42 protein-coding genes and 2 pseudogenes are annotated in these 57,671 nt (G+C 37.3%); 20 read left to right on the forward strand and 24 right to left on the reverse strand.

Going from position 1 to position 57,671, the window contains the following annotated elements; translation table 11 throughout:
• Nucleotides 1-128 precede the first annotated feature (128 nt).
• Nucleotides 129-635: pseudogene (cas4, locus tag Rain11_RS03625) on the forward strand (CRISPR-associated protein Cas4); the annotation flags it as partial.
• 23 nt (nt 636-658) lie between these two features.
• On the opposite strand, the gene Rain11_RS03630 reads toward cas4, so the two are convergent.
• From Rain11_RS03630 to dxs, 7 genes are all read right to left on the reverse strand, one after another.
• On the reverse strand, nt 659-2,878 hold the full coding sequence (locus Rain11_RS03630) for a M1 family metallopeptidase (protein ID WP_101357979.1): 2,220 nt from the start codon (nt 2,876-2,878) through the stop codon (nt 659-661).
• 97 nt (nt 2,879-2,975) lie between these two features.
• Complete coding sequence (locus tag Rain11_RS03635) at nt 2,976-3,215, reverse strand: OST-HTH/LOTUS domain-containing protein (RefSeq protein WP_101357980.1); 240 nt, start codon at nt 3,213-3,215, stop codon at nt 2,976-2,978.
• 122 nt (nt 3,216-3,337) lie between these two features.
• Nucleotides 3,338-3,811, reverse strand: coding sequence for an NADH-quinone oxidoreductase subunit A (locus tag Rain11_RS03640; protein WP_101357981.1), 474 nt, complete (start codon nt 3,809-3,811; stop codon nt 3,338-3,340).
• Nucleotides 3,812-3,859: 48 nt separating this feature from the next.
• Nucleotides 3,860-4,969 (reverse strand): hypothetical protein, encoded by a 1,110-nt coding sequence (locus tag Rain11_RS03645; RefSeq protein WP_101357982.1) that lies wholly within the window; start codon nt 4,967-4,969, stop codon nt 3,860-3,862.
• Nucleotides 4,970-5,115: 146 nt separating this feature from the next.
• Nucleotides 5,116-6,429, reverse strand: a complete 1,314-nt coding sequence (locus Rain11_RS03650; RefSeq protein ID WP_101357983.1) for a hypothetical protein — start codon at nt 6,427-6,429, stop codon at nt 5,116-5,118.
• 68 nt (nt 6,430-6,497) lie between these two features.
• Nucleotides 6,498-7,970 carry a phytoene desaturase family protein gene (locus Rain11_RS03655; RefSeq protein ID WP_101357984.1) on the reverse strand — a complete coding sequence of 491 codons (1,473 nt, stop codon included), beginning with the start codon at nt 7,968-7,970 and terminating at the stop codon, nt 6,498-6,500.
• A 71-nt stretch (nt 7,971-8,041) separates the two neighbouring features.
• Nucleotides 8,042-9,973, reverse strand: coding sequence for a 1-deoxy-D-xylulose-5-phosphate synthase (dxs, locus tag Rain11_RS03660; RefSeq protein ID WP_101357985.1), 1,932 nt, complete (start codon nt 9,971-9,973; stop codon nt 8,042-8,044).
• Nucleotides 9,974-10,189: 216 nt separating this feature from the next.
• Between dxs and Rain11_RS03670 the strand changes: the two genes are divergently transcribed.
• A complete protein-coding gene (locus tag Rain11_RS03670) occupies nt 10,190-11,143 on the forward strand; it encodes a DNA-methyltransferase (protein ID WP_101357987.1) in 954 nt (317 codons plus the stop codon).
• Nucleotides 11,144-11,221: 78 nt separating this feature from the next.
• On the opposite strand, the gene uvrB is transcribed toward Rain11_RS03670, so the two are convergent.
• From uvrB to Rain11_RS03685, 3 genes are all read right to left on the reverse strand, one after another.
• Nucleotides 11,222-13,243 carry an excinuclease ABC subunit UvrB gene (gene uvrB / locus Rain11_RS03675; RefSeq protein WP_101357988.1) on the reverse strand — a complete coding sequence of 674 codons (2,022 nt, stop codon included), beginning with the start codon at nt 13,241-13,243 and terminating at the stop codon, nt 11,222-11,224.
• Between the two features lie 112 nt (nt 13,244-13,355).
• A complete protein-coding gene (locus Rain11_RS03680; protein ID WP_165778068.1) occupies nt 13,356-16,250 on the reverse strand; it encodes a CHAT domain-containing protein in 2,895 nt (964 codons plus the stop codon).
• Between the two features lie 48 nt (nt 16,251-16,298).
• Nucleotides 16,299-16,808 (reverse strand): acetyl-CoA carboxylase biotin carboxyl carrier protein subunit, encoded by a 510-nt coding sequence (locus Rain11_RS03685; protein WP_101357990.1) that lies wholly within the window; start codon nt 16,806-16,808, stop codon nt 16,299-16,301.
• A 22-nt stretch (nt 16,809-16,830) separates the two neighbouring features.
• Between Rain11_RS03685 and Rain11_RS03690 the strand changes: the two genes are divergently transcribed.
• From Rain11_RS03690 to rnc, 6 genes are all read left to right on the forward strand, one after another.
• Entirely contained in the window at nt 16,831-17,154 is a 324-nt protein-coding gene (locus Rain11_RS03690; protein WP_101357991.1) for an FtsB family cell division protein, read from the forward strand.
• 117 nt (nt 17,155-17,271) lie between these two features.
• Nucleotides 17,272-19,380: an OmpA family protein gene (locus Rain11_RS03695; protein ID WP_165778069.1), complete on the forward strand. Its 2,109-nt coding sequence runs from the start codon at nt 17,272-17,274 to the stop codon at nt 19,378-19,380.
• Nucleotides 19,381-19,470: 90 nt separating this feature from the next.
• The gene (locus Rain11_RS03700) at nt 19,471-20,721 is read left to right on the forward strand and encodes a competence/damage-inducible protein A (RefSeq protein WP_101357993.1); all 1,251 of its coding nucleotides are present in this window, start codon (nt 19,471-19,473) and stop codon (nt 20,719-20,721) included.
• Between the two features lie 126 nt (nt 20,722-20,847).
• Nucleotides 20,848-21,084, forward strand: coding sequence for an acyl carrier protein (locus Rain11_RS03705; protein WP_101357994.1), 237 nt, complete (start codon nt 20,848-20,850; stop codon nt 21,082-21,084).
• A gap of 24 nt (nt 21,085-21,108) precedes the next feature.
• Nucleotides 21,109-22,362 (forward strand): beta-ketoacyl-ACP synthase II, encoded by a 1,254-nt coding sequence (fabF, locus tag Rain11_RS03710; protein ID WP_101357995.1) that lies wholly within the window; start codon nt 21,109-21,111, stop codon nt 22,360-22,362.
• A gap of 8 nt (nt 22,363-22,370) precedes the next feature.
• Nucleotides 22,371-23,117: a ribonuclease III gene (gene rnc, locus Rain11_RS03715; RefSeq protein WP_101357996.1), complete on the forward strand. Its 747-nt coding sequence runs from the start codon at nt 22,371-22,373 to the stop codon at nt 23,115-23,117.
• Nucleotides 23,118-23,123: 6 nt separating this feature from the next.
• Here the strand turns inward: rnc and Rain11_RS03720 are convergent, their stop codons facing one another.
• Both Rain11_RS03720 and Rain11_RS03725 read right to left on the reverse strand, forming a co-directional pair.
• Entirely contained in the window at nt 23,124-24,269 is a 1,146-nt protein-coding gene (locus tag Rain11_RS03720) for a hypothetical protein (protein ID WP_101357997.1), read from the reverse strand.
• A 12-nt stretch (nt 24,270-24,281) separates the two neighbouring features.
• Nucleotides 24,282-24,710: a hypothetical protein gene (locus Rain11_RS03725; RefSeq protein WP_101357998.1), complete on the reverse strand. Its 429-nt coding sequence runs from the start codon at nt 24,708-24,710 to the stop codon at nt 24,282-24,284.
• Nucleotides 24,711-24,898: 188 nt separating this feature from the next.
• Here Rain11_RS03725 and Rain11_RS03730 point away from each other — a divergent pair, with 188 nt between their 5' ends.
• Nucleotides 24,899-27,001 (forward strand): hypothetical protein, encoded by a 2,103-nt coding sequence (locus tag Rain11_RS03730; RefSeq protein WP_133121493.1) that lies wholly within the window; start codon nt 24,899-24,901, stop codon nt 26,999-27,001.
• A 162-nt stretch (nt 27,002-27,163) separates the two neighbouring features.
• Here the strand turns inward: Rain11_RS03730 and Rain11_RS03735 are convergent, their stop codons facing one another.
• From Rain11_RS03735 to Rain11_RS03770, 8 genes are all read right to left on the reverse strand, one after another.
• Nucleotides 27,164-28,306 carry an MFS transporter gene (locus tag Rain11_RS03735; RefSeq protein WP_101358000.1) on the reverse strand — a complete coding sequence of 381 codons (1,143 nt, stop codon included), beginning with the start codon at nt 28,304-28,306 and terminating at the stop codon, nt 27,164-27,166.
• A 90-nt stretch (nt 28,307-28,396) separates the two neighbouring features.
• Complete coding sequence (locus Rain11_RS03740; RefSeq protein WP_101358001.1) at nt 28,397-28,810, reverse strand: OsmC family protein; 414 nt, start codon at nt 28,808-28,810, stop codon at nt 28,397-28,399.
• A complete protein-coding gene (gene feoB / locus Rain11_RS03745) occupies nt 28,807-30,909 on the reverse strand; it encodes a ferrous iron transport protein B (protein ID WP_243390541.1) in 2,103 nt (700 codons plus the stop codon). Before feoB ends, Rain11_RS03740 begins: the two co-directional genes overlap by 4 nt.
• A 12-nt stretch (nt 30,910-30,921) precedes the next feature.
• Nucleotides 30,922-31,146 (reverse strand): FeoA family protein, encoded by a 225-nt coding sequence (locus tag Rain11_RS03750; RefSeq protein ID WP_101358003.1) that lies wholly within the window; start codon nt 31,144-31,146, stop codon nt 30,922-30,924.
• A 54-nt stretch (nt 31,147-31,200) separates the two neighbouring features.
• Nucleotides 31,201-31,944, reverse strand: a complete 744-nt coding sequence (locus Rain11_RS03755) for a tyrosine-protein phosphatase (protein WP_101358004.1) — start codon at nt 31,942-31,944, stop codon at nt 31,201-31,203.
• Nucleotides 31,944-34,370: a polysaccharide biosynthesis tyrosine autokinase gene (locus Rain11_RS03760; RefSeq protein WP_101358005.1), complete on the reverse strand. Its 2,427-nt coding sequence runs from the start codon at nt 34,368-34,370 to the stop codon at nt 31,944-31,946. The genes Rain11_RS03755 and Rain11_RS03760 overlap by 1 nt, the downstream gene beginning before the upstream one ends.
• A gap of 106 nt (nt 34,371-34,476) precedes the next feature.
• Nucleotides 34,477-39,516, reverse strand: a complete 5,040-nt coding sequence (porU2, locus tag Rain11_RS03765; protein ID WP_101358006.1) for a putative type IX secretion system sortase PorU2 — start codon at nt 39,514-39,516, stop codon at nt 34,477-34,479.
• 134 nt (nt 39,517-39,650) lie between these two features.
• Entirely contained in the window at nt 39,651-40,919 is a 1,269-nt protein-coding gene (locus tag Rain11_RS03770; RefSeq protein ID WP_101358007.1) for an AAA family ATPase, read from the reverse strand.
• Between the two features lie 164 nt (nt 40,920-41,083).
• Between Rain11_RS03770 and Rain11_RS03775 the strand changes: the two genes are divergently transcribed.
• The 8 genes and pseudogenes from Rain11_RS03775 to Rain11_RS03810 all read left to right on the forward strand — a co-directional run bounded on the left by Rain11_RS03775 (nt 41,084) and on the right by Rain11_RS03810 (nt 49,706).
• Nucleotides 41,084-42,439, forward strand: coding sequence for a peptidylprolyl isomerase (locus tag Rain11_RS03775; RefSeq protein ID WP_101358008.1), 1,356 nt, complete (start codon nt 41,084-41,086; stop codon nt 42,437-42,439).
• 16 nt (nt 42,440-42,455) lie between these two features.
• Nucleotides 42,456-43,397 carry a PP2C family protein-serine/threonine phosphatase gene (locus tag Rain11_RS03780; protein WP_101358009.1) on the forward strand — a complete coding sequence of 314 codons (942 nt, stop codon included), beginning with the start codon at nt 42,456-42,458 and terminating at the stop codon, nt 43,395-43,397.
• Between the two features lie 18 nt (nt 43,398-43,415).
• The gene (gene bioD / locus Rain11_RS03785; RefSeq protein WP_101358010.1) at nt 43,416-44,018 is read left to right on the forward strand and encodes a dethiobiotin synthase; all 603 of its coding nucleotides are present in this window, start codon (nt 43,416-43,418) and stop codon (nt 44,016-44,018) included.
• Between the two features lie 5 nt (nt 44,019-44,023).
• The gene (locus tag Rain11_RS03790; RefSeq protein ID WP_101358011.1) at nt 44,024-44,752 is read left to right on the forward strand and encodes a class I SAM-dependent methyltransferase; all 729 of its coding nucleotides are present in this window, start codon (nt 44,024-44,026) and stop codon (nt 44,750-44,752) included.
• Nucleotides 44,753-45,025: 273 nt separating this feature from the next.
• Nucleotides 45,026-46,560: pseudogene (locus Rain11_RS03795) on the forward strand (AlwI family type II restriction endonuclease).
• The gene (locus tag Rain11_RS03800) at nt 46,547-47,341 is read left to right on the forward strand and encodes a DNA-methyltransferase (protein WP_101358013.1); all 795 of its coding nucleotides are present in this window, start codon (nt 46,547-46,549) and stop codon (nt 47,339-47,341) included. The pseudogene Rain11_RS03795 and the gene Rain11_RS03800 overlap by 14 nt, the downstream one beginning before the upstream one ends.
• Nucleotides 47,322-48,056 carry a DNA-methyltransferase gene (locus Rain11_RS03805; RefSeq protein WP_101358014.1) on the forward strand — a complete coding sequence of 245 codons (735 nt, stop codon included), beginning with the start codon at nt 47,322-47,324 and terminating at the stop codon, nt 48,054-48,056. The genes Rain11_RS03800 and Rain11_RS03805 overlap by 20 nt, the downstream gene beginning before the upstream one ends.
• A 3-nt stretch (nt 48,057-48,059) precedes the next feature.
• The gene (locus tag Rain11_RS03810; protein WP_101358015.1) at nt 48,060-49,706 is read left to right on the forward strand and encodes an Ig-like domain-containing protein; all 1,647 of its coding nucleotides are present in this window, start codon (nt 48,060-48,062) and stop codon (nt 49,704-49,706) included.
• Nucleotide 49,707: 1 nt separating this feature from the next.
• On the opposite strand, the gene Rain11_RS03815 is transcribed toward Rain11_RS03810, so the two are convergent.
• Nucleotides 49,708-50,535 carry a tetratricopeptide repeat protein gene (locus Rain11_RS03815; protein WP_165778071.1) on the reverse strand — a complete coding sequence of 276 codons (828 nt, stop codon included), beginning with the start codon at nt 50,533-50,535 and terminating at the stop codon, nt 49,708-49,710.
• A gap of 170 nt (nt 50,536-50,705) precedes the next feature.
• Here Rain11_RS03815 and Rain11_RS03820 point away from each other — a divergent pair, with 170 nt between their 5' ends.
• Nucleotides 50,706-51,191: a hypothetical protein gene (locus tag Rain11_RS03820; protein ID WP_101358017.1), complete on the forward strand. Its 486-nt coding sequence runs from the start codon at nt 50,706-50,708 to the stop codon at nt 51,189-51,191.
• A gap of 39 nt (nt 51,192-51,230) precedes the next feature.
• On the opposite strand, the gene Rain11_RS03825 is transcribed toward Rain11_RS03820, so the two are convergent.
• Both Rain11_RS03825 and Rain11_RS03830 read right to left on the reverse strand, forming a co-directional pair.
• Nucleotides 51,231-52,397: an AIR synthase related protein gene (locus Rain11_RS03825; RefSeq protein ID WP_101358018.1), complete on the reverse strand. Its 1,167-nt coding sequence runs from the start codon at nt 52,395-52,397 to the stop codon at nt 51,231-51,233.
• A gap of 6 nt (nt 52,398-52,403) precedes the next feature.
• Entirely contained in the window at nt 52,404-53,342 is a 939-nt protein-coding gene (locus tag Rain11_RS03830; protein ID WP_101358019.1) for a UDP-glucuronic acid decarboxylase family protein, read from the reverse strand.
• A gap of 140 nt (nt 53,343-53,482) precedes the next feature.
• Here Rain11_RS03830 and Rain11_RS03835 point away from each other — a divergent pair, with 140 nt between their 5' ends.
• Nucleotides 53,483-55,732 carry a peptidase domain-containing ABC transporter gene (locus Rain11_RS03835; RefSeq protein ID WP_101358020.1) on the forward strand — a complete coding sequence of 750 codons (2,250 nt, stop codon included), beginning with the start codon at nt 53,483-53,485 and terminating at the stop codon, nt 55,730-55,732.
• A 49-nt stretch (nt 55,733-55,781) separates the two neighbouring features.
• On the opposite strand, the gene Rain11_RS03840 is transcribed toward Rain11_RS03835, so the two are convergent.
• The gene (locus Rain11_RS03840; RefSeq protein WP_101358021.1) at nt 55,782-57,227 is read right to left on the reverse strand and encodes a nicotinate-nucleotide adenylyltransferase; all 1,446 of its coding nucleotides are present in this window, start codon (nt 57,225-57,227) and stop codon (nt 55,782-55,784) included.
• Between the two features lie 136 nt (nt 57,228-57,363).
• Between Rain11_RS03840 and Rain11_RS03845 the strand changes: the two genes are divergently transcribed.
• Complete coding sequence (locus tag Rain11_RS03845) at nt 57,364-57,657, forward strand: hypothetical protein (protein WP_101358022.1); 294 nt, start codon at nt 57,364-57,366, stop codon at nt 57,655-57,657.
• The last annotated feature ends 14 nt before the right edge of the window (nt 57,658-57,671 follow it).

Genomic DNA, 57,671 nt, shown 5'->3' on the forward strand with positions numbered 1-57,671 from the left:
GTCAATTTGTGGTCTGGAATTATTGCCTACAAATTCCTAGATAAAAAGCCCACTATTAGAGATTTTCAAGAAAAAAATCTACTTACAAATTTTGAACTTTTTCAAGATATTGCCGCTTAACTCACGTTAACTACAACATTGTTTGTCAAAGAAAACTTTGGTTGTTTTATCACGATGTAACAATGGAACAAACCTCCGATACTGTCTATGAAGGAAAACTGATTGGAGAAACCACCTACACTCAAAGAACAGAACGCTACACCGAAATAGAAGTAAAAGCTCTTTATCAAGACATTCGCCTTGCGGCAAAAATAGATTTCTATGATGCACGGAATAGGCTTGTTCACGAAGTCAAGAAGTCAGATAAATTAGAGGAGGCTCATATTGCCCAAGTACAATTTTATCTGTATGTTTTGGAGCAGAATGGTGTAGAAAGCCCCACAGGAATTTTGGAATACCCTAAACTTCGGAAAACCTTGTCAATTTCTGCCTTGAATGATGAAAATAGACAAAAAGTAGAGTTTTGGATAGCTAATATTGCCGCAATTTTATCACAAAAAAATGCACCCGAAGCTATCAAGAAATCCTATTGCAAAACTTGCTCTTACCACGATTTTTGTTTTGTAAAAGAATAGCCCAAAAATTTTGGGCTATTGCTTTATTGTTTATCGGATTTTATTCTTTCAAAGTTATTGTTATTGACATTGCCATTTCGAGGGAAAGTATTATTAGAGGTTTCTACATCAGCAGTTTCTAATTTGGGGTCTAACTGAAACTGCACTACTTCTTTATCAGTAACAATGAGTTTGCTAATTTCTTTATGGTTCATACGCCATATTTCGGCGGGGAATTTTTCTATTTGTTTAGAGCCGTCTTTGAAAGTCATTTCAACAATAAGAGGCATAACAAGCTCTCCATTGTTTTTAATTTTCAGAACATAGAAGTTTTTTTCAGGACTTACCGCAGTTTTTTCCTTTTCAGTAAGGCGTACACCCATTTGTTCAATGCGTCTGAACATTTCATCAGTTTTGAGTTCTTTGGCAGGGAATATAGCAGTTGAAGACGAGTTATTGCCTACAAACTTTGCCTTGTAAAGCGTAACAGCCTCAATACTTGGCTCATAGAAATCAATGGTGTAGAACCAACCTCGCCAAAACCAATCTAAATCAACGCCTGAAGCATCTTCCATAGTACGGAAAAAGTCAGCAGGTTCGGGGTGCTTGAATTTCCACTTTTGAGCATATTGTTTGAAAGCATAATCAAAAAGGCTTGCTCCCATTACGGTTTCACGCAGAATATTCAGAGCAGTAGCGGGTTTGCCATAGGCATTATTGCCAAATTGTTTGATTTGCTCCGAGTTAGTCATAATAGGCACTTGGGTGTCGGGAGCGGATTTCATATAGCTCACAATATTGGCGGCAGGACCGCGACGAGAAGGATAAGGGTCTCTTTTGAGGTCTTTTGTCCAAGGGGCATCAGGTAATTCTTGTTCAGCACGGAACTGCAAGAAAGAATTGAGCCCTTCGTCCATCCAAGACCACTGCCTTTCATCAGAATTGACAATCATAGGGAAATAATTATGTCCGACTTCGTGGATAATCACCGAAACCATTGAATATTTTATGCGTTCATTGGCTTGTTTGATTTTTTCTGCATCTTCTTTGGAAATATTAGCAGGGGCGGGAATAGGTCTGCCTCCATTGAAGCAAATCATAGGATATTCCATACCGAAAACAGGTCCGTGTACCGAAATAGCCACAGGATAGGGGTAATCAAAAGTATATTTAGAATAAACATTGAGCGTATGAGCTACTACCCAAGTAGATTTTTCACCCCATAGCGGGTTGCCTTCTTTTGGGTAAAAAGACATTGCCCAAACTTTTTTATTGCCGTTTTGCACCTGAAAAGCGTCCCAAATAAATTTTCTTGAGCTTGCCCAAGCAAAATCACGTACATTTTCAGCTTTGAATTTCCATACTTTGCGAGCAGTAGAACGACTTTTTTCATTTTTTACAGCTTCATCGGGAGTAATAATAAGTACAGGGGCTTGGGCATTTTTGGCTTGCTCTAAACGTTGAATTTGTGTAGCGTTAAGCACTTCTTTGGGGTTTTGTAGCTCGCCAGTGGCGGCAACTACGTGGTCGGCGGGTACATCTATATTTACTTCATAATCGCCGAAAACCAAAGCAAACTCTCCTCTGCCAAGAAATTGTTTGTGTTGCCAGCCATACACATCGCTATACACGCACATACGTGGAAACCATTGTGCCATTTCGTAGAGGTAGTTATCATCTTCGGGGAAATATTCAAAACCACCTCTACCGCCCATTTTTTCGGCATCAATCACATAAAAATTCCAATCTATGTTGAAAGTAAATTTTTCACCTTTTTTGAGTGGGCGAGATAGATCTATTCGCATCATTGTTGCATTGATAGTATAAACCAGAGGTTTATTCATTGCGTCTGTTACAGAAGTAATATTGAATCCGTGAGGAGAATTGCTGCTGGTTACCCAAGACATTAGCCCACGAGGATTATTTTCCAAATCATAGGTATCGGTTTTGAAGGTATTAGATTCTTTGGAAAACATATTTTGGTCTAATTGTAGCCAAAGGTAACGTAATTCATTGGGCGAATTGTTGTAGTAGGTAATCGTTTCCGAGCCTTTTACCCATTGTTTGCTATCATCAAGACTAACATTGATTTTATAGTCGGCTTTTTGTTGCCAATACTCGTGCCCAGGCGAGCCATCGGCAGTGCGAAAGTTGTTTGGGGTGGGCAACAAATATTCTAATTGCTCAAATTTTGAGCCAATTACTTGTGAAAAACTTGGTAAATAAGCAATTAGAGCAAGTAGTAAAAGCGATACAGATTTCATTGCATTGAGGTTTTAGAAAATACAAATTTATTGAGAAACGTAAAATTAGCAAAATTATGATAAAAATGTTTGGTTAATTTCACAAAAAAGCCTCCTTTTAGGCGGAGGCTTGATATTGTTGTTTGAGGCGGGCATACACCACGGGGGGTGTGAGCGAATTATCAATGCGTGTTTCTACTAAATGCGGAAAACTGCTGATAAACGTAGAGAGCTTGCCGTATTTGATACCTTTCTTACGCAAAACGGCTCCAATTTCTGCAAGATTTGCCCAGCCGAGTTCATTAGTACATTGCTGAATAGCCTCCCGCAAGGCATTTTCCATTACTTGGCGTTCCATAATATACAAGTTTTTTTCGTTGAATAGAATTAAACTTTTTGAAAAACTTTAATTCGGCGAAAAACCGAATATTATGTGTTACGCAAATTTACAAAAAATGTTATCTTTATGCAAAATTTATTTCACTTTTTTGCAAGTTGCTTTTCATTAAACTCTTGATAGATTGTATCAGGGAGAGGATTATTGATGAGAGGTTTAGTAGGAGTGGGCTTCTCCCAGTCTAAATACCCTTTTACCCAAACATATGCTAGTCCGAGAGCTAAAATTGCGATAAAAACAAACATTTCACCCAAAGCCAGCCAAGTCCAAGAGCCTTGGGTAGCATCAAAATATTCTTTTTTACCGAAAACAATACTCCAAGGGAAAAGAAAAATAATTTCTACATCAAAAATAAGAAAAATAAGAGCTATTACGTAATAACGTATAGGAAAATTGAGCCAAGCCGAGCCAATAGTTGCTTCGCCACACTCGTAAGTGCTTAATTTTTCAGGATTAGGCTTTTTGGGGCGTAGCAGTGTCGCAATTCCCAAACTAATCAGCAAAAACAAGACTGCACCTACTATGAAAATAAGAACTTTACCAAATTCTGAAAGCATTATCAAAGAATTTGGACAAAGTTAAAAAATATCCGAAAAACTTTCAAATTATTGCCATTTTGCAGGCACATCAAAACTAATTTCAGCTTGAATATTGGAAAGAATTACCAGTAAAGCTAAACTCATTCCATAGAGTTCTACTTTCTGAAAAGCAAAAAGAATTCCCCAAGCTACAAGGGCAGTAATAATGAAAGTAATACCTCCTCTCAAAAGGTAAGTGAGCCAAAGATGAAAAATAGGCTTTTCTACAAATAAAGCAGTGTATTTTTCCTGTAAAAATTTGTAGAACGAAATAATTTTATCCGAAAAAATAGCTATCAAGGTAGAAAATAAGAGGGTTATTAGTAAATCGGTTCGGTAGTAGCTTACGCCATTTTTTAGCCAAAAATCAGGTAAAAAGATATATGAAATTAAGTTTATCAATACTACTTGTAAAAAAATACAAGCAATTTGCCAACGCTTATGGTGTTTCATAACAACAGCAGATAGTAGGGCAATCAGTGTAACAAAGATAGGTAAAATCGTAAAAACCCACCTATTACCATACATTTGTGAAAGAATTAGACAGCCTAGTAGTACTACTATCCATAAATCAAATCTTTCGTTGCTAATATGTGGATTTTGAAGTGGTGCAGGGTGTAAGCCCAAACGATACTGCCAGAAACGAAATGCCAAAAATACGATACCAGAACCTAAAAACACTGCCGAAAGTAAAGCCATTAAAAGTACAATATTACCAAAAAAACCTTGGTAAAAATGTAGTAAAAAAGCATTGAGTAGCAATGCTCCTGCTATTCCTGCAATACTTAAAGGCGAACCTTCCCAAAAAAGGCTAAAAACATTAAGTTTTTGAGATAAGGTGCGATATTGTAAAAGTTCTTTTACAAATACTTGCAAAAACCACCAAGCTACATTGAGCCAAAAGAAAGTTTGTAAAACATTATCCCTGACAGCATTACCCGTAGCGAAAAGCACAAAAACTGAAATGAGAATAGCAAAGGCTAATTTGTATTCGTTGCGTACAAAGTAAAGAACCTGATAAGCTAAAATACGCTTAAATTGGGCTAATTTACGGGCTTCCAATCGCACTACTTGTCTAATTACTTGCCAACCCGACCATAAGAGCGTTACCAAACTCCACCAATACAACTGCTCCATAGTTATTTCAAAATGGTTTCGCTTGCAAAATTACCATTTTGAAAGTTGAGCTTTATTACTTTTCCTACAAAATTTTAACTTTATTGCTTCAATAACGTAAAATTTTGTACTTTTCAAAGATTAAACTTGTATTTTGTGGTAAAATATCAGGCAAACTGTACTCTTTGTTTCTGGTTTTTGGCAAAATATTGTAAAGCCAAAAGAAGCATTATGTAAAAAGGAATAAAAGGAATACGATAGCGGTCTAATGAGCCATAGTTTCCACTGCCTACCCCTGTTCCAAAGGCAAGAATAAGCGTAAAAATCAGACAAAAAACCAAAAAAGGTTTGCTGAAAAGAATTTTGAAGAATTTGAAAAGACCTGTCTTAAAAAATGTCTGTAAAGTAAGAAAAAGAATAAAAGTAGCCTGCAAACTTGCCAGTAGCATCAAGGGGTTTCTTACTTGCCATAAGAAGGGCTGAAATAGCGAAACCGTAATTGCTGCGGGAAATTTACTAATCACGCTACCAATAGTGCCATCATACTCTCCCAAGGAATAACTTGCACTGCCTGATATGGCATTCCATTCGGTATTGGTTTTGGTAGTTTGCCCAATTTCTTCAAACGAAAAACGAGTGCCTTCGGTAAGTTTGCTTACGGCAATGTATCCCACAGGCACAGAAGCCAGTAGCACAATAGGCAAAATCAAGATACGTATCAGAGCAATTCGGATTTTATTGCGATATTCTAAAAGCAACCACGTTGCTGCCGCAGGTAAGAAGCACATTGCTACATAGATTTTTACCTCCTGCATCAACCAAATTGATGCTATCAGAATGAGTGAATTTTTAAGTATTTTTTGCTTTTTGATAAAAGCAAAGTAAAAAGCATAAAAAGCCCACCCCAAAGCACTCACAATAAGAGTATCTTTCATAAGCCCTGAACCCCAAAAAAATGCCGATGGCATCATAAAGCAGGCAAAAGCAATTTTATTGTAAAGCGAAGGATACATATCCACCATTGCCCTATACATTGCCCAAATCCCCGTAAAACCAATAAAAGCAAAAATAAAGGCATTGGCTAAGTAGGTATGATAGGTTAGAAAACCTAAAACAGCGGAGAGTTTTACCACTACCATTGATTGGTGGTCAGGATAGAAATACAAGTATCTTGTATAGGATTGCGTAGAAGGGTTGAGAGTACCCGGTTTATCCAAAAGAATTTGCAGACCAATATCAAATCTATCCCAAAAAGAATTCCAAATGATAGTACTATCGTGAAAAAAATTATAGGTATCACCGCCACCATAGTAGAATTGATACACACAAGCAAAAGCTATACAACCAAAAAAACGTAAGTGCAAAGCCCTGAAATAATACTTTTGTGTAAGTGGGTTAGTTAGTTTTGCTTTGCGTGTATAAGCAATACCATATAAAATAATCAGAAAGATAGGAGCTATCAAAACATCTTGCAAAGTCATAGGCAAATGCTTTCAAAAGCTCTACAAGTTACGAACTTTTGTTCAAAAAAATGCTTTCCTCAAACTTTTTATATTTCTTTGGCTAATTCATTTGCTACTACTTGCCCTGAAATAATAGTAGGAGGTACGCCCGGACCAGGTACGGTGAGTTGCCCTGTGAAATACAAATTTTTGACTTTTTTGCTTTTTAACGAGGGTTTGAGAATAGCTGTTTGTGTAAGAGTATTGGCAAGTCCATAGGCATTTCCTTTGAAAGAATGATAATCTTTCAAGAAATCTTTATGAGCATAACTTTTCTTGAAAATGACACTATCTAAAATGCTTTGTTCTGTGAGTTTTTCCAAACGCCTCATAATAAGCTGATAATAATGCTCACGAGTTTCCTCTTTATCTTCCAAACCAACGGCGACAGGGATAAGCAAAACCAAATTTTCTTTACCTTCGGGAGCTACCGAGGTGTCTGTTTTTGAGGTTGCAGAAAGATAGAAAAGAGGTTTGGAGGGCCATTGAGGTTGGGTATAAATTTCGTGGGCGTGTAGGTCTAATTCTTCGTCAAAACATAAAACGTGGTGTTCTATATTTTGTAATTTTTTATTCAAACCAACATAGTATAGCAAAGACGAAGGCGACATAATACGTTTTTGCCAATAACTTTCACTATAATTGCGATAGGGTTTTTCTAAAATTTCTTGCTCTACGTGATGATAATCTGCTCCTGCTACCACAGCATCGGCTTCAAAAGTGTTTTGGTTAGTGATGATGCGAGTAGCTTTTCCATTTTCAACAACAATTTTTTTCACTTCTTGATTGTAGAGTATCTGTACGCCTTGTTCTTCAGCCAGCGAGACCATTGCTTTTACTACTTCATACATTCCACCCATCGGATACCACGTACCCAAAGCCATATCGGCGTAATTCATCAGGCTATACAAAGCAGGCGTATTCTGAGGAATTGCACCCAAAAATAAAATTGGAAATTCTACCAATTTGAGCAATTTGGGGTGTGAAAAATATTTACGAATATGCTTGTGGAAAGACTCAAAAATGTTCATTCGTATCATATCTACAAGTAATCGGAAATCTACAAATTCCCAAACAGAACGACTTGGCTTATAGACTAAATTATTGATGCCTACTTCGTACTTGTAAGCGGATTGTTTCAAAAAATCCTTTAATTTCTGACTACTTCCTTTTTCATAACTCTCAAAAAGTTCGTACAAATCGTTCAGATTTGCAGGGACATTGATATAATCGTTTTCTCCAAAATATACCCTATACGAAGGGTCAAGGCGTTTGAGTGTGTAATAATCACTTACTTTCTTGCCAAAGCGGGCAAAATAGCGTTCAAAGACATCAGGCATCCAATACCAACTAGGTCCCATATCAAAGGTAAAGCCCTCTGCTTGTAAAATATTAGCTCTACCGCCTGCTTTATCATTTTTTTCTAATAATGTAACGGCAAAGCCTTGATGTGCCAGAGTAGTAGCGGCGGCAAGCCCTGCAAACCCTGCTCCTATAACAATAACTTTTTTCTTGGACATTAGAACTATACTTTGAAAAGTTTAGAAAAAAGAAACAAAAGGTAAGAAACGAGACTTTCTCCTTTGGCTTCTTACAATACTTTCACGGCGGTTTTTATCATATTTTGCACCTCTTGGGCAATTTGTTCAGGGGCAAAGCCTGCTTCTCGGTGCAATTCAAGTTGAGTGCCGTGTTCATAAACTTTATCTGCCATACCCAAGCGTTTTACTTGAATGTTGGTATAGCCATTATCGGCAATCCATTCTAAAATAGCACTGCCAAAACCACCCATCAAACAGCCATCTTCTACGGTCAGGATTTTATCAAACTTTTGACAAATTTCGTGTAAAAGCTCATTATCCAGTGGTTTTACGAAACGCATATCGTAATGAGCAGGATTAAAGCCCTCTTTTTCAAGCATTTTACAAGCCTCTACGGCATAATTGCCGATATGTCCAATCGTTAAAATAGCCAGCTCTTCACCATCTTTAATTTTGCGTCCCTTACCTATGGGCAATCTTTCTAATGGAGTACGCCAATGGGGCATAACTCCTTCGCCACGAGGATAGCGGATAGAAAAAGCCCTTTTGCCATTTTCTTCCATATCCAGCATAGCAGTATACATTAGGTTACGCAGTTCTTGTTCATTCATTGGGGCAGAGACAATCATATTCGGCAGGCAACGCATATAAGCAATATCGTAGGCTCCGTGATGTGTAGGTCCATCAGCTCCTGCAAAGCCTGCTCTATCCATACAGAAAATTACGGGAAGTTCTTGTATGCAAACATCGTGAATAACTTGGTCATAAGCCCTCTGCATAAATGTAGAATAAATATTGCAGAAAGGAATAAGCCCTTGGGTGGCAAGTCCTGCTGAAAAGGTTACAGCGTGTTGCTCACAGATACCTACATCAAAGGCTCTTTCGGGCATTTCTTTCATCATAATATTCATAGACGAACCCGAAGGCATTGCAGGTGTTATGCCCATTATTTTGGGGTTCATTTTAGCAAGTTCTACAAGCGTATGTCCAAATACATCTTGATATTTAGGCGGTTGGGGAGTGGTATAAACTTTTTTATGAATTTCGCCTGTAACTTTATCAAAAGTACCGGGGGCGTGCCATTTGGTTTGGTCTTGTTCGGCGAGGGCATAACCTTTGCCTTTTACGGTTACGCAATGCAGAATTTTAGGACCTTGAATGTTTTTCAAATCCGAAAGTACGTGGTAGAGGTGGTCTATATCGTGTCCGTCTATGGGACCAAAATAACGCAAGCCCAAAGCCTCAAAAAGATTACTATGTTTGAGCAAACCTGCTTTCAGGGCATTTTCTATTTTAGAAATCATTTCACGTGTGAATTTGCCCAAAGCGTTTTTACCCAAAATTTTCCAAACCTCGTCTTTGAGTTTGTTGTAAGTGGAGGAGGTAGTAATATCCGTTAGGTAGTCTTTCAAAGCCCCTACATTGGGGTCTATGGACATACAATTATCGTTGAGAATGATAAGGATATTTGCACCTGATACACCCGCATTATTCATTCCTTCAAAAGCAATACCGCCTGTTAAAGCTCCATCACCAATAACGGCAATATGTTGGCGGTCGTTTTCACCTTTGTATTTAGAAGCAATTGCCATTCCAAGAGCGGCAGAAATAGAAGTGGAGGAATGCCCTACACCGAAAGCATCGTAAATGCTTTCTTTTCTTTTGGGAAAGCCTGAAATTCCACCATAAACGCGATTGGTATGAAAAACTTTGCGTCTTTCGGTAAGGATTTTATGCCCATACGCTTGATGACCTACGTCCCAAACGAGTTGGTCGTAGGGAGTATTGAAAACATAATGCAAAGCTACGGTAAGTTCTACCACACCCAAACTAGCTCCAAAATGCCCTCCATATACCGAAACTACATCAATGATGTAATCTCGCAATTCTTGAGCAACTTGTGGTAATTGGTGAGGGTGCAATTTGCGTAAATCTGCGGGGTTTTCAATTTGAGCCAGTAGCTTTCCCGGTTCTATAAGCATAAAATTTTGGTTTAGGTGAAAATACAATGCTTAAACGAAATTGAGCCAAAAATGTTTGGAAATAACAATGCAAAAGTACAGATTTTTTAGGAAAAATTATGAAGGCAGAGGATTTTTTTGCATAAAATACTTTCTTGATTGTTTCAGGATAAAAGTTTGCCATTTTTGAAACTTTACCAAAAAGAATGTATTTTTGCAAGCTAACATTTTGAACTTATGAAATTCAAATCTGATAGAAATAAAACGCTTACTTTGAATAATGAGGAGGCTTCTTACTTGGAAAAAAAACTTATTCAAGTAGAAAAACCTGTTGATTATCAAGAAATAATGAATAAGACTATTTGGGGAAATAGTTTGGAAATATTACGATTCTTGCCTTCTGCTTTTGTAGATTTAGCTATCATTGACCCACCCTATAACTTGGATAAAGATTTTGGCGAACTGAAATTCAGCAAAATGACAGATGAGGAGTACGAAACCTATCTTGAAAGTTGGTTTCCTGATATAATACGTTTACTCAAACCGAATGCGTCTCTTTATATTTGCGGAGATTGGAAAAATAGCCACAGTCTTTACAACGTGCTTAAAAAGTATTTAAAGGTCAGAAATCGCATTACTTGGCAGAGAGAAAAAGGGAGAGGAGCCTTAAAGAATTGGAAAAACTGCACCGAAGATATTTGGTTTGCCACCGTGAGCGAAGATTATTACTTTGATGTAGAGTCAGTAAAGATGAAACGAAAAGTAATTGCTCCTTACAAAGAAAATGGGAAACCCAAAGATTGGCAAGAAACCGAAGATGGAAATTTTAGACTTACGTATCCTTCTAATTTTTGGGACGATATAACTATTCCTTATTGGTCTATGCCTGAGAACACTGAACATCCTACCCAAAAACCTGAAAAACTGATTGCTAAACTTATTTTAGCAAGCTCTCCGCCGAATGCTATCATATTTGACCCCTTTTTAGGTTCTGGCACAACTTCTGTGGTAGCTAAAAAACTCGGCAGAAATTATTGTGGGGTAGAAATTAACAAACAATACTGCCTGTGGGCTGAAAAAAGACTGATGATGGCGGAAGCTGATAAACGTATTCAAGGATATGCTGATGGAGTTTTTTGGGAAAGAAATACTTTAAATTTTCAACAAACGGCAAGCAAGAAAAGAAATTAAACTAAATGCATAGTCTGACTTTTGTTGTGTGTTTGGAAAATAAAAACTTTTCAGGAAAACCAAAGCAAATACTGAAAGCTATTTCGTATTTCCTAATTGCTCTTTAATAGCTAAAATTTCATCACGTAGGCGGGCGGCTGTGAGAAAATCTAAATCTTTGGCGGCTTGTTCCATTGCTTTTTGGGTTTCTTTCAAAAGTTTTTCTAATTCGGTTTTAGACATAGTCTTTACGATAGGGTCTGAAAAGGGATTGATATTTTCGGGTTCAACATAATATTTTTTGGTGCTTTTTTTGGCATCGGCTACTTTGGTTTGTTCTAAAATAGCTTCTTTACTTTTGAAAATAGTTTTTGGAGTAATATTGTGTATTTGGTTGTAATTCATTTGCATTTTACGGCGTCTTAGGGTTTCACTAATTGCCTTTTCCATAGATTGTGTAATTTTATCGGCATACATAATTACTCTGCCATCGGCGTTGCGAGCGGCTCTGCCTATGACTTGTATCAAGGAGCGTTCATCACGTAAAAATCCTTCCTTGTCGGCGTCCATAATAGCAACCAAAGCTACTTCGGGCAAATCCAGACCTTCTCGCAAAAGATTTACGCCTACCAGTACATCAAAAATGCCTAAACGCAACTCACGCAAAATTTCAACTCTATCAAGTGCCTTTACTTCTGAATGAATGTACCTGCCTTTGATACCTACTTTTTCCAGATATTTGGAAAGTTCTTCTGCCATACGTTTGGTAAGCGTAGTTACAAGCACCCTACCGCCTTTTTCAATGGTTTTTTGAATTTCATCAAGCAAATCGTCAATCTGGTGCAAACTAGGTTTTACAATAATTTCAGGGTCAAGCAATCCTGTGGGGCGAATGATTTGTTCCACTACCACGCCTTCCGAGTTTTTGAGTTCGTAAGTTTGAGGAGTGGCACTTACGTAAATAACTTGATGCAAAAGTTCCTCAAATTCTTCAAATTTCAAAGGGCGGTTGTCCAGAGCCGAAGGCAAACGGAAGCCATATTCTACTAAATTTACCTTTCGGGAGCGGTCGCCGCCGTACATTGCCTTGATTTGCGGAATGGTTACGTGGCTTTCATCAACTACCAAGAGAAAGTCTTTGGGAAAATAATCCAGTAAGCAAAAAGGACGCTCACCGGACTTTCTGCCGTCAAAATAACGAGAATAATTTTCAATACCTGAGCAATAGCCCAGTTCTCTCATCATTTCCAAATCAAATTCGGTGCGTTCTTTGAGGCGTTGAGCTTCGGTGAATTTGCCTTCTCGCTCAAAAAGGGCGATTTGCTCTACCAAATCTTTTTGAATTTGCTCAATGGCTCTATGCAGCACTTCTTGTCCTGTTACAAAAAGATTAGCAGGGTAGATAGCAATTTGTTTTTCTTCTTGTTCTTTTTTGCCCGTAGCGGGATTGATGATTTGAATTGCCTCAATTTCATCGCCGAAAAAGAAAATACGATAGGCAAAGTCGGCGTAAGCTACGAAAATATCAACGGTATCACCTTTTACGCGAAAATTACCCCTTTGAAATTCGGCTTCGGTACGGCTGTAAAGGATATTAGTGAGGGCATAAAGTAGCTGATTGCGTGTAAGTCGTTGTCCTACCTTCAAATGCAAAACATTTTTTCCAAATTCTTGGGGATTGGCAATACCATAAATGCAAGAAACCGATGCAACTACAATTACGTCTCGTCTGCCTGAAAGAAGGGCAGAAGTAGCCCGCAGACGCAACTTTTCAATTTCATCATTGATAGAAAGGTCTTTTTCTATGTAAGTATCGGTGCTTGGGATATAAGATTCGGGTTGGTAGTAGTCGTAATATGAAATGAAATATTCCACGGCATTATTGGGGAAAAACTGCTGAAACTCGCCGTAAAGTTGTGCGGCAAGCGTTTTGTTATGGCTTAATACCAAAGTGGGTTTTTGAATTTGGGCAATGACGTTGGCGATAGTGAAAGTTTTACCCGAACCCGTAACGCCAAGTAAAGTTTGATATTTTTCGCCATTACGCAACCCTTCTACGAGTTTGGCAATGGCTTGGGGCTGGTCGCCTGTGGGTTGGAATTCGCTGATAAGTTCAAACATACTTGTTCAAAGCAAACATTCGTGTAAAAAAACGCAGGAAAATGATTTTTGTTCAGAAACTATAATAGAAATAAAATTTGGGTATTTTTCTGCAAAAATATTTAAGCAATCATTAGCCCACTATCACAAAAGCTCCCCAATAGTAGGGTTCTTTGTATTTTTGTTTGAGGCTCTGTTGGGCTTGGGTAAAGGCTTCGGTTTTGGGCATTTTTTTTACGAGCCAGTTTTCGTAAAAACTGCTCATAAATTCTTGAGTAGCGGCATCATCAACTTTCCATAAACTAACAATCAGACTTTGCGTGCCTGCCTGCAAAAAGGCTCTTTGCAAGCCATATACACCTTCGCCGTTTTTAATTTCGCCCAAACCTGTTTCACAGGCAGAAAGAGCGACTAATTCTGTGGTTTCCAAATCCAAACTCAAAACTTCTTGGGCAGTAAGAATGCCGTTTTCATAAGTATCGGGAATGAGTTTTTTAATAGCAAGTTCCGCACCTGCCAAAATCAACCCTGAACGCAACAAAGGATTTTTCATTTCTTCGCTCTCTTCTTCAAAAAAGCCGTGTGTAGCAATATGTAAAATATCAGGATTTTGTAGTTTTTTTAGATTTTCTTCGTTGGCTTGTAGTTCTTGAAATACTTGTGTTTTTACACCTGCTTTTTGGGCAAAAGAGGCGATATTTTCTACTTCTTTCTTGGTGCCGGGCAAACTTAAAATTACACTTGTTTCTGGGTTAAAAAAGCGTTGTTTGCGAAAACTTTTGCCCGTAGAACTTTTTTTAGGGGTATTGTTAGGAATTTTCAGATTGGGCAAATTGCTATAATCAAGATAGCCAAAAAGGTACATCTGATATACTGCGAATTTTTTTTCTTGGGCTTTTCTATTTCTGATTTCAATCAAATCTGCTGAACGGCTTATCATTCGCACTTCTAATTCATCGGCTACGTATGTATTGGTGGCAGGGTTGAATAGGGTTCTCGGATTGATTTGATGATAAATTCCATCAGGGCAGAAATATAATCTTTTTACACCTTTCAGTTGCTCGGCAATAGGCTTCCAGTAAATATTATACGATTCGTTATCTTTTTTGCGAAACCGAATGCTATTGCGGTAAAAATTCAAACTTCCATTTTCCATTTCATAACCATCAGAAAATTTGATAAGCTCTACTTGGTTAGCATTGGGTTTGATGATGAGTGCTAAATAAATCGCAGAATCTTGATGAAATCCATTTTTGAACGAGTAAGTTCGCACAATTTCTACCAAGGCTTCATCTTCTTTGAGTTTGCTCTGAACATCAGTCCAATCAATGCGTTTTTGTTTGTTTTTATCTGTTACTTTTTTCTGAAATTCAGCATTTTGTGAGGCAATATCTTTTTCCAACTTTTCAATATCTTGCTCTAAAATGGATTTTCCACTCTGATAGTAGTTCCTTTCGGAAAGATTAGTAGATTGTTGTTTTTTAGCGAGTTCGGCTTTAAGAGCTTGCCATTTTTGGAATTTCTTTTTCAGGTTTTCGTTTTTGCTCTGCAAAATAGATTTTACAAAAACACGATTTTGGTTAAAAAGAAAGCCTTTGGTGTGTAAAAGCAGATTAAAAAGCAACTGACTAAGTGGCTGAATTTGCGAGTAATTTTCGCTTACAAAATACGCATAGAGCAAAATATTTTCATTGAAAGTCTTGTATAGGGCTTCTTTTTCTTTTTCGGTAAGATGGGCGAAATTGCGTCTGATTTGCTCTTCAATGATCCAGCTACCGCTTAAAAATTCTATTGCGGCTAAGCTATTTTTGTTTTGATACATCATAGCAAGCCCCGTATTGAAATGCAGATGTAAAAGATATATGTGGTACTTGTCGTTCAGAACGGGAGCAGCTTTCAGGGCAAGGGCGAAAAGTTCTTCGGCTTCGTTGTATTTTTTAAGATGCAAGGCAATGAAACCCGCTAAATTCGCAGATTCAATGTGCTTAACGTGAGGTTGCGTATAGTTTTTGTAAAAAAGGGAATAGGCAGATTTGGCAAGTTTGAAAGCAGTTTCGGTACGACTGGGTTCGGTATAAAGCAAATAACGCGAAAGGGCTAAAAGTACATCAGCGTAAATAGCGTTATCTTCACTGATTTCTTTCTGAAAAGTAAGGGCTTGGTGCAAATAATTAGCGGCTTTTTCTTTGGTATTGTCTTTGCTGATGCTATCTTTTTCGCTTATTACTTGTTTAGCGTAAAATTCGCCCGCTTTTTTGAGTGCCAAAATGTATTCTTTAAGCTTTTTAGCAGGTTCGCCAACATTGATTTCATAGTAATTGATTAAACTTTCCAGCTCTTTGATTTGCTTTTCGGGCAAGCCTTGCAAATCGTACATATCGGCAAGGGCTAAAATAATAGAGCCGTATATATTCGTTCTTACCAAATCGTGTCGTGTTTCTTTGGAAGCTACATTGAGGGCTTTTCGGTAATATTTTTCGGCACCAGCAAGGTCATTTTGGGCAAAATGTAAGTCTCCATAAGTTTTGTAAAGTGAAGTCACTGCAAAGAGGGTATCAATAATTACATTTTTTTTCAAATTTTCTGCTCGTACTTGGCTTACTTTTTGGTAAGTTCCGTCTAAATAGCCCTTTGCAGTTACAAAATCGCCTTTTAGTATCAAAACGTGAGCTAAATGGGAAGTGATGTACGCAAGTTCCATTAAAGTTCCACTATTTTTAGGGGCAGATTTGTTATTGCTCAAAGCCAAAATGCCATCGCCATAGAATTTTGCAGATTTATTCAAATCGTAAGTTTGGTAATAACATTCCCCCAAATCAATCAGTACAATTGCATATTCAAGACTTTCGGTGAGTTTTTGGGTTTCAAACCATTGTTTTGCTTTGAGTAGTGGCTCAATGGCTTTCAGATAGTCTGCTTTTTCAAAATGCGTTTCTATTTCATTTTTGTAACTACCCCAATTTTCGCGAGTAGCTTGTTGAGCAAAAAGCCAACAAGGCAAAAGAAAAAAAATCATTAAAAATCGCATAGTTTTGAAATTTTTGTTAGGCTTTTCATTAACTTGCATTTGCAAAAATTATGCAAATTCAATCAGGACTTTATTTTTTTCAACACTATCTCCTTTTTTGATACAAATAGTTTTGATAGTAGCGTCAGCAGGGGCTTTGATAGCATTTTCCATTTTCATAGCTTCCAAAATAAGCAATACATCACCTTTCTGTACTTGCTGTCCTTCGGCTATGCGTACATCTACGATAAGTCCGGGCATAGGAGCTTTGAGCTGTCCGACCCTCAAACCACTGCTTTTTTGCATTCCGAGTTTCTCTAAAAGCAAATCCATTTCGGTTTGAGCAGTGTATTCGTATTTTTTTCCATTGATTTTAAGTACAAAATTTTTTTCTAAGTAGTCTGCTTTTACAATTTCTACTACAAAAGATTTGTTTTCATAAAGGCAGTGAAGGGTATTTTCGTTGATAGATACGCTATCCCAAGTAAAAGGGCTTTCATTCAAGAAAAATTTACCTTCTCTAAATTCTACAAGAAATTCTTTTTGTGAGTTTGCATTATTTGATTTAACTTTGACCATTGCTTTCTAAAAGTTTTTTGTGATGAAAAAAATAATTACTCAAATTGTAAAAAAAGTAAGAAAATTTCGTATTCCCAAATTTATGAAAAACTTTTACTTTGTTTCTGCGAGTGTTTTTCTGATTTGGATGCTTTTTTTTGACACAAATGATTTCATCAGTCAGTATCGTTGGCGTAAAAAATACGAGCGTCTTTTACAAGAAAAAGCCTACTATTTAGAATTACAAAATACGCTCAAACAAAGCATTAAAGATTTTAACGACAGAGAAAATTTTGAAAAGTTTGCTCGCGAAAAACACCTTCTGCAAAAACCAAATGAGGACGTTTTTCTGATTGTGGAAGAGTAAAGATTGGGAAGGCGTAAAAGTTTTAAGGCAAATAAAATGTAATTTTTCTTGGCAAAAGCGAAAAAAAATTGTAATTTGCAGGTCAAATTTGTTTTTATGTTAAAATCCTTATCAATTATGCAAAATATTATTCGTTTGTTATTTGTTTTTTTTGCTGTGGTTCTTTTCTCTTGTGGGGGGTTCAACAAAGCCTACAAGCACTATGAGGAAGGGGAGTACCAAGATGCCATTGAAACGCTTAAAAAATTACAAGCTAAAAAACCCGATGACCCTTTGGTGAATTTCTATATGGCTCAATCGCTACGCAAATCTAATCGTCTGCGTGAAGCCGAAGAGTATTATGCCAAAGTCTATAATAAAAAAATCCCTAAAACCCACCACGAAGACCACGAAGATGATGCCAAGTTTTATTATGCAGTAGTTTTAGAGGAAAACGGCAAAGTAGAGGAAGCTCTCAAACAATACGAAAATTATGTTAAAAAAGGCAAAAATAGGACTTATGTAGCTCGTGCCAAAAGAGAAGTAGAAAATTTGAAAAAGAGGGCGGATTTAGAGAAAATTCAAACTTTTTTTGAGGTGAAACCTGTTGAAAACCTAAATACCAATTTTGCCGAATTTGCTCCTGTGATTTATCAAGATAAGTTGGTTGTAAGTGCCTCACGCGATAAGGCTCACGAGTCTGACATCAATGGGCAGAAAAATTTGGGAATTTATTATGTGCCTTTGCAAAATTTGCAGTCGGGAGAGGCAAAAATGCAAGTGTTTGACCCCAATATTCACAAAGAAAATGTCAATGAAGGTACGCCTACATTTAGCCGTGATGGCAAAACAATGATTTTTGCCCGTGCCGCTCCTATAAATCGTAAGAAAGGACCCAAAAATATGAAATTGTATATTTCCGAGTTAGATAAAGACGGAAATTGGACTGAACCTCGTCTTTTAGAAGGGGTAAGCAGTGCAGATAACGAAAGTTACTACGGCAAACCTACCTCAAAATCTTTTCCCAAAGCGTATGCTTGGGATGCACAACCTTTTCTTTCTGCCGATGGACAGCGTTTGTATTTTGTTTCGGATAGGGAAGCTGATGATAAAGGTACAAGAAGCATCGGCAGACACGATATTTTCGTTGCCGAAAAGAAAAAAGACGGCACTTGGGGCAATGTTCGCAATCTTGGTAAAGAAATCAATACCGAAGCCGATGAGTATTTTCCTTATGTAGCTCCTGACGGCAGGCTTTATTTTGCCTCTGACGGACACCCCAGCCTTGGTGGTCTGGACATTTTCGTAGCGGAGCGTAAAGATGGAAAAATCACCGTAGAAAATCTCGGCAGACCTATCAATTCGCCTTTTGATGATTTCGGCATAATGTTTACCAATGATAGGGAGGGATATTTCAGTTCCAATCGTGCCGAAGGAAAAGGAGATGATGATATTTTTTATTTCATTGATAAAAACCCCGGCAAACGTACCGTAAATTACTTTGTGAAGTTCAAAACGATTGGTGTGAAAAAAGACGAAACCGAAATTCCTCTTACCAATGCTCACGTGAAAATTTTGGACGATAACGACAAAGTTTTGCAAGAATTTTACACCAATGAAAACGCAGAAACAGAAGTTATACCTGTCAAAGATGATAGGCTCGCTTTCAAAGTCGTTGCTGATGTTTCTCATCAGAAAAAGCCTTTCCTTGCGGCTCGTAATGATTTTGCCCTTGTAAAAATTCCTGAAAAATATTTACCCCCCAAGCCTGTAATTGATACTACCTTCGTTTATGAACTCAAATTGCAAGAATACGATGACAAAACCAAATTCACTTTGAACATTCTCTACGACTTCAACAAATGGAATATCCGTCCTGATGCCGCTAAAATTCTTGATGAGCTTATTGTGTTTTTGAAAGATAACCCCAATGTGAAAATTGAATTAGGCTCACATACAGACGCTGTAGGTAATTTTGAAGATAACGACTTGCTTTCCAAACGCAGAGCCGAATCCGCAGTGGAATATATCGTAACCAAAGGTGGTTTTGATAAAGAACGTATTACACCGCAAGGTTATGGCGAGTATGTACCTCGTGTAATTACCAAAGAACTTGCCGAACAATACGATTTCTTGAAAGAAGGTGATGTGCTTGATGAAGTATTTATCAATAAATTTAAGGACAAAAAAACGAGAGACCTTTTACATCAACTCAACCGCCGAACCGAAATTCGCATTTTGCGATGAGTACGTTCACAAAATTCCTTGGCGGATTTTTAGGGGCATAATATTTTATTGTGCCTCTATTTTTTTAACTTGCTTCCAAATTCTACCATTATGATAAAGGCTGAAATTCTAAACATTGGAGATGAAATTCTTTACGGACAAATCACCAACACAAATGCTCAATGGATAAGTGCCGAATTGGATAAAATTGGCATTCGGGTAGTCAGGCATAGTGTAGTGAGCGATACCGAAGAGGCAATTTTAGAGGGTTTGCAAGAAGCCGAAAAACGTGCCGATGTCGTGCTTATTACAGGAGGTTTGGGACCTACCAAAGATGATATTACCAAAAAAACACTCTGTAAGTTTTTTGATGTAAAGCTCATTCGCCACCCCGAAGCCTTGCGAGCTGTTACGCATTTTTTTGAAAGCAGAGGCAGAGAAATGTTAGAAGTAAATAGACAGCAAGCCGATTTGCCCGAAAATGCAGAGTATATCCCGAACCTGAAAGGAACTGCCCCTGGTATGTGGTTTGAAAAAAATGGAAAAATTTTTGTTTCAATGCCGGGCGTACCTCACGAAATGCAGTTTATTATGCAAAGTTATGTACTTGAAAACCTACAAAAATTTTTTCATACTCCTTGCATTGTACATAAAATGATAAAAACCGTGGGCATTGGCGAGAGTTATTTGGCTCGTGAAATTGAAACTTGGGAAAATAACCTGCCTGAAAACCTCAAACTTGCTTATTTGCCTGCTTTTGGAATGGTGCGGCTGAGAATTACAGGTTTGGGATATGACCAAGAGGCTGTTCGTAGGCAAATTGAGCAGGAAGTAGATAAAGTTTTACCACTCATTGATAAATATGTTTATGGATTTGATGACGACGATTTGGCAATAGCCGTAGGCAGACTGCTTGTTCAAAACAAAAAAACGCTTGCTATCGCAGAAAGTTGTACAGGAGGCTATCTTGCACATTGCTTCACACAGCACGCAGGTAGTTCGGAATATCTGAAAGGAGCATTGGTAGCGTATAGCAATGAAATTAAAATCAATGTTTTAGGGGTAAAAAAAGAAACAATTGAGCAGTTCGGAGCAGTAAGCGAACAAACCGTTCTGGAAATGGCAAGTAATATCCGAAAGCTATGCAATGCGGATATTGGCATAGCCACAAGCGGGATTGCGGGTCCCGGTGGTGCAACACCTACCAAGCCAGTAGGTACTATTTGGGTGGCTTATGCTGATGAAAACGGAACTTCTGCCAAATTATATCAATTAGGAAACGATAGAATGGTGAATATTCAGGTAACTGCTAATTTGCTCATAGATTGGCTTCGCCGAAAGCAGGGAGGAAGGGTGAAATAAGAGCAATTTTAGCGAAAGAAAAAACTTTTAGAATGAGCTTCAACTTAAAAATTTTTCAAATTTTTTTGGCAAATTTTTCAAAAATTGTATTTATTTGCGTTCTGTTAAACCAAAACTGATTTAGAGATGTCTACTATTGCAGAAAAAGTAAAAAGCATTATCGTAGAAAAATTGGGCGTAGAACCTTCTGAGGTTACCCCTGAGGCAAGTTTTACTAATGACTTGGGAGCTGATTCCCTCGACCAAGTAGAACTGATTATGGAATTTGAAAAAGAATTTAACGTTTCTATTCCTGACGACCAAGCCGAAACTATCAGTACGGTAGGACAGGCAATCGCTTATCTGGAAGCTAACGTAAAATAATCTTCTAACCAAAAATCCAACTCAATGAACCCAAAAAGAGTGGTAATTACGGGGTTGGGAGCAGTAACGCCCATTGGAAATACCGTAGCTGAGTATTGGGAAGGTCTTTCCAAAGGTGTGAGCGGTGCCGCTCCCATTACCCGTTTTGATGCCTCCAAATTCAAAACTCGCTTTGCTTGCGAAGTAAAAAATTTTGATGTCAAACTCTACATAGAACACAAAGAAGCTCGTAAAATGGACTTGTTTCAGCATTATGCTATTGCCGTTGCTGAACAAGCTATCCAAGACGCAGGCTTTGATTTACAAAGCCTTGATAAACGCCGCGTAGGTGTGATATGGGGTTCGGGCATAGGCGGATTAAGGTCTTTGCAAATGGAAGTGGTTGATTTTGCCAAAGGTGATGGTACGCCTCGTTTCAATCCATTTTTTATTCCTAAAATGATTGCAGACCTTGCCCCTGGACATATTTCTATTAAGTACGGCTTTTTAGGACCCAACTACACCACGGTTTCGGCTTGTGCTTCTGCCAACAATGCCATTATTGATGCCTTTAATTATATTCGTTGGGGAAAAGCCAATGTTATTCTTACAGGTGGCTCCGAGGCGGCAGTTACTGAAGCGGGCATAGGTGGTTTTAATGCCAATAAAGCCCTTTCTGAACGCAACGATAGCCCCGAAACTGCTTCACGTCCTTACGATAAGGATAGAGATGGTTTTGTGCTTGGCGAGGGAGGAGCTTGCCTTATTTTGGAAGAATACGAACACGCCAAAAAACGTGGTGCAAAAATCTATGCAGAAGTAGTAGGAGCTGGTTTTTCCTCTGATGCTTATCATATTACAGCTCCACACCCCGAAGGTTTGGGCGTAATTTATTGTATGCAAGATGCCCTTGATGATGCAGGCATCACCCCCGATAAAATTGACTATATCAACACGCACGGCACCTCAACTCCCATTGGCGACCCGCAGGAAATTAAGGCTATCCAAGAAGTTTTTGGAGAATATGCCTATAAACTCAACATTAGCTCCACTAAGTCAATGACAGGGCATTTGCTCGGAGCTACGGGGGCTGTTGAAGCCTTAGCCTGCATTTTGGCTATTCAACATCAGGTTGTACCACCTACTATCAACCTCTTTGAACTTGATGAGGTTTTAGACCCAAAGCTCAACTTTACCCCCAACAAAGCCCAAGAACGCAAAATTACTTATGCTTTGAGCAATGATTTTGGCTTTGGCGGGCATAACACTACCATTATTTTCAAGAAATTTGAAGAGTAATTGCTCCGATGCTTTGGCTCAAGCAACTTCAAGCGTTTTTTAGGAAGTATTCACCGCAGGAACAAAGGCTTATTTCTTTTGTGAAAAACATCACAGGAAGTAAGCCTTTGAATTTATCGTTGTATCGCTTGGCTCTGATACATAGTTCGGTAGCTATACAAACGCCAAATCAGAATTTTCGTTTATCTAACGAGCGTCTGGAATACTTAGGTGATGCAGTTTTAGGTTTGATTATTGCTGAATATCTTTACAAAAAATTCCCCTACAAAGATGAGGGGTTTCTGACAGAAATTCGCTCTCGGATTGTCAATCGCGAAAGTTTGAACCAACTGGCTCATAAAATAGGCTTAACAGAACTGATTGAATACGAAACTTCTATTCAAATTCGTGGAAATCAGTCTATTGCGGGTGATGCCTTGGAGGCATTCATTGGTGCGGTGTATTTGGATAGAGGTTTTCTCTTTTGCAGAAACTTTGTTCTCAAAAGGCTTTTACAAGCACATCTGGATTTAGATAAAATTATACAAACCAACCTCAACTATAAGAGTTTGCTGATAGAATATGCCCAAAAAAATGGCAAAAATATAGACTTCGTACTTATAGAGGAAAAAAGTTATCGGAATACTACAACTTTTACCGTTGAAGTTCGTCTAAATGGTAAAAGCATTTCGCAAGGTATGGGGCAAAACAAGAAAAAAGCTGAACAAGCCGCCGCCGAAAAAGCTCTACAAACCTTAAATGTTTCTTTGAAATAATCGCTTTCAATCTTGTTTAGGTTCTTTTTCTACTTCAGCAGATTTGATTTTGTTTTCTTTTTGCATTTGTTTGAGCTCTTTGGTTCGTGAGGGTGCATTGAGCGGCAAAGGATTTGTCGTAGGAGTACCTGATATGGTTCTTTTAATAGGTTTTCCATTTACCCACATTTCACCGCGACTGGGATATAAAATTTCACCTTTCCCGCTACTTACTACTGCTCCTTGTCTTTCGGTAGGGTTGTAACGAGGCGATTTTTCAGGATATCTCTGATAGCGAGGCATATCTTTTTTCCACATAAATTTGCCTTTACGCAAGTAGCGTACATTATAGGGCTTGGAGCGATATTTTTGCAACTCTCTATTGGATAGTTTAGACTTACGCAAAGAATACCTAATTTTCAAAGCCCCCAATGAGGTTGCCATACGATGAGAGCGTTTCATACGCACTTTTTTCCAATCTACATAACGCACCGTACCGCTATAATTTTGCATTTTGCGAGTATTATGGATAATAGCTTTTCGGCGTTTTTCCAAAAAGCCGTATTTGATTGCTCCCCCTGTAAATTCATCGTATCCGCGTCTGTATTCGTGTGGGCGGAATTTATAATTGGAAATAAACTTATCGTGTCCAAATTTTTTCTTGGTTGGAAGAAAGGCATAACTTGATATAAACTTATCATAACCACGTCTGTACTGATGAGGTAAGAATTTAGTTTTGGATTTGAATGTAGCGAAGCCTGTTTGCAATTTATGAGGTAAGAATTTGGTTTTAGATTTGAAGGTAGCAAAACCTGTTTGTAATTTATGAGGTAAAAATTTATATTTAGACCTAAATGTAGCAAATCCTTTTTGGGGCTCTCGAGGGAATAGCGGTTCAGAGCCTCGGAATTGGCTTTGTCCTAATACTTGTGGAGATTCTACATATCTTTTTTGCCCTGCATAATGTCCCGATTGTACGGTTTGTGAATTAGGAATTTTTTCCGAACCTTTGGATTTTGTACCCTCAGTGGGAGTTACACGCTTTTTGAGACGATATTTGTTGGTAAGAACAGGTTTTTTTGAGGCGGTATTGTCTTTACGTTGAGCAAAAACTTCGCCACAAGCCAAGAAAATTAAACTCAAAAAAATGATATGTATAAATTGGGTTTTCAAGTAAATAATTTTTTAGTTTCCGTCTTTTTTAGGTTCTTGTTTTTCTTCGGGCAAAGCAGGTGGATTTTCTTCCGGTTTTTCTGGCTGTTCTTGCTCCTCTTCATTAGCATTTTTCGCTCTTTTAGATTTTTTAGATTTTTTCTTGCGGGTTGCTTTGCTATTGTTATCGGGGAATAGCTCTTTATCCTTGATAAATTTCTTTTCTTTTCTAAAAATTTTACTTTGTTCGGCTCTTGTTTTATGTTTTTTCTTGCTTACACCGCCTACTTTTTTTACCAGCCCTGTTTTGCTGTGTCTTTCAGTAATGATAAAATTGGTAGGTACATAGCCATCTTCAGGAATAGCTACGGTGCCTACTTCCTGATACGCCGCACAAGTAGAAGGCTTTCGATTGCAAGCAAAAATGAGCCAAATGCAGGTTATGTAAAATAAATATTTCAAAACAGATGTTTTTGATTAAAACTGCTCTCTGCAAATATACAAAAGCCTTTCTGAAATTCAGCAAAAACTATGCAATAATTTTCTTGGTAAGCATTTTATTGTTTGAACCTTTGAGTAAATCTTTCTACTTTTGCAAAAATTTTTACGAGCAATCTACTCTTTTTATTCACTTCAAAACTTACGTATCAATGAAAAAATTTCTGTACAGCTCTGTATTTCTGCTTATTGCTAATATAGCTTTTTCTCAAAATTGCTTCAAAGAAGTAGCTATTCTGATTGATACGCTTCGTTTTACACAAACTAAAAATCAGATTCAATTCAAGGGGGAAAAATTTTTGGCTTTTGAGTATTTTACTGAAAATCCGACTTGTGAGGTACGTTTGTTTCCTCAAAATATGGAAAATATCCAAAAAATAGAACTGGCATACTCGCAGGATTTTCAACTTGTAGATTCTATTTTTCGCAGTCAGGATTATTTTCGTTTCAAGATAAAATTTAATAATCTTACACAAACGCAATTTCTCACCTTAAACTTTACAATTTATCAGATTCCACTGAAAGAAATTCCTTGTGAATTGCGTCTGTTGCCATATTTTAATACCAAAGTGGCTTTTGCACCAAAAGATGACGAATTGTACGTAGGTGAGGAGCGTATGTTTGAGCTAATTTCCAATAATCCTGAAAATATCCGAACCAACCCTATCCCTACGAATAGTAAAGATATTGATTATCGTACGGAATATGTTAATAAGCAACTTCGTTTGTATGTTCTGCCATCAAAAATTGGCGATGTTGATTTTAGTCTGGATTTAAGCACTTTCATTCCTTACATTGACGAAAAAGGACGCGTAAATTATCAACTTCCAACTATTAAGTATAAATTTCGTGTAAAAGGTAGTCGTTTGGCTTTTTTGAATACCGATGTAAAAGAAATTACCATAGAAGAGGCTACGCAAAAGGAAGGCATAGAAGTTCAATTAGATTACAATCGTTATTTGAATGTAGGGAAAACGTATCGCATAGAAAACCAAGAGAAGGCAGGAGGAATGCTCGTGGCTGAAATTTTTATTAAGAGTTTAATGAACAATGGTAAATTTTTATGTGTTTTAAGACCTTACGGACAGCATCGTATTTCGGAAAGCTATCTTTACATCAAAGCGGGTGATGAGCCTGTTTGCATTACGAATTTTAATGTTACCCCCAAAACTATCATCAATAATATCATTATTTTTCACGAAGGAAACAGACGGGAAAATGTTTTTTATCCCGGTGAAACCGTTGATGTACGTATAGAGGGGCTTGCTTTGCATAAAGCACGTTTTCGTTTTGATGGCTTGAATGTGCTTACCTCCGATTCGCTGATTCGCACCGAAAATGTGCAAACTTTTCGCTTGCAAGTACCAATGAATATCAGCAAAAAAGAAATAGAAATTTTTAACCGAAACGACAAAATTGGGCGTACTATTCCTGTAAGTGAATATCAAAGACCGCATCAGCAACTTAATTTTGTACGAATAAATTATGGTGCAGGCAAGCAAGTGCTCAGCGAACTGCCTCAGACCATTCTTTACCCTTATACCATCAAAGATATTGAAGTTTCCTTTGATTATGATAAAATTGACGAAAACAAACTTTTTGGTAGGCAGTTTGTAAGCATTGATATCACGATTTTCAATGCACGTGGCGACTTGGTAGATTTGAAGCGTATTCCCAACATTATGGTATGCCCAGGTGAAAATTCACCAAGATTTGCTTTTTACAATGATAAGCAATGCAACAAAGAACCTATCAGCCTCAATAAAGTTTTGGGTAGAAAAACTTTTGATTTGGACGGGTGGAGTAGAATTGAAATTACCATTAGCCACGATAAAGATAAATATGGAGGTGAGGGCTTTAGTAAAAAAATTGAAATTATTTTGCAAAGAAAACTGCGTTTTGATACAGAGGTAACTTTTCCAGGGGGCTTGCTTATCAAACGTGCTGACCAAGAAAATTTTAGCCCCTTTGGAGGGATTAGTTTAGCAATTATCCAACAGCTTAGTTTTTATAATCCCAATAAAATCAATCGTTTTCAACCTTATAAAGTGGGTATCGGTGTTCTTGCCAACAATGCCTTCAATTTTAACCCTAATGCAACTAATAGAGATATAGGTGTGGTACTTTTGGGTAGTCTGTATCCCACTCGGCGAGATGTAAAACTTTCTTTTCCTCTTTTTGCGGGAATGGGTTATTTTTTAAGTGCCAAAGCCTGGTTTTTCTTGGTAGGTCCGGGTATTTTTGTGAGTTTCTGATATTGGAAACAAAAGAATGAGGATTTGCTTTATGCAATGGAAGCAAACCCTCACTTGAATACATTTTGGAATAGAAAACAAAATTCGGTTTTTTAGATATTGAAGGAAAACTTGATGGTTAATCTCTCATATCTTAATTTCTTTACACGTGAATTACTTCACTTAATTTACACTTATGCCCATATTCAGTAAAATTAGCAATATTACTGCGGTAGCAAGGGCAGTGCCTCCGTAGTACAAACCTATGCTGTATCCTGTTTGCCCTGTTTTGGCTCTATTGAGAATGTAAGGCAAAGAAGCTACTGAAAGCAAGCTATACACCAAACCCATAAGCAGGAGCATAATGATAGAAAAAGTTTGTCCTTTGATAAACAGAGCAGGTAAAATAATTGCAAAAGCGATAATACAGCCCCAAATTAAACTTTTGTAAGAACCTTGTTTTTCTACAATTTTACTTACAGGAATAGCAAGTAAAGCGGAAAACATTAGCATAGCTGATTGCAAATAATCGGGGTCGGAAAAGAAAACTTTTTCAGTTGCACCAAAAAATTTATGCTTTACCCACACCGCAGGTACAAAAAAGAGCATCATCATCTTGAAAAGTCCTACAAAAAAGCCTGTCAGAAACAAATCTTTTTTGCTATCCATAGCTAATTCTTCTTTTGCCATTATTTTTTTATCTTCTTCTGTGGGAGGCGTAATACTTACAGTTTTGATAGCATACGCCGCTGAAATCACAAGCACACCACCTAAAATAAAGGTGATTGTAAGCCCGAGTGTATTGAGGATTTGAATAAGAAAAGGCTCAATAGTATAAATTAAACCAAAAACCATTGTCAGAATTGCCGCAACTTGTGGAAATTTATGAACTGGCGTAAAATTTTCAATAAGTGAAATTGCAGGGCTATGAAAAGTAGCCATCGCTGCCAGCCATAGGATAACAAGCACTGGTAAAATCCATTTCAGAGGGCTTGCAGGATTAGTATTGAGAGCAACACTTACTGCTACGAAAATGACTGCCGCAAATGCCGCTCCCGATATGATGACTGAGAATTTAGAGCCTCTTTCACGAAAAGCCTTATCTGCCCATTTCCCTGAAATGGGGTGAAAAATAGCTCCTAAAATACCTTGTGCTACCAGCAATAGTCCTGCAAATTCTACAAAACTGAATTTGAGTAGCAGTTGTGGCTGATACTTTTCGTAAGCAAGCCAGCCAATTGTAATTGCCGCTTCCAATGCCGCAATACTAATAATAGATTTGGTAAAACTTAATTTTTGGGCTTTAGGTGCAATAGAGGTTTCCATACATTTCTTAGTTTAAGTTTCTTTTGAAAAATCTTTTACAAGACTTACGAAATGATTGCCCAAGCGGTTTTCTAAAAAACAAAAAAATTCTTATATGTAGTGAAAAAATACTTCCTGCTTTATTTCTGTGGCTAAACTTAACGCTACGGGGCAAGTACGAGCCGCATTTTCAAGTTTTTGTTTGTATGTGCTTTCCAAATGCAAATTACTTGGAAAATAAAAATGCACCTGAATTTCTGCAATTCTACGAGGGTTAGATGCCATTATTTTAGTTGTTTTCCAAGTAACACCTTGCAGGTTTATTTTATCTCTTTCGGCAACAATGCCCATAATGGTCATCATACAACTACCCAAAGCGGCACAAACCAAATCGGTGGGTGAAAAAGCTTCTCCTTTGCCGTTGTTATCTGTGGGGGCATCAGTGATGATTTTACTTTGTGAAGCTAAATGTGTAGCTTCGGTGCGTAATTCTCCTAAATAAAGGCTTTCAATTTGGTGGTTCATCGGAGTATCGTGTAAGTTATCCAAGAGGCAAGATAAGCTAAAATGTTGAAAAAAACAAGTTGCCCCAAAGGATACTTCCAAGAGCGAGTTTCTTTCCATACTACGGCAAAAGTGCTCATACATTGCATCGCAAAAGCATAAAATACCATAAGCGAAAAACCCACAGCTACCGAGTAGGTTGGTTTTCCTGTTTGAGGATTTATTTCAGAAGCCATTTTTTGCCTTACACTTTGTTCGTTTCCTTCCTCTCCCAAGCCATAAATTACAGACATTGTCGCTACAAAAACTTCACGAGCGGCAAAAGAGGTAATGAGTGAAATGCCTATTTTCCAATCAAATCCCAAAGGTTCTATGATAGGTTCAAGGGCTTTTCCCAAATTGCCCGCAAAAGAAGCCTCTAATTTTGCTGAATTGATAAGCGGAGTGAGTTCTTCTTCGGAGAGGGTAGGGTAGCTTTTTTTGATAGCACTTTCCGCTTTTTCTAAACTATCTCCCCAACCATAGGAAGCCAAAACCCACAAAATAACTGAAATTACTACAATCACCTTTCCTGCATCAAACACAAAGGTTTTTACTTTTTCGTAAATAGTAATGATTACATTTTTCCAGCGAGGCATCTTGTAGGTAGGCATTTCCACGATAAAATAATCATTTCCCCAAAAAGGCAAAAATCGGCTTAAAACCTTTGCGGCAAGCATAGCCATAAGTAAGCCCAAAAGATACATTGCCAGCAGTGCAAGAGCCTGATAATGTAAAATTCCCCATAGCATTTTATCAGGTATTACAAGGGCTATCATTACGGTATAAATGGGCAGGCGAGCCGAACAGCTAATCAGAGGCACTACCAAAGTAGTAATAAGCCTTTCTTTGGGGTTATCAATGTTTCGGGTAGCCATAATAGCGGGAATAGCACAAGCCGCCCCCGAAATCAAGGGGACAACACTTTTGCCATTTAAGCCAAATTTTCGCATAATCTTGTCCATCATTATCATTACGCGTGTCATATAGCCCGTTTCTTCCAAGATAGCAATAAAACCAAAAAGGAGAGCAATTTGTGGAATAAAAGTAACTACGGAGCCAATGCCTGCCAAAATCCCTTCTGTCCAAAGATTTGTAATAAAATGGTTGGGTAAATTTTCTCGGAAAAATGCTTGCAGATGGGCAGTACCTTGTTCAATCCATTCCATAGGGATTTCTGCCCACCTAAAAATCGCCGTAAAAATCAGCAGTAGTACCATTAAAAAAGAACCATATCCCCAAAGCGGGTGAAGCAATATTTTATCAATTTTGCGAGTAATACTCTGTGGATTGTAGGCTTTTTCGTGTTTTTGGGTGGTTTCGGCAACAATTTTTTCTATTACCCTGAAACGCTCCAAAGTCTCATCTGCTTGCAAATGAAGTGCTTGAAAGCTATTTTTTAATTCTAATTTTTGAAAAAATTGCTTGTCGGTTTCTGCCAAAAAAGATAATTTTTCGTAATGGTGAAAATATAAATTTGCCCAATAAATGTTGGGTAATTGATATTTTTGCCTAATTTCTTGTAAAACATTTTGCAAGGGGGCATAAGTTTGAAGAATAATATTGGGAGGAATTGATTTATTTTTTTCTAAATCAAGAACTTTCTGCTTGAGTTCGTTAATGCCTTCGCCACTTCTGGAGTTGGTACAAACCACAGGGCTTTGTAAGCGTTCAGCAAGTTTTTGTGTATCAATTTCCCAGCCGCTTTTTTGGGCTATATCAATCATATTTAGCACTAAAATAGTAGGAAAACCTAAACTCTGTACTTCTAAAAAAAGAAGCAAGTTTCTTTGCAAATTAGAAGCATCAATTACTACTAAAATTGCATCAGGTTTTTCGGGATTTTGAGGATTGAGCAGAAAATCCAAAACGACTTGCTCATCATCCGATTTGGGATAGAGACTATATGTACCGGGCAAATCAGTGATATATGCTTTACTTTGATTAGGGAGCAAGAAAGAGCCTGTTTTTTTCTCTACGGTTACACCTGTAAAATTGGCTACTTTTTGATTTAACCCCGTAAGTTGGTTGAATAGCGAGGTTTTACCTGCATTAGGATTTCCGATAAGAGCAAGTTTCACGTGAGTAATGTTTTATTCAATAATCTGAACTACAATATTTTGGGCTTCGCTTTTACGCAAAGCAATAAGCGTTTCTTGCACCGAAATATAAATGGGGTCGCCAAGAGGAGCTTTGCCCAACACTTCAATAGTAATGTTCGGTAGTAAGCCCATTTCTAAAAGTTTGAGGAAAACACCCCTTTGCTGGAATTCAAGGATTTTTGCTTTTTTACCAATAGATACTTGATGTAGTTGCATTTAATTAAATTAAATCTAAACAATTTTGCAAAAATAAGAAAAAACTTTACAAACTCAAAGAGAGCCATTGAGCCAGGGATAATTCTGAACTTTCTTAAAAAAAGAGCTTTGCAAAAGGTTTTGCAAGGCTTGGGCTTGACGAATGTGGTGGCAATCGCTTGCCAGAAAATGAGGCAGGCGTGCTTCTATGATTTTTTCAGCGGTTTTTTGTGCCTCTACCGAATAATATCCTACTAGCGAGAGTATATTTATTTGCAACAGAACACCCAAATTTAGTATTTTCTCCAAAAAACTAAAGTTATTCTGCACATATACATATCTTTCAGGGTGGGCAAGAATAGGTTGATATCCATTGGCTTTCATTAGAAAAATAGCTTCCTCCCAAAAAGCGGGTATATTCAAAAATCCTGTTTCAAAAAGTAAATAATTTTTTTCACCAAAGGAGAGCAGTTTTTCGTGTTTTTGGAGCATTTGCAAAAAATGCTCATCTACATAGTATTCTGCGGCGGCTTCAATAGGGATATTGATTTGGTTTTCTTGCAAAAAAATACGTAACCTTTCTAATTTATTTTGTATAATCTCGGGGGTATTTTTGTAAAAATCCCACAAGATATGAGGTGTAGTGATGATTTTCTGAAAACCATAATCCTGAAATTGCTCAATGATTTCAAGAGCTTGGCTTTCTGTTTGTACGCCATCATCAATACCTGCAAGCAAATGAGAGTGCAAATCAACTTTGAGAAAATCAAAGATGGCAGTATTAGGAGTATCTTTTTTGCGAGAGAAAAGTTTTAACATTATTTTTTCCAGGATAAAAGTTGCATTTTTAGCTTGTTAAACCAACTTGTAGTTTTTGGTGTGTTCTTTTCCTCATAATATCCATACCCGTATCCGTATCCATATTTACCTTGCTCTTCAACAGCATTAAGAATAAGACCAACAGAACGAATTTGGTGTAAAGAAGTAATTTTTTGAATATTTTTGGCAAAACCTCTACGAGAGTAATTAGCCCTAAGCACAAAAAAGCGAACATCAACCTGCGACATAATGAGCATTGCGTCAGTTACCAAACCTACGGGAGGCGTATCTATCAGTACTACATCATACAATTCTTTGAGAGTTTTGATAAGTTCTTTGAACTCATTTCTCAAAATAAGCTCCGAAGGATTAGGAGGAACAGGTCCTGCTGAAATATAAGATAAATTTTCAATTTCTGTAGTTCGCAAACATTCTTCCAAAGAGTGCCTACCAATAAGAATGGTACTAATCCCCTTTTCATTAGAGCCATTCAGCCCTAAGTGTACTTTGGGTTTTCGCATATCCAAATCTATAATCACTACCCGTAAGCCCGACATTGCGATAATACCACCTAAATTGATTGTTACAAAGGTTTTCCCTTCACCACTGATGGTAGAAGTAATAGAAACTACTTTTTGTCCCGTTTCTTTTTCGGAGCGAGGGAACATAAAATCCAAATTGGTTCTTATATTTCTAAACGATTCGCTGATAGCTGATTTAGGGTTTTGATGAACAATAAGTTTGGAATGCTCCATTTTATACTTTCTGTACTTAGGAATAGCTCCTACAACAGGCATAGAAACCGACTTTTCTAGTTCTTGTTGCGAACCTATGGTATCTTTGAGCAGATATTTTCCTACAACCAGAAGCAAGCTCAACAATATCCCGATACCTCCAGCTATACCATAGATGAGTGTTTTTTTAGGAGAAATGGGTATGGAAGGGGTAGAAGCAGGCGAAATGATTTCAAAGTTTGGTACAGTACCTGCTTCTGCCAAGCCAATTTGTATTTTTTGCTGAATAAGATTGTTGTAATAGCTTTGAACAGTTTCGTATTTCTTTTTGAGCTTATTAAATTCTGTAATTTTGGAAGGTAGCCCTAAAAAATTAGCTTCTATTTCAGCCAGTTTTTGTGTGATTTCAGTCAGCTCTTTTAAGATTTTTTTCTTATAGCGGTCGATACTTTCTGTAATATTTTTTTGCAAGTTATTGATTTTTATATCTAATACTTGATAAGAGTAGGTAGCAGAGGTTTCGGAAAGTTCTTGATTTTGACGAATCTGACGCAAGCGGTTGAGTTCAGAAATTTGTTGTAAGATTGCCCCATCAACATCAGGCATCAGAGGAATGTTTTTAGAGTCTACAAAACGCTGATTAACAAATATTTCAAGTTCAATGATAGTTTGCAGTTTCGCATTGATTTTATAGCGTTCTTCGGTAAGTTGCTGAATTTTATTAACTAGCTCGCTGATTTTTCCTTCAATGTTATTGGTTTTATTTTGAATGATGAAACGTTCCATTTCAGCTTCATAGGCATTGAGTTCTTTTTCAGTTTTTTCAATTTGAGCATCTAAATACTCTTTCTTTTGTCTATTTGCTCTGTTTTTGATTTCCACACTTTTTACACGATACACTTCGCTAATACTTTTGAGCACATCACGAGCTTTGGTAGCGTTATGGTCTTTGAAACTGATAGCGATAATTTTGGCTTGAGGGTTGAGAATAAAGGCTTCTAAATTATTAGCCAAATAATTCATTGATTTTCCCTTGCTATTTAGCACGAAGTAAATGTTTTCACTATACGTGGAGAGGGGCATTTTTTGAGTAATCAGTAACTCAACATCTTTATTTTTGAGCCACTCACCAAATTTGCCTTTGTATTCTGCAAGAGTTTTTTTATCGTTCTTAACTTCAATGTTGTAACTATGACCATCTTCACTTTCAATATAAAATTTTTGATTGTAAAGATTTTCATTTAATACCACTGCTTGCACTTCAATAGGTGAAAAGCCGTGCATTTCGTTATCTAAAATCCTGCCTTCGGCGTAGTATTCTACGGATAAGTCTATGTTTTTCAGTACTTCTTCATAAATGAGAGGAGAGCGAATTACCTCCAATTCACCTGCAATGTTATCAATAGGATTTTCCTGATTTAAGCCTATGCGTAAGTCCAGCCCCGCCGATTCGTCTTTGAATTCCATTTTAAGATTAGCAGTGCTTTGAAAAATAGGCTTGGTATAGCGTAAATACAGATAAGCCAATGAAACAGAAAGTAAGGGAAAAACTATCAGCCAATACCAATTTTTACGAAGTATGTAAAGAATTTTTGCAAAATCTATAGCTTCCAAAGGACTTTCACCACTATCTATATCATCAGTTTGCAAAAGCCTTCTGAAACGTTCTTCTTCGGTAAGGTATTGAGCCATAATTGATTATTCAAACAAATCGGTAACACAATTTTCGTAAATATACGAAAAAATGAGGAATATTGGTTTTGAAAATTGTAATTTTTTGACCTTCAAAAAAATGAAATTATCTCAAAATATACAACTTTCCATAGCCTTTTTTGAAACCTTTGTCGGCTTTGGTAGTTCGGTGTTTAATTTCTTGACCATTGAGCTTCATAGTTACGCGATATAGATATACACCGTTGGCAAGTCTATCACCAAATTCATCAGTACCATTCCAAGCATATTGCGAAATATTGTTACCTACCCGAATAGGTCCGAGTTCATCTTGGGTAATTTCTCGTACCACCTTACCTGAAACCGTCAGGATTTGAATTTTCATTTCTTGCGGAACTTCCGAACCCGTAAGTGTAAAAACGAAACGCGTAGAACCCGAAAAAGGATTAGGATAAGGCAAAACATTCGTTACGCTAGCTTCATTGATTACCTCAAAGTTTACTTGGTAAGGCTCTATACCTGCTCGGTTGCCGCGGGCATCTTCGCCATTCACACGAAGAGTGTAAATACCGTCTTCTAAATTTTTGGGAGTAAATTCTATGTCAATATTTCTACCTTCACTTCGCCAACGCAAATCGTTACCACTGAAAGGAATACGTTCAAAAGTACAATTTTCGCAAGGTCGTTTAAGACGAATATCTAAGCCGATAGTATCTTGTTTTTGCAAGAATGGGTTATCATCTCGCAAGCGTATGCGTATGAGTGGATTAGCCGAAACAATATCACCATCTAAAATTCTCACACCATCAAAAGTTACATCAAGAATAGGGTTTTTGTTATCGCGTAAAACTTCATATTTTACTTCTAAAATGTTATTGTCGTAGTATTGCTCCAAAACTTGTTTAGGATTTACATATACTCGCAAGATGTTTTCACCATCATTACCAAGTGTCTGTACAGGTACTTCAAAAGTAGTATATTCTTGTGGTTTAGGGGCTTTGATACGCATCGTACGCACAACTTGCGTACCTTTGCTCGGATTAGTATAAGTGCATTGAACCAGTAAGGAATCTGCTGAAAATTCTTTTCCTGAAATATTTTCAAAAGCAAAAGGAACGCTGAAAGGTTCTCCTTCTTGTTTGGGTGTGATTTTATATTTTTCTAAACCAATTCTTTCGGTATTTAGGAAACCTTCGGGAACGCCATCATAAATTACTTGCCAACGTTTCAGCTGTGTAGGCGTGAAATTGATGCTATCGCGAGTGTAAAGTTGTAAGCGTAAATAGGGATATTGCGTAGCATCAATACTATTGAGGGCAAAAGCGTATAGAGGTTGTGGAACATTGCTATTAAGAACAACTTGCTGACCTGCCAAGTTTTCGCCAATAATGCTCAAATACCACACATCAGGGCTATTACTAAGTTCGGAAGGCAAGATTTTTTTGTAAAGTGTTCCCCAAGCTGTAGCAGGACCTATCCGAGTAGAGGTAACAGTGCCTTTGGTGAAACCGCCTCCCAACTCATAATCCATTGAAATAGTTTCGGTAGTTGGGCTTGTTATGGAGGTTGCAATAATTTCCTGTAACCTTGCTCCACCTTTTTGGGCAAAGAGTATGTAGGGTTCGCCTTCATTAAGGGTTGCCAGTGCCGCAGGCGAGCCTCCTATGGCTTGCAGAGTAGGTAATGCCGCCGCCCAAGCCGCATTGGTTATATTCCCTTTATTGAACACTAAAATATAACTTCCTGTGGGTATTTGCAAAAAAGCACCTTGCAAAGCACCATTGATAATGGCAGAGTTGGTGAAATAATACACTACCGAAGGGCGTCTGCCACAAATGGGCACACCTGTATTGCTTCCTCCAAAAACCTGAAAAGGCAACTTGCTTTCTTGCTCAAAAACAACTAATAAAAGGGTATTTGCAAAGCAAGGGTCGCTATCGTTTGGAGTAATGAGAGGTAAATCGTTTAGAAAACAATTAGTATTGATAAAGTTAGTGCCTGCGTCGGGGCTATCTTTACCAAAAGTGCGAACGCGTATGCGGTTTTGTACCTGCTTAAATTCCCATTTACGTTGGACTTCATTTTTTACAATACCCACGTCAGTGCTTTTGGAAAACTGAAAAAAGTGGCTTTGCGACCAACCCTGAGGGCTATTTTTGATGTAAATAAAACTACTTTCGTCCCAAAGAATGTTTGGGTTATTTACAGCATCAGCAAAATTGACCCGCCAATAATATACCAAGCTATCCGAAGGTAAAATATCAGTAAGCAGTGTAGTTTCCCAAGTAGCAATGCTTCCCGCAGGTACAATCCGAGAGCGTTTGATAGGGCTATTAAATTTATGGGTAGTATCAATTTCAAAAATAAAATCGCGAGGCTCTAACTGCAAATTTGCGGATTGTGCCATTAGTTTTACAGGCTGACTGCTCACGATACTATATTCAGGAGGAAATAAGGCTTTTGCACCAAAATCAGGGATAAATATTTCCAAAATAGCAGTATTATTGTTTTCAAATACTTCACTAATTTCATTTTTCCAATCTAAATGCACTTCAAAGCGGTTATTGCCAAAGAAACTCACACCTGTTGGTCGGCGGATAGTGATATACACACTATCAGTACGGCGAGGGTCGTTGTAACGAATCTCGGGGGTATGGTCAAGGATTATTCCGTTGGGAAGCGTTTGTTTGACAGAAATTTCAAATTGTGTGTTAAAAGTTTTAGAAAGGTTGGCAAGTTTTACTTTCAGACGCAACGAGTCGGCTCTTGCAGTTAAAGGGGCGTTGTTGAAGCCTTCCAAAGCTAACCAAGCATTTTGAGTAAAAAGGTCGGGGGCATTGCCACTTATCAGGCGTACAGCGGGGTCTCCTTGCAGAGCCATTTGTTGTACGTGAGCCAAGTCCATAAAGTTACTGGCAGGGTTAAGGCTTGGTCCGAAAGTACGAGGGATTTCTTGCGTGATTTCTCCCAATGATTTACCAAAAAAACTTGCATTAGCAAAAGCTGTGGAATAAAAACGTGAGGAATAACTATTTAAATTAGCAGCAAAACCCAAAGAAGTATTAGCCAGCCACGCTATACAACCTCTGTCAGGTGTAAAAAGCCAATCTTCGGCTTGGGTTGGTTTGCCCGAATACACGTCTCCCAAACTACAACCATTGCCCAAAAGCAAAGGGTATTTGCCTTTGTTCCGATAGCCTTGGGTATCATCAGAGGCTTGCCCAATTTCAATATCAGTAATGCTTTGCCCCGAATGACCGAAAAAAGTCATTAGAGCAGTTCCTTTATTCAGTTCATCGGCTATATTGATGTATTCTACATTGGAATTAGTGTTTTTTTGAACGGTTTTAACTATTCCCGCTAAATAGTCGGCTTCGGCTATACCTTTGTACAAATTCAGATAGTAAAGCAAAGAGGCTTGTTCGCCTGCCCCTATTCCACCGCTTAAATGTAAAATATTTTTCCGCCAAGTATCGCCCTTACCAAAACTTTCTTCGTGTTCTTTTACTTTATTGAGGTAGTTGGCGACTTGTTGGGGGGTGCGAGCCACCAGCCTACCTGTAGGAATGGCAGGGGCATAGTTGTAAGTATCAAAACCTGCTGTAAAAGGTAAATCACTCCCCGGAAAGCCCCACGTAGGTACTAAATTCATAGCCCAGTGGGCAGGATTTGAACGAATCTCGTAATCAGTGAAATAAATAGAGCCAAATTGAGCATCAAAAGGACGCAAAGTGATTGGATAACCTATCAAAAACAAATACTTGGGCGTACCATTGAAATAGCAATATCGGGCAAAATTACGGATAGCAAGCGGAGTATATTCACCATAACTGAATTGGTCGTAAAGTTGTAAAATATTTGCTACAAGAGGTTTGAAACTTCCTCCTTGCACAGAAGCTCGGTAGTCGGCATAGGCTTGAATTACATTGCTATATCCGCCTGCCGCTTGCATAAGATTGGGGTGGGTAACAATCAGATAATCTACTTGTGCAGGATTGAAGTTAATAAAATTTACAGGACGTATGCCAATTACGCTTCGGAAATTGTTGCAAAAGAAAATGCGTTTGTTACTGGTAGTGCCGTCAATAATGGCAGAAATCGTACCTGTGCCTGTGGTAGCGAGACGTCTGATATTGTTTTCATCTGTAATATCATAAAGCAAAGAGCCGTTAGGTACATTGCTTACGTTGATGAGTGAAGTACCTCCCACATTTGTGGGCAAAAGAAATTCTTTTTCACTTTGGTTGTTGGCATTAGGATTTTGCGAATATACTAAACGAATGGAAGTAACAGAAAACCAACCATCACCGCCATTGTGGATAGCCCGTAAAATAAAATTTCCATTGGTGGGTAAATCTGTAAAGTTCAAGGAGGCACTTAAAAAACCTTGGTTATAGTCGGCGATATTGGGGCTGGCAATAGTTCGCAATGATGAAACAGAACTGCCTACTTGAAAGATGATGGAAACGGGTGCTACACGCCTGCTTACATAACGAACTTCTAAATACGGATCTTGCCCAAAAGTGTTAGCATTTTGCACAGGAATAAGAAAATCACGGCTACCGCTATAAATAGGCGTACTGGTGAAACCTTCACCTCTATCATAGCTGGCTAAATAACAAAAGGTTGTGGTAGCGAAATTATTTTTACCCGGAGAAAGTTGTTCAGAAAGCACGCTAATACGTTCTTCTAAAAGGTAACTTTCGGGAGTATAGCCTAAATCAGGCAAATTTACAAAAGGCATACGTTTGCCTGCTACACCATTTCGCCAAGTAATAAAATACGCCGTAGTATCGGAATGAAGGTTATAATAAGGATTGACCTGATTGAACGTGTTAGGATAGTAGAGTTGTTGGTCAAGGGTGCCGTCGTTGCCTTTGCCGTAAAACTCTACATAATCGGAAGCATCAAAAGTGCCATCGCCTTCGCCTGCAACAAAAATGGCTTGCTCTTGCCCTCGGTGAAAGATTTGAATGTATTGCGGATTGACGCTTGCAGGGAAACCCGCAGATACCAATTGAGGCTGTGTAATGCGATAAATTCCTTTTTGTGTTACAGGAATTTTGAAATAAGTCTGTGCAGGATTTATCCATTCATTGCCATAAGGTTGGGCATACGCTACATAATAAAGCAAGAAAACGGCAAAAGCAGTAACAATACGTTTCATAGCGAGCAATTTTACCTTTTATACACAAAAAAACAAAAAGGTAAGCAAAAAAACAAGTATTTTTCAAGCCCTTTCCAAAAGGCTCCACTTGATATTCTCGCAATATACAAAATTTTTACAAACATATCAATATTCTACCAACTCACCCGAATAACCTCTAAATGCAAGCGTTCATTTTCCAAAACTTCAAACTTACCTTTGGTGCTTTCGGCTTCTTCAAGAGCTGTTTGCAGGATTTCTTGTACTAATTCTTTGGGTTCAAAATAAAAGCGTAAGGTGGGAATAACTTGGTGATTGAGAATGCGTAAGAAATCCAAACTTTCGGCATTTTGCATAAAATAGCCGTGTCCGAACATAAAATCGCTTCCTTTGTAGTAGGAAATTTTGCGATTAAGTTCTTTGAGAAAATCGGCGTAAGCTAAATTGATGTGGTCATAACGAGGATAGACGGGTATCATTTCAAAATGTTGCAAAAAACTGCTATCTGTTTGATAGTCAATTTCAGCAATATTGATAGTGCCAATGATATAAAGATTGGGTGGAAGTGCAAAAATCTCGCCTGAATATGCCAATGCTACTTGAATTTCGTTATCTTGCCCTAATCTTTTATCTGCTCCAAGCAGACTGATAGTTTCACCGAAAATTTCAGCGGGTTCGCTTCGGTGCATTTCATCAATAATAAGCACAAAATTAGCGGGCTTTTCAGGATTGTTTTTGTATTCGTTGCGAGCTTTGGTAGCTATTTTTTTCAAAATACCATCTTTGATTTTTCCTTTGGCGTCAATATCTTCTAAAAAATGCTCATAACGATAGTTGGGGTGCAGGGAAATCATTTCAAACTGCTTACCTTGCAATTCTCGCAGAGCTTTTTTGGCATCTGTATTTTTGAGCTTGTCCAGTCCTAAAATACCGATAGCCATTTCAATTGCTTTGGAAGTTTTTCCTGTGGCGGGCGGTCCGTAGAGAATGGTATTTTTGCTGAAAGTGGTAGTTTGCTCACGCTTTTTCCGAGAAATTACTTTTGGAACAAAAGTTTTTTTTGTGATTATATTAAAATTTTGTTGAGGGTTTTTCTTGCGGATATTTTGTTTTACTTCTCGGATAAGCTCCTCTTCATTGACTTTTAGTTGTTTGCCATATTCCGTCAGAAACCAGCCTTTTTTCTGATAAGGGTTTTTCTTGGTGGTATGAATAATACCAGCTTCTGCCAGATAGTTGGAGGCTTGTAGAATACGGTTTTTCAGTTTTAGTCTTACCATAGTCCAAAATTCAGATTTTCTATCCAAAGGCAAATCTTGAATAATGGTTTGAGCTACTTCGGAAGGTTTTAGAGGTTTGTTAGTTTCTTTCAGTATAGTAAAAATAGGAAAGAAAAAATCTTTGGTTTTATAGTTGAGGTTCATAATAGCAGATTTTTTGTAAAAAGTTATTACGTAAAAATGCAGTTTCTTAAAACAAATTCCAAGCGTTCGGACTAAAAATTCTCTAAAATGCTGAAATTTGACTTATGTTTTGCAAAGAATAATTGCATTTATTAAGTTTGCACTCTAAAATCTTTTGAATTGCTATGAAAAAAAACTTTAAGTGGGCGATAGCTATCATTTTGTTTTTGCCTTTGGGTATTTTTGCTCAAACCAAAGAAACTTTGGATAAAATCGTAGCCAAGGTAGATAACCAAATCATTCTGCTTTCTGATGTAGAGCTTGCTGCAATGCAAATTTTACAGCAAAATCCTCGTTTGTCCAATAATCAGGAATTGCGTTGTGAGATTTTGCGTAGTATGATTATTGGAAAAATTTTGGTTGCAAAAGCAGAAATTGACTCAGTAATGGTTGAAGCAGAATTACTTGATGATGATTTTAACACACGTTGGCAACAAATTTCACAGGGAAAAACAGATGAAGAACTTAAAAATTTAATTGGTCTGCAAAATATAGAGGCTTTCAAGAGTGATTTGCGTGTGCAACTCAAAGAAAAAATGACTATTGAGAAAATGCGAAATCATATTACTAAGAATGTAAAAATTACGCCTGCCGAAGTACGAAAGTATTTTAATCGCATTCCCAAAGATAGTTTGCCTGTGTATGTTACGGAACTTGAAGTGGCTCAAATCGTAAAAAATCCGCCTTTGCTCAAATCCGAAAAAGAAAGATTACGCTCTCGTATGGAACAGGTGTATAAGCGAATTGTAGAAGAAAATCAGAGTTTTGAGGAAATGGCAAAAATCTATAGCGAAGACGGCTCAAGAGACCAGGGCGGCGATTTGGATTGGAGCAAACGTGGTAATATGGTGCCCGAATTTGAAGCAGTAGTGTTCAAACTTAAACCCGGTGAAATTTCCAAACCTTTTGAAAGTCGCTTTGGCTATCATATCGTAAAACTTGTGGATAGAAGGGGAGACGAATATCACGCCAAGCATATCTTGATGATGCCTGATTGGGAACAGGTAGATACGCGTGAAGCAGAGAGATTTTTAGATAGCCTTCGCACTCGTATTTTGCAGGATAGTATTTCTTTTGAGAAAGCCGCTTTGCAGTATTCTGACGATAAGGGTTTGGGGTCAATGAATACGGCTTCCAATGGCGGTAGAATTATGTCGCAAGACCTTTCTTATCGCATTCCTATCAATCAGATGGATAGCTTTCTTTCCGATTTGCTCGATGATATGAAAGTAGGAGAAATCAGTAAGCCACATACTTTCAGAACTTACGATGGCAAAAAGGCTTTGCGTATTGTTCTTTTCCGTGCCAAGCATCCTGCACACGTTGCGGACTTCAATCTGGATTATCCCAAAATTCAGCAAGAAGCCTTAGAAGTCAAACGCAATAAAAAACTGATGGAATGGCTACAAAAAGCCAAAAATGACGTTTTTATTGATATTGATAAAGACTATGCTCCTTGCAATATTCTGGGCTTAAACTAAATTTTGCCGTCTGCTTATGATGTTACTGACCTTATGGGCTGAAAAAATTGCGGGAAAAGGTGAAGATGCTTTTCCTGCTTCGCTCATTGATGAAGAGAATGGCACAGGCATCATAGCAGTAGCAGATGGTTTGGGAGGGGCAGGAAGCACACCTTATGAAATAGGCGAAAAAGTATTTTCAGGGGCTTATTTGGCTTCTCGGCTTGCTATTCAGATTGCAGAGCAAACTTTTGTTGAAGAAAACCCTGATTTAGAGAATTTTATACAAAAGTTGCAAAATAATCTTTTGTTAGGTTTTCAACTTAAAATTGCTCAATTAGACGATAGGCGTTCTAAATTGCGTACTCGTTTGATAAAGCGGTTGCCTACAACACTTGCGGGAGTGGTATTTAAGGTGCAGGAGGGAGCAACAATGGCTGAAAATGTATATCAAACCGAGGTTTTTTGGGCAGGCGACTCGCGTGTATATGTGCTGAAAAAATCTGGTTTGCAACAAATTTCCCAAGATAACCTTACGCAAGATTTAGATGCCTTTGAAAATCTTTTACAAGATGCCCCTATTTCTAATTGCATAAATGCCGAAGGAGATTTTCAGCTTTTTAGTAAAAAAAGTATTTTTAATGAGCCTATTGTGCTGATTGCCGCCACTGATGGCTGTTTTGGTTATTTGCCTACACCTTTGCATTTTGAATACTATTTGTTGGCAACTTTACACCACCTGCAAATTTGCACTTTGGAAATGTGGCAACAGGCTCTTTTGTGGGCTTTTGAAGCAAATGCAGGCGATGATATTAGTTTGGCTTTGGTTACTTTGGGATTTGCCAGTTTTGAGGAACTCAAATTTGCAACCATTGACCGATTTGTTTCCTTGAAAAAACTGATTTTTTCTGATAAAACCCCACAACAACAATGGGAAGAATATAAAAAAGATTACTACGAAACAGCTATTTTATTGTGAAACTTTGTTTTCAATTTTATGCGATACTTTGTTACAGCTATTGGTACTGATTCTGGGAAAACGATTACAAGTGCTATTTTAGTAGAAGCTCTCAAAGCTGACTATTGGAAACCTGTGCAGTCGGGCTATCCGAGAGATAGTGAAACAGTAGCAGATTTAGTGAGCTTTCCTGTAAAAATTTTTCCTTCCAGTTATGAGTTTGCCAAACCTGCTTCCCCTCACGACTCTGCCAAAGCAGAAAATAAAATCATTGAGCTTGCCAAGATTACCCTGCCTCAAACTGATAATCACTTGATTATTGAAGGAGCAGGAGGCATTTTAGTCCCTCTCAATGACCAAGACTTTGTGATTGACATTGCTCAAAAGTTTGATTTGGAAATTATTTTGGTAGTCAATTTATATTTAGGCTGTATCAATCACACATTGCTCTCGGTAAGAGAATTGCAACGAAGAAATCTGAAAGTAAAAGGCATTGTTTTCAACGGAGTGAGCAATCCCGAAAGTGAAAGAATCATTTTGCATCATTCAGGCTACCAAGAGTTATTGCATATAGAAAAAGAAGCACTTATCACGCCTCTTATTGTGCAGAAATACGCAGAAAAAATCAAAAATATACTCTAAACAATATGGCTTGGTACAAAGAATGGTTTGATTCACCCTATTATCATATTCTTTACAAAAACAGAGATGAGCAAGAAGCTCAAATCTGTTTAACAAATATGTTTAATTTAGTGCCAATAGTGAAAGGTTCAAAGATTTTGGATATACCTTGTGGGAGAGGTAGGCACGCCGCTTATTTAGCAAAAAATGGTTATCAGGTTACAGGGGTAGATCTTTCACTTGAAAGTATTGCTTATGCCAAAGAAAATTACCAAGGTTTATCTAATTTAGAGTTTTTCGTACACGATATGCGTGTGCCTTTCCGAGAGGGTTATTATGATTATGTATTGAATTTTTTTACAAGTTTTGGCTACTTTGAAACAGAAACTGAAAATGTTGCTTGTTTGCAGGCTCTTGCGAAAAATTTAAAAAAAGAAGGGACGCTTATTTTAGATTTTTTTAATACAGAACGAGTTTTGAAAGAACTTGTCCAAAAGGAAGAAGTGAAAGTTGAAGGCATCAGTTTTTACATAGAACGAGAGTTGCAGGGGAAATTTCTTGTAAAAACTATTCGTTTTACGGATAAAGGGCAAGACTATTGCTTTCAGGAGCGAGTGATGGCTATCAGCCCCGAAGAGTTTAGAAATTACTTTAAGCAAGCGGGCTTGCGTCCTTTAAGGGTGTTTGGTAACTATTTTTTAGAGCCTTATGATGAGTTTATGCCAAGAGTTATTTGGGTGCTTGTGAAAGAATAAAGTAATGCACTTATGAAATTATGGAGTATCTCAACAACAGTCAGGAATCCTGAACGCTTGAGAGATTTTTTGAAAACTCTCAAAGAAATAGAAGGGCAACCTTTTAATGTAGAAAATCAAATAAAATATCAAATTTTATTGATAAAAAATCGTTTTTACAAGCCTACTCATATTCCTTCGGAATTTATACCATTGTGGGATAATCCAACGGAAAATATTAGTTATGAATTAGCTGAAAAGATATTTTATTTACAAAACTACCAAGACCCTGCAATGCGTGGTAGGCAATCGGTAAATCCGCTTAATAAATTAGGTTTTGCAGTGGCTCGTGAGTCTTTGGGAAAAATAGAAATTACTGAACTGGGTAACAACTTTATTTCGGGTAAGTATGACATAGGCTTTACGTTTTTTAAATCTCTATTGAAACTTCAATTTCCTAATCCTTGGAGTAAAGATTTTCAAGAAGGTTTTGATGTAATTCCTTTTATAGCCGCGTTGCACTTAATTGATAGGGTTAATCAAAAATTTTCAGAAAAAGGACTTACCCAAACGGAATTTAGCTTATTTGTACCTTCTTTGGTGAATTATCAGCAAATAGACGAGTATGTTGAAAAAATTGCCTTGTACCGAAAAAGTACCGATAAAAAGCAATTTTTTTATGAATTTGCAAAAGATTTTTATCAAACCCATCCAAATGAAAAACAATTAAAAAATTTTTATGAATATGGAGATAATATAATGCGATATTTTCGTCTTACGAGATTTTTTTGTGTAAGCACTTCTTTTTTTGGAGCAGAGTGGCGAATTGATATTGAACCTAACCGAAAAATTGAAGTAGAGCAAATTTTAAGGCAGTTTTCGGGCAAGGCATTAGACTTTCAAAATGAAAAAGATTATTTGCATTATATTAGAGATATTGACTTGCCTATTTTACCAAACAAACAAGCAGAAAATATAAAGAAAATTATAGAAGGGGTGCTTACAGGATTACTTCAAATGCAAAAAACTCACCAAATTCAATTAAATGAGGAAGAAAAAGCACTTTTGGCAATTTCTTATGAAAGTTTTTCACAAAGCGAACTGGAAAATTTATTAGAAAGATTAAGAAAAATTTTAACCAAGTTTAGCACAATCATACAAAAAAAGAAACTAATCAACAACGCCAATGAAATCCAAAAAATAATTAGTCTGTTGCAGGATAGTAAAAGGTTGCGTAAAATAGAGGCTTATCAATTTGAAAAACTGCTTGCAGATAGTCTGAAAATTATCAATGATGAAATTGAAATTAAACCTAACTATCCCGTTGATGATGTAGGAGAACCTATCAGCCATGCTGTTGGCAACCAAGCCGATATTGAGTGTTTCTATGAAAAATTCAATGCTATTTGCGAGGTTACATTAGATACTTCCTTGTATCAGTGGGTAAGAGAAACTCAGCCTGTAATGCGTCATTTGAGAGATTTTGAAAAAAAGTACAAGGATAAAAATTGTTACTGCTTGTTTATTGCCCAAAAATTCATCAAGACACCTTGTATCATTTTTGGGCATCTATCAAATATGGATATGATGGTGCCAAACAAAAAATTATTCCTCTAAATACTCAACAATTTTCTGTTATACTTGAAACTTTACAAAAAGTACTTGTAAGTACAGGAAAACGCATTACACACTTTGAGGTAGAAAAACTTTATCAGAATATTGTAGAAATTTGCCAAATTCTTGAAGGACACTCAAATTGGCAAAGTCAAATTGAAAATGTAGTAATTGAGTGGAAAAATAAAATTTTATCGGATTATGGTGTTAAATGAAATTTATCACGGCGATTGCATTAGTATAATGAATACAAATATAACTTCTGAAAGTATTCCTCTGATATTTGCTGACCCCCCCTATAACTTATCGGGTAAAGTTTTAGACCTCGCTAAAAATACCACAGGTGGGGCTTATTACAAGGTTAATGAAAAATGGGATACTTATACTTATGAAGATTACTTGCTTTTCTGTAAGCAATGGATACAAACTGCCTACGAAAAATTAACAAGTAATGGTAGTATGTATATTTCTTGTACCCATCATAATATTGGGGAAATTATCACTACAGCTAGACAAATGGGGTTAAAGTTAAATAATATACTTACTTGGTACAAAGTCAATGCTATGCCTAATATTACTAAAAGAACCTTTACTCACGCTACTGAGTTTATTTGTTGGTTTGTAAAAGGGCAAAATTGGATTTTTAATTATGAAGTTGTAAAATCTTTCAACCCACATCGAACCAAAAAAGGGGAAACCAAACAAATGAGAGATTTTTTAGATTTTATTGAACTACCAATAGTACAGGGCAAAGAAAGAATAAAACTTGCAGGCACTAATCGTGCCGCTCATCCTACACAAAAACCTGAAAAGCTATTGGAATTGATAATTTTAGCCTCTTCTAATGAAGGCGATGTTGTATTAGACCCTTTTTTTGGTACAGGTACAACAGGCGTTGTAGCTCAAAGGCTCAATAGAAATTGGATAGGCATTGAAAATTGTTGGGAGTACGTTCAAATTGCAAAAAAACGAATTTATGAATATTCAACTCTTTAATGATGATTGTATTAATGTTCTGAAAGATTTGCCCGAAAAAAGCATAGATTTAATTTTTGCTGACCCCCCATATAATCTTTCAGGAGAAAATTACTTGACTACTCAAAATGGAAAAATTGCCAAACTTTACAAAGGGGATTGGGATATTATTCAGGATATTGATGCTTTTAATTTTAAGTGGATTAGCGAGTGTATAAGGGTGCTTTCAGATACAGGTACAATTTGGGTTAGTGGAACGCTACATAATCACCCTTCGGTAGGAGTTACACTCAAAAAATTAGGTCTTTGGATTATTAACGATATTATATGGTTTAAGCCTAATGCTACGCCTTTGCTTGCTAATAACCGTTTAGCACCCGCTACCGAGCTTATTTGGCTTGCAAGCAAAACTAAAAAGTATTATTTCAATTATGAGCTTGCCAAACAACTTAATGGCGGTAAGCAAATGAAAAACTTGTGGATTATCAATGCAGAAAAACATAAAACTATCCACAAAACTGAAAAACCCGAGTCACTTTTGCAAAGAATTATTTTGCTTGGCTCACAAGAAGGAAAAACCGTTTTAGACCCTTTTTTAGGAAGCGGAACTACAGGGGTAGTGGCAAAACGTTTGCATAGAAATTTTATAGGTATAGAAATTGATAAAAAATATTTTGAGATTGCTTCTAAAAGAATTATTGATGAAGTTGTTGCACAAGAATTGAAATTTACCTAAAAAATGCTTTTTACAGAAAGTTTCTTGTTAAGATATTTCTATTGGAGTTTGTTTTTGGGCATTTTTGGGGCTTGTGCTAATCCACGCCCTATTACGGGTGGGGCAAAAGATACTATTCCTCCTAAAATTACCAAACAAATCCCACTCAACAAAACACTTAATTTCAACAGCAGAACGATTATTTTAGAATTTGATGAAAGAATAAAGACCAACAATTTACAACAAGAACTGCTCATTACGCCTTCAATCAAAGGCTCTTTTAAGGTACGGGAGTTCAAAAAAGCTGTAGTTTTGGAGTTTCAAGAACCTTTTGAGCCGAATACTACTTATACACTTAATTTTCGTAAGGGTATTCAAGACCTCAATGAAGGAAATGTGCCACCCAACTTTCAAATGGTTTTCAGTACGGGCGATAAGTTAGATTCTTTGGAAATTCGTGGAAAAGCTACTTATTTGCTCACAGGCACGCCTGCCGCCGAGTGTGTAGTATGGCTTGCTCCCGCCAAAGATACGCTAAAAGTGGAAAAACATTTGCCGTATTATTTGGGCAAATCCGACAAAGAAGGCGTTTTTAGATTACAAAATCTCAAAGCAGGTACTTACAAGCTATATGTGTTTAGCGATAAAAATAATAATAATCGCTTAAACCCTGAACAGGAAGCAGTTGGCTTTTTAGAACAAAATATTATTCTGAAAGATAAAAATGCTGATTCGCTCAATTTAATGCTTGCTTTATCCGATAAAAAGCCACCTCGTTTTCTGAAAATGCGTCCTTCTAACACTCAAACCGACAAAACTATTTTAGATTTTAGCAAACCCTTGCAGAAAATTCGTTTGCAGAGCATTCATAAATTGGCTTATCAAATAAATGAGGGCGGAAAAGAAGTTGCGTTGTTTAATATTTCACAATTTTATGATACTTTGCAAGTAAATTTACAGGCTATTGATTCGCTCGGAAACGTTCTGGATACCACTGCCAAAGTGATTTTCTTAAAAGAATTACGTAGCGGTAAAAGCAAAAAAGAACCCTTAAAATTTCAAATTAAAAATGTTTCACAAGGCGAAGGGATTTTACAGAATTTTCATTTAGAAATTGTTTTCAATAAGCCGATTTTGCAAATAGATACTGCGAAAATTTATTTTTACAAAGATAGCGATAGCTTGCAAAAAATACCACTTCTTGCCAAAGATTACGAGTGGAACGAGTATCAGAACATTTTAAGCATACGCAAGAAAATTGAATTTCAAGAAAAATTGCGTTTGCAAATAGATAGTGCCGCTTTTGAAAGTTGCGAAAAAGAGTTGAATAGAGCAACCAAAGAAAATTTTGTGCTGAAACAAGCCAACCGCTTTGCAACACTAAAACTTAATCTCAAAACCCAAGAACCAAATTTTATTTTAGAATTATTAGACGAAAAAAAGCAGGTATTGCGTAGCATTGCGAAAGAAAAAATTTATGAAAATAAGATTATTTGGGAGTATTTGCCCGCAGGAACGTACCTAGTGAGGGTAATTTTAGATAAAAATAAAAACGGACGTTGGGACAAAGGCGATTACGAAAAAGGAATTTTGCCTGAAAAAGTTATTTTTCTACCCAAAGCTATTCCTTTGCGTGAAAATTGGGAAATTACAGAAGAGTTTAGCTTTTGAGCTATTTGCAAGATTGCTGTAAGTATTTGCTTGCTTCGCTACTGCCAAGTTTTTCGGCTTTTTGCCAAGCCAAGCAGGCTTCGGTTCTGTTTTTGAGTAAAAAATATGTAAAGCCTAACTCTAACCAAGTTTCGGCATTGTAAGCGTTCATTTCGGCACTTTTTTGAAAGTTTTGCAAGGCTTCGGCGTATTTTTTCTGATTTTTGAGTAAAATTCCTTTCAAAAAGTATCCTTGGGCGTCTTGGGGTTTGAGCAAGATATATTTTTCTGTAAGTATCAAAGATTTTTTAGGATTTTCGTCACTTATCAAAAGGGCGTAATTGTAGTAAGCGGGGGCATAATTTGCATTATGTTGCAAGGCTTTCAGATAAGCTTGTTCTGCTTTTTGAAGAAACTTTTTTCTTGATTTCTTATCGGTTTCAGTTTCGGCTATTCTGCTGTAAAGAGACCCCAGTGCCGTGTAAGTACGCGAATCGGTACTATCTATTTGGAGGGCTTTGAGCAAATCATTTTCAGCGTTTTCGTTCTGATTGAGCCAAAAATAACTTACCGCTCGGTTGTAATAAGCATCTTTGAAGTCTTTTTGAAGTGTAATAGCTTTCGTGTAATCCTCAATAGAAGCACCAAATTCAGAAAAAGCGTATTTCGCTAAACCTCGCAAGTAGTAAGCGTAGGCATTTTGAGGCTCTTGCTCAATAATTTGTGTAGTAATTTGTATCGCTTCTTGAATTTTATTTTCATCAAGGGCTTTTTGGGCTTTTGAAAGTGATTCACTTGTTTTTTGGGCAAAAGTATTTTGTTGAAATAATGTTCCTAATACTATGAACAAAAACTGAATTTTTTGCATAAGGACTTTTCTAAAAAAATGAACCAAAAGTTTTTTATTTTAACTTTTTTGATTAGCTTTGTTCAACTAAATTTTATGACTAAAAATTTAGGAGTTTAGTTTCAAACACCAAATAAAATTTTTATGAAAAGTTTTTTGTTTTCCAACTCGCAGTGGCACTTATTGCCTTGCTCGCTTTTCTTGCCTGCAACAAGCAGAAAGAACTTTCGCAAGATTTTACCCCCAAAGATGCAATTGCAGTCTTCAAAGAGGGTAGCTTTGTGCTTAACAAAAGCCTTGAATTGGATAACTTGGTAAAAAACACTTTTTTAGAAGTTGAAAAAAGTTATAAAATTAGCCAACCCGATGCAAATTATACATTAAAGTTACAAGATATAAAAATTTCCTTTGACAAAGAATCTCAACATCACTATCTACAAATTTTGAGCCAAAGAAGCGATAATGCCTTTGTAACTATTGCTATTTTGCTTGAAAAAAGCGGTGATTTTCTGAAAATATCTCAACAAAGATGTACGCATACTTGTTCCAGTTTAGACTGCCCTTGTACTATTTCAGAGATAAAGCCTTGCCAAGGGCATAAATGTAGTTGTGCGAAGGGAACTTCGGGCGGTTGTAGTGCAGGCGTGCTGATTGAATAAATTTTCATACCTCTGATAGAATAAGCTATCAGAGGTTTTTTAATACTCAAATACGCCGTATTTGCTCCGAATGGTTAATTTTTTTTCATCGCTTGCTTCCACTCTGCCAATAATTTGGGCTTTAACTCCAAAACTTTTGCTAATTGCGATAATCTCTTCTGCAATTTTCAGGTCGGAAAGGTAAATTTCCAAACGATGCCCCATATTAAATACCTGATACATTTCTTGCCAACTGCTTTGGCTTTCTTGCTGAATGATTTCAAAGAGCAAAGGTGTTTCAAAAAGGTTATCTTTGATAATGTGCAGATTTTCAATAAAATGTAAAACTTTGGTTTGCCCGCCGCCACTACAATGAATTAGCCCGTGAATGTAGGAGCGAAATTGCTCTAAAACAAGTTTCATAATAGGTGCGTAGGTTCGCGTAGGCGAAAGAACAAACTTGCCCATTGTAAGTGTTTCATTATCAATTTGAACGGCATCTGTTAAGTGATACTTGCCTGTATAAACAACTTTATCGCTCAAAGCATTATCGTAGCTTTCAGGGTATTTTTGGGCAAATATTTTAGTGAATACATCGTGGCGGGCAGAGGTAAGTCCATTGCTACCTATGCCACTATTGTAAGAGTTCTCGTAGGTGGCTTTTCCAAAAGAAGCAAGCCCAATGATGTAGTCTCCTGCCTGAATGGTGTGGTTGGAAATAATATCTGAACGTTTGGCACGTGCCGTAACGGTACTATCTACTACAATAGTTCGCACTAAATCGCCAATATCGGCAGTTTCGCCTCCTGTCGTGTAAATATTGATGCCATACTTTTGCATTTGTGAGCAAAATGCTTCTGTACCATTGATAATTTCAGCAATTACTTCACCGGGAATGAGTTTTTTATTCCTGCCAATGGTAGAGGAAAGCAAAAAATTATCATAGACACCTACACAAAGCAGGTCATCAATATTCATCACGATAGCATCTTGAGCTATGCCTTGCCACACCGAAAGGTCGCCTGTTTCACGCCAATACATATAAGCAAGCGAGGATTTTGTGCCTGCTCCATCTGCGTGCATTATATTGCAGTAGTTTTCATCACCTCCCAGATAGTCAGGCACAATTTTACAGAAAGCCTTCGGGAAAATGCCTTTATCTATTTTGGAAATGGCTTGATGAACATCTTCTTTTTTGGCAGAAACGCCTCTTTCGGTGTATTTCATACTTGTTTAAGCGTTTAGCATTTGTTTGAAATATTCCAGAGTAATTTTCAATCCTTCTTTGCGGGAAAAACGAGGCTCCCAGCCCAAAATTTCTTTGGCACGTGTAATATCGGGTCGGCGTTGTTTGGGGTCATCTTTTGGGAGAGGCTTGAAAACGATTTTAGATTTACTACCTGTAAGTTCTTGAATTTCCTTAGCGAACTCTAAAAGCGTAATTTCATCAGGGTTACCAATATTGACAGGGTAGGGGTAATCACTGAGAAGTAGTCGGTAAATACCTTCAATCAAATCATCAACATAGCAAAAAGAACGAGTTTGAGAACCATCGCCAAAGACCGTAATATCCTCTCCTTTTAGAGCTTGGCTCATAAAAGCAGGCAAGGCTCTGCCGTCATCTAAACGCATACGAGGTCCGAAGGTGTTGAAAATTCTCACGATGCGTGTTTCCAATCCGTGATAGGTATGGTATGCCATTGTAATAGCTTCTTGGAAACGTTTGGCTTCATCATATACACCCCGAGGACCTATCGGATTGACATTTCCCCAATAATCTTCATTTTGCGGATGCACCAAAGGGTCGCCATATACTTCGGAGGTAGAGGCTACCAAGATTCTTGCTTTTTTGCTTTTGGCTAAGCCGAGTAAATTATGTGTTCCCAAAGAACCTACTTTGAGTGTCTGAATTGGAATTTTCAAATAATCTATGGGACTGGCAGGTGAGGCAAAATGCAAAATGTAATCTAAATGTCCTGGTACGTGTACGAATTTAGAAACATCGTGATGATAAAACTCAAACTCTTTAAGTTTGAAAAGATGTTCAATATTTGCCAAATTGCCTGTAATGAGGTTATCCATTCCTACTACTTGATAACCTTCCTTGATAAAGCGGTCGCAGAGATGTGAGCCTAAAAAACCCGCCGCACCTGTAATTAAAACTCTTTTCATTGATTAACACAATTTTTCGGCAAACTTACGATTTCTTTCGGTTTTCTTGCAAATGCTTGTGTAGCTTTTTGTAAAAAAGTGAAACATTTGCAATTTTGAGAGCGTTTTTATTATATTGCTAAAAATTTAATCTTTGGCTGATGAATACCTATCAAATAGATACCATTGTCAAGCAGTTTGCCAAATCTATCGATTTGACCTTCAATGCTTTTGACCTCAAAGAGAGTTATTCAGAAAAAAAAGAGTACTCCAAAAGTGATGTTCCAAAATTTATAGATGATTTGGCAGATAAGGCTCGTAAAATCAATCTGAATATTCTCAAAAATAATATCTACCCCCAAGACTTAGAAATGTTTATAGAGCAAGCCGAATTTGCGATGCTCTTTTTTATAGATAAAGGAGATGACCATACCGTTGAGCCTATTCTCGTAAAAAAGAATAAAAAAGGGCGTAGTGTTGTATATGATTTGAAAACAGGACAAGAAACTTTTTGGGAAGACACAGGGCTGAATGCTAAAAACCTGCTTGTCTATGAAAACCACCCCAATACCGATTTGAATGGGCAAATAATGGTTGTTACTTGCTTTCCAATGGAGTATTTGGAAGATGACTACTACAAGAAAGGCATTAAGCCTACGCCTATGCAAAGAATGTTTCGCATTTTGCGAGCAGAGCGGAAAGATATTGCCTATATTTATGTGTATTCTATTGTAATTGGATTGCTTTCTCTTACGCTTCCTTTGGGTATTCAGGCGATTATTACGCTTATTTCAGCAGGAGCAGTGGTAAGTTCTACGGTGGTTTTGATGGTTATCATTATTGCGGGAGTGATGATTACAGGGGGCTTGCAAATTATGCAAATGACGGTAGTGGAGATTTTACAACAAAGAATTTTCGCTAAAACAGCCTTTGAGTTTATTTATCGCTTGCCTCGTATGAAGCCTGAAAAGCTTTCAGAATACTATCCGCCTGAACTAATGAACCGCTTTTTTGATATTCTGACTATACAGAAAGGTATGCCCAAACTCTTGATAGATATTTTGGGGGCGGTGATTCAGATACTTGCGGGCTTGCTACTTTTGGCATTTTATCACCCTTCATTTTTGGCTTTCTCAATTGTAACCGTCGGAGTACTGATAGCTACATTTTATTTTTCAGGTCCCAAAGGTTTGGAAGCAAGTCTTATGGAATCAAAATACAAATATAAAATTGCTCACTGGCTTGAAGAAGTAGCTCGTACTTTGGAATCTTTCCGCTTGGCAAGTACCTCTAATTTGCCGTTGGAAAAAATGGATAATTACGTAAATAACTATCTGTATTATCGTAAAAAGCATTTCAAAGTACTTATCGGACACTTTTTGAGCATTACAATATTCAAAATTGCTATTACTGCGGGGCTTTTGATTGTTGGTACTCTTTTGGTGGTAGATGGTCAAATTACGCTTGGGCAGTTTGTAGCTTCGGAAGTGGTGATTATTTTGGTAGTAGCATCGGTAGAAAAACTGGTGGTGAGTATGGATATTATTTATGATTTGCTCACTTCGGCTGAAAAAATTGGTAATGTTACAGATATTCCATTAAGCAAGGAGTATGGAATTAAAATTGATTTGAGCAAAGTGGAAGGCGGACTTTCATTGCAGTTCAAAAATATTTCTGTGCATTCCGGAGCAAAATACCTACTCAAAGACATCAATCTGGATATCCAATCTAACGACCGCGTTTGCATTGCAGGGGGCGATGGGGCAGGAAAAAGTAGTTTGGTGAAGATGATTTTAGGAAATTTTGACGAATTTGATGGCATAGCTACCGTTTCTAATTGCTCTTTACGTGATATAAATCTTTTTAGCTATCGGGCTGTAACGGAAGATAATTTCTCGGAAGATGAAATTTTTTCAGGTAGTATTTTAGATAATGTTTCAATGGGACGTAGCCAAGTAAAATACCAAGATGTGATTTGGGCTTTACAGAATGTGGGCTTGTATGAAAGAATCAACGCTTTGCCCGATGGCTTGCACACTGAATTAGCATCAGGAGGCAAAGAACTTTCTTCGGTAGAAAGAAGAAAGCTCATTTTGGCTCGTTGTGTGGCGGCAAGACCTAAACTGCTTATTATCAATGACTTTTTGAAAGACTTTTCAGTAGTAGAGCGTAATAGAATCATTGAATTTTTGATGAATGAGGAAAACCCTTGGACACTCATAATGGTTTCCAACGATATTTCTATTTTGGCACGTATTCCCAAAATAATTTTCCTTAAAGACCGAACCATTCATCGCATTGGCGACTATCAGGAGCTACTTCAAGATGATGCCTTCCGTGAGCTAATTTCACAGCAAAACATAGCTTTGGATATTTTACGCAATGTAAAACCTCGCCGTACAGAAAGATAACCTAACCCAAAAATGAGGGCTTCAAGAAATGAAGCCCTCATTTGTAAATCTATGTTTCTACAAACCTTCGTTTTTCACCTACTATCACACAAGGAAATCCAAACAGGCAATTTTCTTTAATTTTTTTTGCTACAATTTCAGGAACCATTTCTTCCCAACCTTCCTGATTGGTGCGCACCATTTCCAAAACTTTTTCGGAATAAATATTTAATACTTCTTCGTCATAATCTACAATATCCGTAATTTTTCCGTTAATACGCAGGTACTCAATGAGCGGCTGTAAAGTAGGATTAACTTCCAAATTTTCAAAGGTTTGAGGAATGCCGTCTTTCAGGTACGGATATACATATACGTGTAAATCATTGATAAATAGCCTGCTAAACGCTTCTAACAGACCGCCTCGTAAGTTGGAATAACGACTGGGGTCGCAGAGTTGTTCAATAATGAGCCTACCAATTACGATGGCAATTTTTTTCTTGGTAAGTTGTGAGATATAGGAAATAAGTTTAGAATGTTCTTGGAAATTAGAAATCATTACGTTCTGTCCCAGAGTACAAAGAATATCTACTCTATCTAAAAAATCTTGAATATCAATATCAGTGTTTCCTGCTTTGAGGTCTTGTAGAGTGAGTTCGGCTAAAACCACAGTTTTATCGTGCTCATCGGGGGGCAAATCTGTGAGGAATTGCCTTTTGGCTTTACGAAACATATCCATATTGACGTGTGTAACAGGACGAAAACGCCCGCGTAATATCAGCACGTTCTTTTTGTAGAGGGCATCGGCGGGTTGTAGCATTTCGGCTTTGGGGTTGAACATTGCCGCATCTGCCAAGCCAAAAAGCACCAATTTAAGCGTAATCAGGCGGTTATCAATATTTTTGAAATCAGGACCGCTGAATCGTATCATATCAATTTCTATGCGTTCGCGTGAAAGATTATCCATCAGCGAAAGCACAAAAGTTTTAGGATCTTGATGATAAAAAAAGCAGGCATAAATGAGATTTACTCCCAAAATTCCATAGGCTTGTTGTTGTAAAATAGCGTCTTTATCACTCATTCTGACGTGAATGATCACATCATTGGGTGGTGATTGGGGATATAGCTGGAAACGAACCCCGAGCCAGCCGTGTCCTTGTACGGTGCGAGTGTAATTGATAGTGGTAACCGTATTGGCAAAGGCAAAAAATTTAGTAGTTTCGCCTCTTTTTTCGCCCAAGCGTAATTCCAAGAGGCTAAATTCTTTGGCAAGCATTTTCATCAGGCGTGGCTCACACACATACCTACCGCTTTCTTCTTTGCCATAAATGGCATCACTGAAAGTCATATCATACGCCGACATTGTTTTGGCGATAGTACCTGATGCTCCTCCAGCTTTGAAAAAAATAGCGGCGGTTTCTTGTCCTGCTCCTATTTCGGCAAATGAGCCATAAATACTTGTATCTAAATTGATTTTCAAGGCTTTTTGCCTTGTACTCATAATTTTTTCGTCTTCCATAGCTTATAGTTTGGCGTATATTTTGCCTCAATTTAAGCATTACAGGGTAAAATTCAAAACATTTTAGGCGTAATTTTTGCCTTCATCTTAAAATTTTCATATATTTTCAGAAAATTTGAACTAAAACTTCTTGTTTATGGAACGACACAAAAAAGCTCGTCAAAATCTTGCTATCAACACCTTATTGTTTGCAGGTTTGAGTATTTTTTTTATCATCAATTTCATTACCAACATTGCTCAAAGTTGGAATAGCACATTGGGTAAAATTACAACATTCGGAAGTGTCGTAATTTACGTAGCAGTAGCAATTCCCGCTATTTTACAGGCTTGGAAAGGCTTTTCTGATTTAGATTATAGCAAAGCTATGAGTAAAGGCATTCTCTCTTGGGTAGTACCCGCAGGCTTGATAGTCATAGATTTTATTTTTTAGCAAAAAAATTGCTT

Source organism: Raineya orbicola (assembly GCF_002843425.1).
GTDB lineage: Bacteria > Bacteroidota > Bacteroidia > Cytophagales > Thermonemataceae > Raineya > Raineya orbicola.

What these genes read in the sequence shown, in the direction of transcription:
- Rain11_RS03645 (WP_101357982.1), bottom strand. Translation starts at nt 4,969, where the DNA reads ATGGAGCAGTTGTATTGGTGGAGTTTGGTAACGCTCTTATGGTCGGGT.
- Rain11_RS03800 (WP_101358013.1), top strand. Translation starts at nt 46,547, where the DNA reads ATGGTGTTAAATGAAATTTATCACGGCGATTGCATTAGTATAATGAAT.
- fabF (WP_101357995.1), top strand. Translation starts at nt 21,109, where the DNA reads ATGAACCCAAAAAGAGTGGTAATTACGGGGTTGGGAGCAGTAACGCCC.
- Rain11_RS03840 (WP_101358021.1), bottom strand. Translation starts at nt 57,227, where the DNA reads ATGGAAGACGAAAAAATTATGAGTACAAGGCAAAAAGCCTTGAAAATC.
- uvrB (WP_101357988.1), bottom strand. Translation starts at nt 13,243, where the DNA reads ATGTTTGAACTTATCAGCGAATTCCAACCCACAGGCGACCAGCCCCAA.
- Rain11_RS03830 (WP_101358019.1), bottom strand. Translation starts at nt 53,342, where the DNA reads ATGAAAAGAGTTTTAATTACAGGTGCGGCGGGTTTTTTAGGCTCACAT.
- Rain11_RS03670 (WP_101357987.1), top strand. Translation starts at nt 10,190, where the DNA reads ATGAAATTCAAATCTGATAGAAATAAAACGCTTACTTTGAATAATGAG.
- Rain11_RS03805 (WP_101358014.1), top strand. Translation starts at nt 47,322, where the DNA reads ATGAATATTCAACTCTTTAATGATGATTGTATTAATGTTCTGAAAGAT.
- bioD (WP_101358010.1), top strand. Translation starts at nt 43,416, where the DNA reads ATGCGATACTTTGTTACAGCTATTGGTACTGATTCTGGGAAAACGATT.
- Rain11_RS03635 (WP_101357980.1), bottom strand. Translation starts at nt 3,215, where the DNA reads ATGGAACGCCAAGTAATGGAAAATGCCTTGCGGGAGGCTATTCAGCAA.
- Rain11_RS03735 (WP_101358000.1), bottom strand. Translation starts at nt 28,306, where the DNA reads ATGGAAACCTCTATTGCACCTAAAGCCCAAAAATTAAGTTTTACCAAA.
- Rain11_RS03755 (WP_101358004.1), bottom strand. Translation starts at nt 31,944, where the DNA reads ATGTTAAAACTTTTCTCTCGCAAAAAAGATACTCCTAATACTGCCATC.
- Rain11_RS03690 (WP_101357991.1), top strand. Translation starts at nt 16,831, where the DNA reads ATGAAAAAAATAATTACTCAAATTGTAAAAAAAGTAAGAAAATTTCGT.
- Rain11_RS03650 (WP_101357983.1), bottom strand. Translation starts at nt 6,429, where the DNA reads ATGACTTTGCAAGATGTTTTGATAGCTCCTATCTTTCTGATTATTTTA.
- porU2 (WP_101358006.1), bottom strand. Translation starts at nt 39,516, where the DNA reads ATGAAACGTATTGTTACTGCTTTTGCCGTTTTCTTGCTTTATTATGTA.
- Rain11_RS03630 (WP_101357979.1), bottom strand. Translation starts at nt 2,878, where the DNA reads ATGAAATCTGTATCGCTTTTACTACTTGCTCTAATTGCTTATTTACCA.
- rnc (WP_101357996.1), top strand. Translation starts at nt 22,371, where the DNA reads ATGCTTTGGCTCAAGCAACTTCAAGCGTTTTTTAGGAAGTATTCACCG.
- Rain11_RS03695 (WP_165778069.1), top strand. Translation starts at nt 17,272, where the DNA reads ATGCAAAATATTATTCGTTTGTTATTTGTTTTTTTTGCTGTGGTTCTT.
- Rain11_RS03845 (WP_101358022.1), top strand. Translation starts at nt 57,364, where the DNA reads ATGGAACGACACAAAAAAGCTCGTCAAAATCTTGCTATCAACACCTTA.
- Rain11_RS03825 (WP_101358018.1), bottom strand. Translation starts at nt 52,397, where the DNA reads ATGAAATACACCGAAAGAGGCGTTTCTGCCAAAAAAGAAGATGTTCAT.
- Rain11_RS03740 (WP_101358001.1), bottom strand. Translation starts at nt 28,810, where the DNA reads ATGAACCACCAAATTGAAAGCCTTTATTTAGGAGAATTACGCACCGAA.
- Rain11_RS03790 (WP_101358011.1), top strand. Translation starts at nt 44,024, where the DNA reads ATGGCTTGGTACAAAGAATGGTTTGATTCACCCTATTATCATATTCTT.
- Rain11_RS03685 (WP_101357990.1), bottom strand. Translation starts at nt 16,808, where the DNA reads ATGGTCAAAGTTAAATCAAATAATGCAAACTCACAAAAAGAATTTCTT.
- Rain11_RS03655 (WP_101357984.1), bottom strand. Translation starts at nt 7,970, where the DNA reads ATGTCCAAGAAAAAAGTTATTGTTATAGGAGCAGGGTTTGCAGGGCTT.
- Rain11_RS03730 (WP_133121493.1), top strand. Translation starts at nt 24,899, where the DNA reads ATGAAAAAATTTCTGTACAGCTCTGTATTTCTGCTTATTGCTAATATA.
- Rain11_RS03700 (WP_101357993.1), top strand. Translation starts at nt 19,471, where the DNA reads ATGATAAAGGCTGAAATTCTAAACATTGGAGATGAAATTCTTTACGGA.
- dxs (WP_101357985.1), bottom strand. Translation starts at nt 9,973, where the DNA reads ATGCTTATAGAACCGGGAAAGCTACTGGCTCAAATTGAAAACCCCGCA.
- Rain11_RS03770 (WP_101358007.1), bottom strand. Translation starts at nt 40,919, where the DNA reads ATGAACCTCAACTATAAAACCAAAGATTTTTTCTTTCCTATTTTTACT.
- Rain11_RS03810 (WP_101358015.1), top strand. Translation starts at nt 48,060, where the DNA reads ATGCTTTTTACAGAAAGTTTCTTGTTAAGATATTTCTATTGGAGTTTG.
- Rain11_RS03835 (WP_101358020.1), top strand. Translation starts at nt 53,483, where the DNA reads ATGAATACCTATCAAATAGATACCATTGTCAAGCAGTTTGCCAAATCT.
- Rain11_RS03780 (WP_101358009.1), top strand. Translation starts at nt 42,456, where the DNA reads ATGATGTTACTGACCTTATGGGCTGAAAAAATTGCGGGAAAAGGTGAA.
- Rain11_RS03680 (WP_165778068.1), bottom strand. Translation starts at nt 16,250, where the DNA reads ATGCGATTTTTAATGATTTTTTTTCTTTTGCCTTGTTGGCTTTTTGCT.
- Rain11_RS03750 (WP_101358003.1), bottom strand. Translation starts at nt 31,146, where the DNA reads ATGCAACTACATCAAGTATCTATTGGTAAAAAAGCAAAAATCCTTGAA.
- Rain11_RS03760 (WP_101358005.1), bottom strand. Translation starts at nt 34,370, where the DNA reads ATGGCTCAATACCTTACCGAAGAAGAACGTTTCAGAAGGCTTTTGCAA.
- Rain11_RS03640 (WP_101357981.1), bottom strand. Translation starts at nt 3,811, where the DNA reads ATGCTTTCAGAATTTGGTAAAGTTCTTATTTTCATAGTAGGTGCAGTC.
- Rain11_RS03705 (WP_101357994.1), top strand. Translation starts at nt 20,848, where the DNA reads ATGTCTACTATTGCAGAAAAAGTAAAAAGCATTATCGTAGAAAAATTG.
- Rain11_RS03775 (WP_101358008.1), top strand. Translation starts at nt 41,084, where the DNA reads ATGAAAAAAAACTTTAAGTGGGCGATAGCTATCATTTTGTTTTTGCCT.